A 57,671-nucleotide genomic window follows, 5' to 3' on the forward strand; every position below is an offset into this window, starting at 1 on the left:
GCGCCACAACCAAGCGCTCATCGCGCTCGCACGGCGACGCTGTGACGTCCTGTTCGCCATGCTGCGCGACGGCACCATTTACCAACCCAAGTCAGCCCCTACCGCTTGACGAAACACATAGGGGCACCCCCCTGAATCACCCCACCCGACGACAATCGCGAATTCGTCTGATAATACCTGCGGCGATCCCCGCATACGCGCAATCGTCCGAATCCCGCCGAACCGTTGCACGGGCAACCAGACGGCACCATCGCCGCGATTGCATCGCCACCCGATGCAATCCGGAAACGAAACGGCGTCAGGCCCACCTGGTCGTTCGGAATGTGCCCAGCGCCGTTCAAATCCCCACACGACGCCCGCGCGACGCGGCGCCGCCAACAGGAGATGAACGATGATCACGCTGACCGTCAACGGTAGCGAACAGCATTTCGACGGCAACCCCGACATGCCGTTGCTCTGGTATCTGCGCGACGTCCTCGGTCACACGGGAACCAAGTTCGGCTGCGGGATGGCGCTGTGCGGCGCATGCACCGTGCATCTCGACGGTGAAGCGATCCGCGCGTGCATCACGCCCGTCGCGGTCGCCGCCGGCAAGCGCGTGACGACGATCGAAGGATTGTCGACCGACCTGACCCACCCGCTGCAGCAAGCCTGGCAGGAACTGAACGTTGCGCAATGCGGCTACTGTCAGTCCGGACAGATCATGCAGGCCGCCTCGCTGCTGAAGACCAATCCTCACCCGAGCGATGCCGACATCGACGACGCGATGTCCGGCAACATCTGCCGCTGCGGCACCTATACGCGCATTCGCGCGGCGATCCGGCTGGCGGTGCGCCGTGGAGGTGCCGCATGAACGCGCCGGAACTCTCCGTCCACAACGAAAGCCGCCGCGCATTGCTGCTCGGCTTCGCCGCCGGCGGGCTGCTGCTCGCGTTCGGTGTGCCGTCGCTCGCGCGCGCGGCCGCGCCGGTGCAGCCGCCGGTCAGCTCGAATCCGCAGTACGGCGGCGCGGGCATGCCGCACGGATTGCGCGACGATCCGAACCTGTTCGTCGCGATCGCGCCGGACGGCACGGTCACGGTGACCTGCATCCGCTCCGAGATGGGGCAGGGCGTACGCACGAGCGTCGCGCTCGTGGTCGCCGATGAACTGGGCGCGGATTGGGCGCGCGTGAAGGTCGCGCAGGCGGTCGGCGACGAGCCGCGCTACGGCAACCAGAACACCGACGGCTCGCGCAGCCTGCGCCAGAGTTTCGCGGCGCTGCGTCGCGCGGGCGCCGCTGCGCGCACGATGCTCGAGCAGGCCGCCGCGGCGACGTGGGGCGTCGACGTGCGTCAGGTGAAGGCGGCGGTCCACGAGGTCGTCGATACGAAAACCGGACGCAAGCTCGGCTTCGGCGAACTGGCCGCCAAGGCAGCCGCGCTGCCGGTGCCCGATCCGAAGAGCGTGCCGTTGAAGGCGCCGGCCGAATTCCGCTATATCGGCAAGGGCAAGACGGCGTTGATCGACGGACGCGACATCGTCGGCGGCCGCGCGCGCTACGGGATCGACACGCGGCTCGACGGCATGCTGTATGCGGTGGTCGCACGTCCGCCGGTTTATGGCGATACGGTCACGTCGTTCGACGCATCCGCCGCGGAGAAGCTGCCGGGTGTCGTCAAGGTCGTGCAGCTCGCGTCGGCACCGCTGCCGTCCGGGTTCCAGCCGCTCGGTGGCGTTGCCGTGATCGCGCGCGACACGTGGACGGCCATCCAGGCGCGCGCGCAGTTGAAGATCGACTGGAAGCACGGGCCGCATGCAGGCTACGATTCGGCCGCCTACCGCAAGACGCTCGAAGCGGCGGCCGCGCAGCCGGGCGACGTGATCCGCAACGACGGCGATACGGCCGCGGCGCTCGCGGGCGCCGCGAAGCGGGTGCGCGCGACGTACTACGTTCCGCATCTCGCGCACGCGACGATGGAGCCGCCGGCGGCAGTCGCGCGCGTGGCCGACGGCCGCTGCGAGGTGTGGACCTGCACGCAGGCGCCGCAGACCACGCGCGACGAGATCGCGAAGGCGCTCGCGTTGCCGACCGAGCGGGTAACGGTCAACGTGACGCTGCTCGGCGGCGGCTTCGGCCGCAAGTCGAAGCCAGACTACGTGGTGGAGGCCGCGTTGCTGTCGAAGGCAGTCAGCGCGCCCGTGAAGCTGACGTTCACGCGCGAGGACGACATCGCGCACGACTATTTCCATGCGGTGTCGCTGGAGGCGTTCGAAGGCGGCCTCGACGCGGCGGGGAAGGTGGTCGCGTGGCAGCATCGCACGGTCGCGCCTTCGATCCAGTCGACTTTCAGGGCAGGCGTCGTGCATGAGCAGCCGGGCGAGCTCGCGCAAGGCATCGCGGATCTTCCATTCGCAGTCCGGAACGTAAGGATCGAGAATCCGGCCGCGGAAGCGCACACGCGGATCGGCTGGTTTCGTTCGGTGTACAACATTCCGCACGCGTTCGGGATTCAGAGTTTCGTGTCCGAGCTCGCACATGCGGCGGGCCGCGATCCGAAGGATTTCCTGCTCGACCTGATCGGGCCGGCGCGGCGATTCGAACCGCACATCACGGTGAAGAACGTGAACTACGGCGAGGATCCGGCGTTGTATCCGGTCGACACCGGACGGCTGCGGCGCGTGATCGAGACGGTCGCGCGCGAAGCCGGTTGGGGGCGCAAGCTGCCGAAGGGGCACGGGCTCGGGATTGCCGCGCATCGCAGCTTCGTGTCGTACACGGCGGCCGTGTGCGAAGTGCAGGTCGGCGCGGACGGTGCGATCGCGGTGCCGCGCGTCGACATTGCGATCGACTGCGGGCCGCAGGTCAACCCGGAGCGCGTGCGCTCGCAGCTCGAAGGCGCGGTGGTGATGGGGCTCGGCATTGCGCTGCACGGCGAGATCACGTTCAAGGACGGACGCCCGGAGCAGAGCAACTTCAACGGCTTCCAGGTGTTGCGGATGAACGAGGCGCCGCGTGAAATCCGCGTGCACCTTGTCGCGCCGGACGACTACGCGACGCCGCTCGGCGGCGTGGGCGAGCCGGGCCTGCCGCCGGTCGCGCCGGCGCTGACCAACGCGATATTCGCGGCGACGGGTACGCGCATCCGCAGCCTGCCCGTCGCGGATCAACTCGCGAAGCCGAAAGCGGGGTGATGCGGTGCCGCGCGCCGGGCCGTCTGCATGGCCCGGTGCGCGCATTCGCTCGCACACCCAGGCCATTGCACGCGATCCATTCATGCATTTCATTTGCATATAAATTCGACGGGACCACACGGCCGTCCGGCCGCCGGGACACCGCTTTCCAGAATCAACCACGGAAATTCAATCTCGGCATTCAAGCCCGTAATTCCCCGTGGAAATAGAATCAATTGCCGTCGGATATCGGGTTTGCCCGATGGTGCGGTATCGTACAAAGAGCGACCGGAAAGTGTCGGATCATTGGCGCGTCGAATTAAATTTTGTAAAAAATTCAATGAGAAAAATCGGGAGTGATTCAGCCATTCGGTAATGACCGATTGGGTGGGGCATTTAGCGCATGCTTGTTACCGGCCAGTCCTAAGGCGGGCATTCATTATCGTTTTCATTCAGACGGTTCATGGCGTTCCAGCCGTGGTGGCGCCTGAGCTGTGGCGCCCGCTCGTCTGCAGATCGAAACCGCCGAGCCGGATGGCCGGTGTCGCAGGAATTGACGGTATATCGAAAGCGGAATGCGTTATCAAATATGGATTGACCTCGAGAGTATTGCGAAAAGGTGGCTCGAGATATTCGATTGGGCGGAGCGATGTGCGTCGTTTTGTCGAGCTGGTTAATGAAATGTGACAGCGCAATGCAATCGCATTGCCCATGAATTTAACATATTTAACATATTGATCCGCGTCGCCATCGCGGCGTGGTTCGATGCCTCGCTAGATGGGTTATCTAGCATTCTCAATCTGGAGAAACGCAATGCAAGAACTGAATCAACAGGAAATCGCACAAGTTTCCGGCGGCTACTACAGCGGCGGCTCGATTTTCGACACGCTGGGCAACGTGGTCGAGCTGTACGGCCAGACGCTCTACAACGTCGGCGAAGCACTGACGACCGCTGTCGTCGGCACGGGCAATGCACTGCTCGGCCTGCTGACCGGCCAGCACGCGTAAGCCGGACGCGATTTCCGTGCGATGGCGCGCGCTGCGTCGCCATCGCGTGAATCGCGGCTCGCCGCGGCACCGGAGCGGGGCGCCGCGGCGATCTTCCCGGGCAACCGGGACGCATCCGTCGAACCCAACTGACTGTCTGTAATCCCGTATCTTGACGAACCCGACTTCTCTCTTCCGGCACGAAGCGCAACAGGCGCAGCGCGCCGGCGCGCTGGGCGAGATCGTGCTGGTGCGCCCCGTGCCGCTGACGCTGCTGGCGGTGGCCGCGTGCGTGATGGCCGCATGCGTGCTGCTGTTCTTCGCGTTCGGCACCTACACGCGTCGTACGACGGTCAGCGGCGTCGTGATGCCGGATGCGGGGCTGGTGAAGGTCTATGCGTTGCAGCCGGGCATCGTCGTCGAGCGCGACGTGAAGGAAGGGCAGCACGTCGCGCGCGGGCAGACGCTTTATACGGTGTCCACCGACCTGCAAAGCGCGGCGGAAGGCGCGACGCAGGCCGCGCTGATCGCGCAGGCGCGGCAACGCAAGGCGTCGCTGCTTACGGAAATGGACAAGACGCGCAGCCTGCAGCAGGACGAACGCGCGACGGTGCGCGCGAAGATCGCGAGCCTGCGTGGCGAGCTTGCGCAGATCGACGATCAGCTTTCGGCGCAGCGGTTGCGCACGTCGATCGCGGCCGACGGCGCGAAACGGTATCGCGGCCTGCTGGCCCAGGACTACATTTCGAAGGATCAGGCGCAGCAGCGCGAGGCCGACCTGCTCGACCAGCAGTCGAAGCTGAACGGGCTGCTGCGCGAGCGCGCGTCGACGGCGCAGTCGCTGACGGAAGCGAACAACCAGCTGGCCGGCCTCGACCTCAAGCAGCAGAACCAGCTCGCGCAGATCGATCGCAACGTGATCGACGTCGACCAGAACCTGATCGAAAGCGAGGCGAAGCGCCGGATCGTCGTCACCGCGCCGGAAACGGGTGTCGTGACGGCGGCGATCGCCGACGTCGGCCAGTCGGTCGATACGTCCCGGCCGCTCGCGAGCGTGGTGCCGGGTGGCGCGCGCTGGCAGGCGCATCTGTTCGTGCCGAGCACGGCGATCGGCTTCGTGCGGGTCGGCGAGCCGGTGCTGATCCGCTATCAGGCGTTCCCGTATCAGAAGTTCGGCCAGTATCGTGCCGTGGTCGTGTCGATCGCGCGCACGGCGCTGTCGGCGGCCGAACTCGCGAACGATGGCGGCCCGGCGGCGACGCCGGGCGAGGGGCGCGACGCGACCTTCTATCGCGTGATCGTCGCGCTCGATGCGCAGCACGTCACCGCGTATGGCGCGCGGCAACCGTTGCAGGCCGGCATGACGCTGCAGGCAGACATCCTGCAGGAGCGCAGGCGCCTGTACGAGTGGGTGCTCGAGCCGCTTTACAGCCTGACCGGCAAACTCTGACGAGGTCGCGCATGGCATTACTCGATCGACTCTCGTTCGGCCTCGGCCGCCGGCTGCCGATGATCCTGCAGACCGAAGCCGCGGAATGCGGGCTCGCGTGTCTCGCGATGGTGGCCGGCTATCACGGCCATCACGTGGATCTCGCGACGCTGCGCGGACAATTCCCCGTATCGCTGAAGGGCGCGGGACTCGGGCGCGTGATCGAAGTCGCGCAGCGACTCTCGCTCGGCACGCGCGCGGTGAAGCTGGACATGGCGCAGCTCGGCCAGCTTCGCCTGCCATGCCTTCTGCATTGGAATTTCAACCACTTCGTCGTGCTGAAGGAAGTGAACGGCAAGAGCGCGACGATTCACGATCCGTCGCACGGTATTCGCAAGGTGCCGCTCGCCGAAGTGTCGCGTGCGTTTACCGGCGTCGCGCTCGAATTGTGGCCGGCCGCCGGATTCGCGCCGCGCGCGGCGCGTCCGGCGGTGAAGCTGCGCGAGCTGCTGGGCCCGGTGTCCGGGCTGTCGCGCTCGCTGGCGCAGATCCTCGCGCTCGCCATCGCGCTCGAAGTCTTCATGCTGGTGCAGCCATTCTTCCTGCAGTGGGTGATCGACGAAGTGATCGTCAGCGCCGATCGCGATCTGCTGACGGTACTGGCGCTCGGCTTCGGCCTGTTGCTGCTGATGCAGCAGGCGACCGGCACGATTCGCGCGTGGGCGCTGATGTACGTCGGCGTCACGCTGAACATCCAGTGGCGCGCGAACGTGTTTACGCACCTGCTGAGCCTGCCGGTGCGCTATTACGAGCGACGCCATCTCGGCGATGTCGTGTCGCGCTTCGGTTCGATCGATACGATCCAGCAGACGCTGACGACGTCGTTTCTCGGCGCGGTGATCGACGGGCTGATGACGATCGTCACGCTCGCGATGATGTTCGTCTACAGCCGCGTGCTCGGGTTCGTCGCGCTGGCGACGATGGCGCTGTATGCGCTCGTCCGGTGGCTGTGGTACGGCCCGTTGCGGCGCGCGACCGAGGACCAGATCGTGCACGCGGCCAAGCAGCAAAGCCATTTCCTCGAAACAGTGCGCGGCGTGAAGACGATCAAGCTGTTCAACCGCCAGACGGAGCGCCGCGCGAGCTGGATCACGCTGCTGGTCGAGCAGGTCAATGCGAGCCTGCACGTGCAGAAGCTGCAGATCTTCTACCAGCAGCTCAACGGCCTGCTGTTCGGCATCGAGAACGTGCTGATCATCTGGCTCGGCGCGCGCATGGTGATGGACGGCCAGTTCACGGTCGGCGTGCTGATGGCGTTCAACGCGTACAAGAACCAGTTCGACAGCCGGGTCGGCAGCCTGATCGACAAGTATTTCGAAGTGAGGATGCTGCAGCTCCAGGGCGAGCGGCTGGCCGACATCGTGTTCGCGGAAAGCGAGCCGGACGCGAGCCTGCGCAGCGTGCCGGGCGAGGCCGATGCGCTCGACGCGAGCATCGAGATCGACGGGCTGTCGTTCCGCTACGCGGACGGCGAGCCGCTGGTGCTCGACGGCGTGAGCGCGAAGATCGCGGCGGGCGAGTCGGTCGCGATCGTCGGGCCGTCGGGTTGCGGCAAGACGACGCTGATCGGCGTGCTGCTCGGCATCCACGAGCCGACGGGCGGCACGGTGCGGATCGGCGGGCTCGAGGTCGGCCGGCTCGGCACCGAGCGGTTGCGCGGGCTCGTCGGCACCGTGTTGCAGGACGACGTGCTGTTCGCGGGCTCGATCGCGGACAACATCAGCTTCTTCGATCCGGATGCGGACCCGCGCTGGGTCGCCGAATGCGCACGCATCGCCGCCGTGCACGACGACATCGCCGCGATGCCGATGGGCTACAACACGCTGGTCGGCGACATGGGCACGGTGCTGTCCGGCGGGCAGAAGCAGCGCGTGCTGCTTGCGCGCGCGCTGTACAAGCGGCCGGGCATTCTCGTGCTCGACGAGGCGACGAGCCATCTCGACATTCAGCGCGAGATGCAGGTCAATGCGGCCGTCACGCAACTCGCGATGACGCGGCTGATCGTTGCGCACAGGCCGGAGACGATCGCGTCGGCGCAGCGCGTCATCATGCTGCAGGGCGGCAAGGTCGTGCTCGACCAGTCGACCGCCGCGATGCGCACGGCGACGGCGGCAAGGACGTCCGCCGGCGCGCCGGCGGCACCGACGACGCATGACGCCGGCGCCGCGGAACCGGTCGCGGGGCGTTGAGCGATGAAGCGTCCACTCGCTACCGTGCTGGCTGTCGTCGCGCTCGCTGCGTTCGTGCCGACGGCATGCGCGCAGATGCTCGACGTCTACGGCACGCGCAATGATGTCGCGGCCACGCCGTCCGGGTCGATGGCGTCGGCCACGGCATGCGGCGCGCGGCATGTCGACGAGCGGCCGCTCGCGCTCGAGGACGCGATCCTGCTCGCGATCTGCTCGCATCCGCAGCTGAGTCGCACGTGGTCGGATGCGCGCGCGGCGGCGGCGGAGGTCGGCGTGTCGAAGGCCGCGTACTGGCCGACGCTCAATGCGACGGCGGGTATCGAGCGCGACAACCTGACGACGAACTACAGCGGCGGCTACTCGCAGGACCAGCGCAGCACCAGCCGCTACGGCATGCTCAACCTGAGCTGGGTGCTGTTCGATTTCGGCAAGCGCGGCGCGACGCTCGACCGTGCGCGCGCGCTGCTGCGCGCGGCGAACGCGGCGCACGACGATGCGCTGCAGAGCGTCTTCTACGATGCGGCGCAGGCGTTCTACGCGCTGCGCGACGCGCAGGCGGCGCTCGCCGCCGCGCAGGCGGTCGAGCACGCGGCGCAGGAAAGCCTGGCCGAGGCGAGCGCGCGGCACGACGGCGGCGCTGGCACGCTCGGCGATGCATTGCAGGCGCAGACCACCTACCGCAAGGCGCTGCTCGATCGCGTGAGCGCGGAAGGCGACTTGCAGAACGCGATCGGCACGCTCGCGACCACGCTCGGCGCCGACGCCGATACGCCGCTGCGCATCGCGGACGCGGAACCGTCGCCCGATCGCGACGACTTCACGCGCGGCGTCGCCGACCTGATCGCCGAAGCGAAGCGCCATCACCCGAAACTGATCGCCGCGCGCGAAAAGCTCGAAGCGGCGCGCGACGAAGTGCGCGCGGTGCGCGCGCAGTCGCTGCCGACCGTTTCGCTGATGGGCAGCCTCGCGCGCAACAACCCGTCATACCAGCAGCAGGCATCGTTTCTCCAGTTGCAGAGCAGTCACAGCAACTCGATCGGCATCCAGATCTCGATTCCGCTGTTCGAAGGGTTCGCGTCGGGCTACCGCGTCGCCGAGGCGAAGGCGCAGGCGGACGCGCAGGAAGCCGACGTGCGCAACACTGAACTCAAGGTGTCGCTCGACGTATGGAAGAGCTATCAGAGCCTGCAGACCGACACGACGAACCTGGACAACTCGCGGCATCTGCTGGACACCGCACTGCATTCGCTCGACATCGCGCGTGGCCGCTACAAGGCCGGCGTCGGCACGTTCACGGAATTGCTGAATGCCCAGTCGGCGCTCGCGGATGCGCGGCGGCAGCGCGTGCTCGCGGTGTCGAAATGGCGGATCGCGAGACTGAAGCTGGCCGAGAGCCTTGGGAGATTGGGATTATGGAACGACGCGGGTTGAACGACGCCGGGCCGCACGCGCGCGGCGCGCAGGCGCGCGGATGCGCGTTCCTGTTCCCGGGGCAGGGTGCGTTCTATGCGGGCGCGCTGCGGCAGCTCGCACGTGAACACGGGAGCGTGCGGCAGACTCTCGACATGCTCGACGCGGTCGCGAGCGAGCGCCTGGGCCGCCCGCTGACGGGCGCGCTGTGGCGCGACGATGCCGGGCTCGATGCATGGCTGCATGAAGCGCCCGATCTGCTGCAGCTCGGAATCTACGGCGCATCGGTCGCGATGTTCGGCGTGCTGCGTGCGCACGGCGTGGTGCCGGACGTGCTGATCGGACACAGCTTCGGCGAGATCGCGGCGCTGGTGTGCGGCGGCATGTATTCGATCGAGCAGGGTGCGCGGATCGTCTGCGACCGGATCGTGTCGTTGCAGGCGGCGGCGCCGCCCGACGGGATGATGGCGGCGATCTCCGCGGGTGCCGACGCGACGCGCGAGCTGATCGACGCGAGCGCCGTCACGCATGCGATGCGCAACGTGTGCGTTGCGGTCGAGAACCATCCGTCGCAGACCGTCGTGTCCGGTCCGCGCGATGCGCTGGAGCGCTTCGTCGCGGCCTGTGCGGCACGCGGCGTCGCCGCGCAGACGCTCAGGTCTCCGTATGGCTTTCATCACCCCGATCTCGCCGGCGCGCGCGAGCAGTTCGCCGCGCGTCTTGCCGCGTATCGGCATGGCCCGCTCGCGATTCCCGTGTATTCGCCGATCCTCGGCCGCCGCTACAGCGGCGCCGACGATCCGGGCGCGCGGCTCGCGTCGCACTTCGTGCTGCCGGTGCGGTTCGCGGATGCGATTCGCGCCGCGTGCGCGGACGGCATCGGACGCTATGTCGAATGCGGCGCGCTCAACGCGCTGGCGCGCATCGTCGTGCGCATCGCGGGACCCGGCACGGTCAGGACGTTCGGCGGCCCGTCGAACGCAGCAGAGGAATCGAGCGTCGTCACGACAATCACCCGTTATTTTCAGGAGGACAACATCATGAAGGACGATATTCGCATCGGCAACGCCGGCTCCGGGTTCGACGCGTTCTGGCTTGCGCGCGGGCCGCACATCGTCGACTGGCTCAAGGGCGAGCTGCGTCACGCGTTCGATGCGGCGAGCACGGCATCGGCCGGCGCCGTGCCGGCCGCGGCACCGACGGTCGCCGCATTCGCGCCGCAGGCCGAGCCGTCCGGTGCGGCCGCGCCGCGTCTTGCGGCGGTCGCCGTGGCCGCGCCGACACTGACGGCGGTACCGTCGCCGTCGATGCCGCACGAGCCGCTCGCGGCGGCGAAGCCCGCACACGTGCCGCGCGATCGGCTGTTCGCGGAGCTCGTCGATATCTACGCGCAAGCGATGGAATATCCGGCCGAGGTGTTCTCCGAAACGATCGAGCTCGAAGCCGAACTCGGCATCGACTCGGTCAAGCAGACGGAGATCATCCAGCGCATTACCGCGCGCTACGCGCTGCCGCCGCTGCCGGCCAATTTCCGCAGCGGCGATTTCAAGGCGATGGGGCAGATCGTCGATTTCGTCTACGAGAACCAGGGAAAAGCAGTCGCTTGACGGCCGTTGGCTCAAACGTTGGTCGGCAGGGGGGCCCTGCCCGTAATGACAAGTTCTCGATAGGCAGGCGATCCATGTCGAATACCAGCATGCGCGGCAAGCTCGTTCTCGTGACGGGCGGTGCGAAAAACGTGGGCAAGGCGATCTGCAGGCGTTTCGCCGAGCAGGGCGCGCACGTGATCCTGAATTTCTTCCACTCGCTCGACGCGTCGAAGCAGACGGCCGACGAACTGCGCGCGCTCGGCGCGACCGTCGACGTGATCCGCGCGTCGGTCGCGCAGCAGGCGCAGGTCGACCGGATGTTCGACGAGATCGAACGGCGCTACGGCCGACTCGACGTGCTCGTCAACAATGCGGCGTCCGGTGCGCTGCTCGGCGTCGACGAGATCGGCGCCGAGCATTTCGATCGCGCGCTCGACACCAACCTGAAGGGCGCGTTCTGGTGCGCGCGTCGAGCCGCGGCGCTGATGGCGCGCTCGGGCGGCGGGGCGATCGTCAACGTGTCGTCGGTGGGCGCGACGCTCGTGCCTGCGAACTATCTGGTCGTCGGCACCGCGAAGGCGGCGCTCGAATCGCTGACGCGCTATCTCGCGGTCGAATACGCGGGCCGCGACATTCGCGTGAACGGCGCATCGTCGACGCTGATCGACGGCGACGTCGCCGCGCAGTTTCCGGACCCGGAGAACACGAAGCGTTCGAGCATCGCGGCGACGCCGCTGAAGCGGCTCGCACGGGCGGAAGACCTCGCCGATCTCGTCGTGTTTCTCGCCTCGGACGCGGCGCGCTGGATCACCGGTCAAGTGGTCGTCGCGGACGGCGGGCTGTCGCTGTGCAGCGAGGGGCTGTCGCCGCGCGCGGAATGGGCGAGCGCGGAGCGTGCCGCGAGCGAGACCGTGCCCGCTGCCGTGCCGACGGCTCCTGCAAAGACCGGTCAGCAACCGGCCTCGTTGCTGACCGGTCGACCCGCCGCATCGCCCGACGACGCGCCGGACAGTGACGACATCGCCGTGGTCGGCATGGGTCTCGCATTGCCCGGCGCGAGCGACCCGGACGCATTCTGGCGCGCGCTGCTCGACGGCCCCGAGCTGTTCGGCAACGTACCGCCCGATCGCTGGGATTACCGCTCGTTCTATTCGCCCGACACGTCGGCGGAGGACAAGAGCTATCAGTCGCGCTCGGTCTTCATCGAGCATTTCGACCCGTGCCCGACGGTGCGCGCCGAGCTCGACGCGGGCACCGCGCCGCGCGAGCTGACGACGTTGTGGCTGCGTCACGCGTTATGCCAGTCGCTCGACGGCGTGACGCTGCGCGATGCCGATCGCGTGGCGTTCCTCGTCGGCTACACGGCGGACGGCAGCCAGCATCTCGAGGAAGGGATGGTGCTGGCCGCCGCGCGCGAGCGCCTGAACGCGGTGCTGATCGAGGCGGGCATGGACGCGGCCGAGCGCGAGCGCCGCGTGGCCGCGCTCGATGCGGTGCTCAGTGCGCGCTATGCGCGCGGCGCCGGTGATCTCGCATCGTTCTTCCCGCACCGGGTCGGCCTGAACGCGATGAAGGGCGTGCTGCCGGACGACGCGCAATGCATGATGGTCGACACCGCGTGCTCGTCGTCGCTGTATTCGATCGATCTCGGGATCAAGGCACTGCTGCTCGGCAAGCAGGACGTGGTCGCATGCGGCGGCGCGTTCGCGCTCGCGCCGCGCGGCTCGATCCTGTTCTCGAAGCTGCATGGCCTGTCGCGCAGCGGCGAAGTGCGGCCGCTCGACCGCAACTGCGACGGCGTGCTGTTCGCGGACGGCGCGGGCGTCGTGATCCTGAAGCGCGTCGCGCGGGCGCGCGCCGACGGCGATCGCATCCTCGGCGTGCTGAAATCGTTCGGCTCGTCGTCCGACGGCAAGGGCAAGGCGATCTACGCGCCGAACTCGGCCGGCCAGCGCATCGCGATCGACCGCGCGTATGCGCGCACCGCGACGGTGCCGGCCGACGTCGACTGGGTGGTTGCGCATGCAACTGGCACGCCGGCCGGCGATCTCGCCGAGTTCCAGAGCCTGCGCGACGCGATCCGGCGCGACCGCCCGGTGCAGGTGACGTCGAACAAGTCGCTGGTCGGGCATACGGGCTGGGCGGCCGGTGTCGTGTCGGTGATTCAGGTGCTGCTCGGGTTGCGGCATCAGGTGATCCCGCCGCAGCACCGCTTCAGCGAGCCGCCGCCGGAATTCGACATCGCCGGCACGAACTTGCGGATTCCGGTGGCGCCGGTATCGTGGCCGGTCCGGCGCGATTCGGCACGCGTCGCGGCGGTGTCGGGGTTCGGCTTCGGCGGCACGAACGGCCACCTGATCGTGTCGGAATACCGCGCGGATCTGCCCGCTGGCGAAGCGAGCGGCCGGTTCGCTCGCGAGCCGCTCGCGATCGTCGGCTGGTCCGCGAAGTTTCCGGGCCTCGACGACGACGCCCAGGTTGCCGCGTGGCTGCGCGGCGAAGGCCGCGCGCCCGACGCGAGCTTCGGGATCGGCTACCCGTTGCCGAGCTTCGCGCGCGTGAAGATGCCGCCGGCGGTGCTTCGCGCGCTCGATCGCTGCCAGCTGATGGCACTCGACGCGGCGCACGACCTGCGCGAACGCCTCGGCGCATTCTGGCGCGAGCACGCGGACACGATCGGCCTCGTGATGGGGCACATGGGGCCGACGCGCAATGCGGCGCTTTACGCGAGCCGCTGTTATCTGGACGACATCGCGACCGCGGTGCTCGACGCGACGCGGCCGGACGAACGCGCGGCAACCGAGCGCGTGCTGGAGGCATTGCGCGCGGCGACGAAGCGGCTCGTCGCGCCGACGACCGAGAATTCGTTTCCGGGGATGATGCCGAACGTGATCCCCGCGCGCGTCGCCAACTATCACGACCTGCACGGCATGAACATGACGGTCGACGCGGGCCATGCGTCGACGCTGGCCGCGTTCGAGGCGGCCGAGCGCTTCCTGTGCAGCGGCGAACTCGACATGGCGATCGTCGGCGGCATCAACGGCAACTCGGCGGAAGAAGTGCGCCCGGCATTCGGGCTGCCGCTCGCGGAGGGCATCGTGCTGTTCGCGGTCACGACGGTGCGGCGTGCGCACACGGAAGGGCTGCCGGTGCTCGCGGTGGTCGGCGGCGACGACGCGCGGGCCGCGGTCGAACCGGCCGCGCCGCGCGACGCGATGGGGCGCGCGGTCACGTATGCGGGTGCCGATTCGGCGATCGACGTGCTGCGTGCGATCGTCGCGCACGAAGCCGGCACGACGCTCACGCGAGACGGCGGCGGCGATCGTGCGCGCTACGCGCTGCATGTTGCATGCGAACGGGCCACGCCGCGCGAGCCGGATCGCGAGGCACGGCCTGTGCCGCCGACACATGAGGCGGCTCCGGTCGCTGCGTCCGTCGAACCGGCCGCATCGACGACCGTTGCGGCCGCACCCGTTGAACCCGGCACCTTGATACCGGGCACGTTGCGCCGGACCGGCGTCGCGGCCGACGGCGAACCGCTCGGCGTCGCGCGTTACCGGATCGAATGGCGCGATGCGCCGTGGCGGCCGGCGGGCCGGTCGACGCCGTTCATCGCGCCGCGCTGCGTGATCGTGACCGACATGCCGGACGCGCTGGCCGCCCAGGCGAATCCGGGCCCCGGCTGCGTGGTGCTGTCGACGCGGCCGTTCGCCGCGCACCGGCCGGGCTGGCACTGGATCGAGCGGATCGACGCAGCGGCGCTCGACATCGTGCCCGACGATATCGGCCACGTGCGCGTGCTCACGTCGCTCGACGCCGGCACGCTCGCCACGGGCGCCGCCGCGCCGGCCACGCCCGAGCGGCTCGCACTGCACGACCTGGCGTTCCTCGCGGTCAAGCGCTGCCATGCGGCACTCGAGCGCGGCGGCACCTTCATCGCATTGCTGCTCGACGCGCTCGCCGGCGACGTGCCGCATCCGGATGCCGGCCTGTTCACGGGCCTCGTGAAGGCACTCGCGATCGAGATGCCGGAAGCGCGCCCGGTTGCCGTGCTGACCGATACGCGCGCGCTGCCCGACGCGCTGCGCGATGCCGAGCGCGAAAGCGGTGCACGTCACTGGCTGCCGGTCGTCGCGTTGGGCGGCGGTCGTCGCCGCACGCCGCGCGTGATCGCGGATGCGGGCGAACTGCGCGCGGACGAGCGGCTGTCGCTCGGTCAGGATTCGGTCGTCGTTGCGGTCGGCGGTGCGCGCGGGATCACCGGCGAACTGATGAAAACGCTGGCCGCGCACGTGCGTCCGACGCTGTATCTGATCGGCAGCAGTGCGCTGGACGCGATTGACGCGGACCTGCTCGCGATGGACGACGAAACGTTCGCGAAGAGCCGCCCGGACTACATCCGCCAGCAGAATGCGCGGCATCCGGAACGGCCGTTGCCGGAGATCATCCGCGCCTTCGAGCGGCGTGGCGACGCGCGCACGGCGTGCATGAACATCGAGGCGATGCGCGCGTTCTGCGGCGCGCATCGCGTGACCTACCTGCGCGCCGACGTGCTCGATCCCGACAGCGTGAAGGCGGCCATCGACACGATTCTCGCGCGCGAGCCGCGCGTGGACCTGCTGGTCAACGCGGCCGGGCTGAACCGTTCGGCGTCGGTGAGCGTGAAGTCGCTGGACGATTTCGTCGCGGTGCGCGACATCAAGGTGCGCGGCTACTGGAATTTGCGCGACGCGTTCGGCACACGGCAGCCGCGCCTGTGGTGCAACTTCGGCTCGTTCATCGGGCTGACCGGGCAGGCGGGCGAAACCGACTACGCGTCGGGCAACGACTTCCTGAACACGCAGGCGTCGTATCACCGCGCGGCGCTCGGTCACGACGAATTCACGATCGGCTGGACGCTGTGGCGCTCGGTCGGGCTCGGCGCGAATCCGGTCACGCGCGCGTTTCTCGAGAAGAGCGGATTGTTCACGAGCATGCGCACCGCGGAAGGACAGCATCACTTCATGCGCGAGCTCGGTCTCGGCGAGCGCGCGGCGATGTCCGTGCATCTCGGCGAGGCCGAGCGGCGCGCGATCGAGACGCACCTGCCCGGTTACTTCGATCTTGGCGAAAGCGCGCCGGCCGCCGCCGACGCATCGCGCGATCCGGATTTCTATCTCGGCGCGGAACTCGCGCGCACCGACGACAGCGTGACGTTCGAGCGCGTGTTCGACCTCGAACGCGACGCGTATCTGCAGCATCACGTCGTCAACGGTTTTCCGACGCTGCCGGGGACCTTCGTGCCCGAGGTGGCCGCCGAGGCCGCGCTGCGGCTCGTGCCGGGGCTCAAGGTCGTCGGCTTCGCGGACGCGGCATTCCTGCATTTCCTGCGCGTCTACGATGCGAAGCGGCCGAGCGTGAAGCGCATCCATGCGCGGATCGCGTCGCGCGACGGCGACGCGGTGCACGTGCACGTGCGGATCTCCGGCGACGTGCTGGCGCCGGGCGGGCAGGTGCTCGTGCGCGACAAGCCCCATTTCGAGATCACCGTTTGTCTGGCCGACGCGTATGCGCCGGCGCCGGTGTGGCACGAACCGGCAATGGCGACGTTCACGCCCGTCGCCGATCCGTATCACTTCGACGCGGCGCCGGTGCGGCTGACCGGCATGTTCGTGTCGACGACCGATACCGGCATGAGCGACGCGGGCAAGCAGGCGCGTTTCCGGCTGAATGTGCCGGGTGACGATCCGGTGTTCTCGCGCTTCGTGGTGCCAAGTATCCTGCTCGACGGGCTCGCGCGCGTGGCCGCGCTCGATCACGTTGCCGGCGACTATATCCCGCTCGCGGCGCCGATGTCGATCGGCCGCATCGACATCTACGAAGCCGGCAACGACTGCGAGCTGTCGAACCGCCACGCGTCGATCGCGCTGCGCGTGACGCCGCGCGCGTTCGCGCTCGAGGGGCCGGCGAGCAGCGGCAACCGGTTCGTCGCGGTGCGCCCGGACGGCAGGATCCTGATGCAGATGCGCGACGTGACGGGCATTGTGATCGGCTACGTGCATCGCGTGACCGGTGCGTTCGCCGCGCGCGGCGAGGTCGACGCGCAGCTCGCCGGCCGCGCGGCTTCCGAGCAGGTGAGCGCATGACGATGAAGCGACTCGCGCCCGGCCCGCGCGGCAGCGTCGTGATGGGCAACCTCGCGGAGTACAAGCGCAATCCCGTCACGATGTTGCTGAAGCTGCAGCAGCAGTACGGCGACATCGCGCGCAATCGTCTCGGCCCGTTTCTCACGCACGCGCTCGCGCATCCGGACGGCGTCCAGCACGTGCTGCAGGACAACCACCGCAACTACGTGCGCGGCCGCTTCTACGACAACTTCAAGATGTTCTTCGGCGATGGCCTGCTGACGACCGACGGCGAGTTCTGGCGGCGTCATCGCCGCGTGGTGCAGCCGTTGTTTCACCGCAAGCAGGTCGAGTCGCATACGGCCGCGCTCGGCGATGCGGCGCTCGCGCTCGTCGAGCGCTGGCTGAAGCAGCCGGCGCATGCGCCGTTCGACGTCGTCGAGGAAATGATGCGCGTGAGCCTGCGCATGCTCGGGCTGATGCTGTTCAACGCGGACATCTCGCGGCATGCGGACGATGTCGGGCCGGCCGTGCGCTTCGGCATCGCGGCGATGATGCCGCAGGGCAACCTGAACGATTTCGTGCCGCGCTGGATGCCGACGCCGTTCAATCGACGGATCGCGCATGCCCGCCGCGGGATCGACACGATCGTCGACGCGATCGTCGCCGAGCATCGCGCGGGGCGCTGCGAAACGAGCGACGTGATCTCGCTGCTGCTCGCCGCGCGCGATCCGGAAACGGGTGCGCCGCTGACCGAGCGCGAGGTGCACGACGAGGTGATGACGGTGTTTCTCGCCGGCCACGAAACCACCGGCAGCGGGATGGCGTGGGGGCTCTACGCGCTCGCGCAGCATCCGGACGTGTTGCGCCGCCTGCGCGAGGAGCTCGATGCGGTGCTCGGCGGCCGTGCGCCCGACGCGGCCGATCTCGAACGCCTGCCATACCTGGTGCAGACCGTCGACGAGATCCTGCGCCTGTATCCGCCGATCTGGGGCTTCACGCGTGATCTGGTCGACGACGACGAGATCGGCGGCTATCACGTGCCGGCCGGCTCGTCGGTGTTCATGTCGCCGTACGTCACGCATCGTCATCCGGCGCTGTGGGCGAACCCCGACGCATTCGATCCGGAGAACTTCGGATCGTACGCGCCGGCGCGTCACAAGTACGCGTACTTTCCGTTCGGCGGCGGGATGCGCAAATGCATCGGCTACCAGACCGCGTTGCTGCAGATACGCGTGCTGATCGCGGTGGTGGCGCAACACGTCGATCTGAGCGCGGTGCCCGGTCATTCGCTCGACACCGGCGCGACGATCTCGCTGCGTCCGCGCGACGGCATTCGGTTGATCGCGAAACCGCGATCGCGTGAGCGGGTGTCGAGGGGGCAGACGGGACGGGACGCAAGCGTGCCGGTTGCCCCGACATCGGTGTGCCCGGTCACGGGCACGCAAGTGCAAGAGCAAGCGCCCGTGCCGGCCCCCGACGCCGGGCAACCGGCGCATGCGGCATCGCCGACGCCCGTCCGTTCCGCCGGTCCAGCGCTGGCGCCGGACGTGCTGGCCTTTCTGCAGCGCGACGCGATCGCGGACGAAGCGTCGCAATGCACCGACGCCACGCCGACGCACCGCTTCACATGGCGGCCGGTCGAGATCGAGCCGCTGCCCGACCTGCCGGCGGCCGAACTGAGCGGCAAGCGGATCGCGATCGTCAATGGCCTCGGTCGCACGGTCGAGCGCGTGGTGGCGACGCTCACGCGCGCCTGTGCGAAGCCGAGCGTGTTCGCGCCGGCCGACGGCATCGATCCGGCGACCGCCGCGAGCGCGTTCGTCGCGCAGTCGGGGCCGTTCGACGGGATCGTCGATCTCGGTGTCGAGGCGCCGTTCTCGCTCGACGCGCACGATCAATGGGAAGCGCCGCTGCGCCGCACGGTCGCGCTGCTGCAGGCGTGCTACGGCGACTGGTCGCAGGAGGCGTCGACGTCGCGGCTGTTCTATCTGGCGCTCACCTGGCAGGACGGGCTGATGGGTCACGGCGATGGCACGCTCGTGCAGCCGCTCGGCGGATTGTGGGCCGGCCTGGCGAAGACGCTGCCGCAGGAATTGCCGAACTGCAACGTGCGCGTGCTCGACATCGCGCCCGACGAAACGGGACGCGTCGACCAGCTGATCGCGCGCGAACTGTATCGCTGGGGACGCTTCGAGGTCGGCCACCGCGGCGGGCGCCGCCATACGCTCGTCGCGACCCGCGACGATCTGCCGGCCGACGCGGCGCCCGACTGGGGGCCCGGCGACGTCGTGCTGTTTTCGGGCGGTGCGCGCGGCATCGGTTTCCTGGCTGCGTGCGCGCTGGCGAAACGCCATCGCTGCACGGTGATCGTCACCGGGCGCGATACGTTGCCCGCCGGCGACGAGCCGTGGCTTGCGCTCGACGACGCGGGGTTCAAGCGCTACGGGCTCGAGCAACTGCGCCAGGCGACGCCGGAGCGGTCGCCGAAGGCGATCCGGCATGCACTGCGGCAGCTCGAACGCCGCCGCGAACTGAAGGCGTCGCTCGATGCGGCGGCCGCGCTTGGCCTGCCGGTGCACTACCGCGTATGCGACGTGACCGACGCGCAAGCCGTGCGGACGCTGTGCGACGCCTTCGGCGACCGGCTGCGCGGCGTGATCCACAACGCGGGCATCGACCAGCCGGTGCGATTGCCGCGCAAGCGCGCCGATGAATTCATCGACACCGTACGCGTGAAGGTGCTCGGCTTCCTCAATCTCTACGCGGCGGTGCGTGACCGCCCGCGCGTGGGCTGCTTCGTCAACGTCGGCTCGCTGACCGGCCGCTGGGGCGGAATGACCGGCGAGACCGACTATGCGGCCGCGAACGAGGCGCTGGCGCGGCTCGGCTGGTGGGCGCGGCGCGACGCCGGCGCGCGCGTCGTGAAGACGATCGCGTGGCCGACCTGGGACGGCGTCGGGATGATCACGAACCTCGCCGTCACGCGGCGCTACGTGACGCCGATGCGGATCGACGAAGGCGTGCGCCACTGGCTCGCGGAACTCGCGACACCGACAACGCTGGCGACCCGCGGCAGCGGCGAACCGATGTACATGGGGGCGGTTGGCCGCGCGCTGACGCCGATCCAGCTGCGCGGATTCGACGCGGTCGACGGCTTGCCGAACCTTGGCGAACTCGCGACGCGCCGGCATCACGCGGGTGAGCCACGACGCTTCCGGCCGTTCACGTGCTTCTCGACGCGCTACCGCACCGCGGGCGCACCTTATACGCATGCATTCCGCTTCGACGGCCGCGCGGCCGTGCCGGCGTCGCTGTTGCTCGAGCACGCGCGCGTCGCGGCCGACTGGGTCGCGCCGCCCGGCGGCGAGCGGGCGTGCCTGCACGAAGCCGTCGACATCACGATCGCGCTCGACGCGCTCGCCGATGCGCTCGACGGTCACGGCGATCTCGCGCTCGACACCGACGCGAGCGGTCGCGCGGTGGACGACGGCTGGCACGTGACGGTGCGCTGCGCGTCGCTCGCCGGCCGCGCGCTGCTCGATGCGACGTTCGTGTACCGCGGTCATCCGCCCGGCGGCATGACCGTTCCGCTGCCGCGCGAAACCGAAGACGACACGATCCAGCGGTCCGCACGGGCGAGCTGGCGCGACGACCTGTTGCCCGAGGCGCGATGGAGCGGCGGCATCGCCCAGGCGAAAGCCGCCGACCCCGCCGCGCTATGGGGCGTGCAGGGGGATGAGGGGCGCGTGCCGTGTCCGCAGCTGTGGCTGCCGGTCAATCACCTGGAAAACGTGTTGCGCGTGCTGCTCGGCGCGTGGCCCGCCGACGGCGAGCCGCCGCGCGCATGGCGCATCGGTCGCATCGTGTTCGGCGCCGCGCACGCCGGCGATGCCGACATGCTGCTGCGTTATCCGAACGACCGCTTCGCGATCGCCGATCGCGCGGGCGCATCGATCGCCGACCTGTACGGCGCACGGCTTGCCGGCGCGACCGACACGCAGGCCGCGGCGGCGTCGGCCATTTGAACGGGAAGAGGAGGCTCAACATGACGGAGCGCAACGACGGCGCGCGGTACTGCATCATCGGCGCGGGCGCGGCGGGCATCACCGCCGCGAAGAACCTGCTCGCGGCCGGCATCGGCTTCGACGTGATCGAGCGCGAGGACGACGTCGGCGGCAACTGGTACTACGGACGGCCGAGCGGCGCGGTATATCGCTCGATCCACATGATCAGCTCGAAGCGGTTTTCCGAATACACCGACTTTCCGATCCCCGACGACTATCCGACCTACGCGCGCGGCGACCAGGCGCTCGCGTATCTGCGCGCGTACGCGCGGCGCTTCGGCGTGTACGACCGGATCGAATTCGGCCGTTCGGTGCTCGAGATCGCGCCGGTGCAGGGCGGCACGCAGTGGCGCGTCGAACTCGATCGCGGCGAAGTGCGGACCTATCGCGGCGTGATCGTCTGCAACGGGCATCTGTCGCATCCGCAACTGCCGGACTATCCGGGGCATTTCGACGGGCTGCAGCTTCATTCGTCGCAGTACCGCACACCGGAGATCTTCGACGGCAAGCGCGTGCTCGTGGTCGGCGCCGGCAATTCCGGCTGCGACATCGCGGTCGAGGCGTCGCATCATGCGAGCGCGGTATTCCACAGCACGCGCCGCGGCTACTACTACTGGCCGAAATTCCTGTTCGGGATGCCGGCGGACGAGTGGGCGGAGTGGCCGCTGCGGCTGCGCATGCCGCTCTGGGCGCGGCGCTTTTTCGGCGAACGGCTGCTGCGCCTGACGACGGCCGGACAGCCGGAGCACTACGGGCTGCGCAAGCCCGACCACAAGCTGTTCGAATCGCATTTCATCATCAACTCGACGCTGTTCTATCACCTCGGTCACGGCGATCTCGACGCGCGGCCGGACGTGCGCGAACTGAAGGGCGATCGTGTCGCGTTCGTCGACGGCAGCGAGGAGCCGATCGACGTGATCGTGTACGCGACCGGCTACCAGCCGAGCTTTCCGTTCATCGACCAGGCACACCTGCAATGGCGCAAGCAGCAACCGTCGCTGTATCTGAACCTGTTCGACGCGCAGCATCGCGATCTGTTCTTCATCGGGCTGTTCCAGACGTCGACCGGCAACTGGCCGCTGATGGACTATCAGGCGCAATTGCTCGCCCGCTATCTGCATGCGCGCGACACGGCGCCGCGCAAGGCCGCACGCATCGACCGGCTGATCCGGCGCGGCCGCTCGGACTGGAGCGGCGGCATCGCATTCCATCGCACGCCGCGGCACGTGATCGAGGTCGAGCATTTCGCGTACCGGCTGCAGTTGCGGCGGCTGATACGCGCGTTGCCGGCCGTGTCCGGCGGCGCCGGCGCGGATGCGTCGAAGGCGGCGCCGGTGCATGCGGTGCGCGCGGGAGGTGCGTCGTGAGCCTCGTGCATGTCGAACACCTGTCGAAGACGTACCTGCTCGACAGCGTGCGCGTGACCGGTCTCGCCGACGTGTCGGCGACGCTCGACGCGGGCCGCTTCACCGTGCTGAGCGGCCCGTCGGGTAGCGGCAAGACGACGCTGCTGAACCTGATCGGTTGCATCGACCGCCCCGACAGCGGGCGCGTGACGATAGCCGGTCACGACACGGCGTCGCTGTCCGACGATGCGTTGTCCGATTTTCGCGCGCGCCATGTCGGCCACGTGTTCCAGACCTTCAACCTGCTGCCGGTGCTGTCCGCCTACGAAAACGTCGAGTATCCGCTGCTGATGTCAGGCTGGGCGCCGGCGCGCCGCGCCGCGCGGGTGCGCGACCTGCTCGACGCGGTCGGCCTGGCCGACAAGGCGCGGCACCGGCCGAGCCAGCTGTCGGGCGGCCAGCGCCAGCGTGTCGCGATCGCGCGCGCGCTCGCGGCCGAGCCCGCGATGGTCCTCGCGGACGAACCCACCGCGAACCTCGACAGCGCGACCGGGCACGCGATCATCGAACTGATGCGCACGATCCAGCGCGAGCGCGACGTGTCGTTCATCGTGTCGTCGCACGATCCGCACGTGGTGAAGGTGGCCGACGAGGTGATCCGGATTCTCGACGGCCGCATCGTCGGCCACGAACGGGCCGGCGGCGACACGGCGACGCAGGAGGTGTGCCGATGACCCATACGCTGATGCTCGCGCTGCGCAATCTGCAGCGTAACCGCCGGCGCTCGCTCACCACGCTGCTCGCGATGATCGTCGGCGTCAGCGCGATCCTGCTGTTCGGCGGCTTCAGCCGCGACATCACGCTCGGCCTGCAGACCGACTTCGTGCAGCGCAGCGGCCACCTGCAGATCCAGCGTCAGGGCTATTTCCTGTACGGTACGGGCGACCCGGCTGCATACGGGATTCGCGATTACCCGGCGCTGATCGAACGACTGCGGCGCGATCCGCAACTCGTGCCGCTGCTGCAGGTCGTCACGCCGACGCTGCAGTTCGGCGGGATCGCCGGCAACTTTGCGGCCGGCGTGTCGCGCACCGTGATGGGCTTCGGCGCGATTCCGGACGACCAGTACCGGATGCAGCAATGGAACGCGTACGGGTTCCCGCTGCGGCCGCGTGCGTTCGCGTTGCGCGGCAGCGCCGACGACGCGGCGATCGTCGGCCTTGGCGTCGCGCGCGTGCTGCACCTGTGCGCACCGCTGCGCGTGCCGGATTGCCATGATGCGCCGCCGGGCCCGGCCGAGCCGGCCGCCGACGGTCCGGCTGCGAGCGCGCCTCCCGACGTGCTCGCGCTCGCGCAGGCCGAGGCCGGCACGCGGCCGGCCGCCGACGGCGCGACCCATGTCGAAGTGCTGACCGCGAGCGCGGGCGGTGCGCCGAACGTCGGCCGCTTCTCGGTCGTGAAGGCCGACCAGCAGGGCGTGAAGGAGCTCGACGACGTATATCTCGCGGTGCGCCTGCCGCAGGCGCAGCGGCTCGTCTACGGCGGCGCCGCGCCGCGCGCGACCGCGATCGAGATCCAGCTCGCGCGCACGGCCGATCTGCCCGCGGCGCGGGCGCGCATCGAGCAACTGCTGCACGGCGGCTTCGACGGCCAGCCGCTCGACGTCGTCGATTTCGCGACGCTGAACCCGTTCTACGACCAGACCAACCGGATGTTCTCGGTGATCTTCGGCTTCGTGTTCGTGCTGATCAGCGCGATCGTGCTGTTCGTGATCAGCAACACGATGAGCACCGCGATCATCGAGCGCACCGTCGAGATCGGCACGCTGCGCGCGATGGGCATGCGGCGCGGCGGCATCCAGCGGCTGTTCGTCTGCGAGGGCGCGCTGCTCGGCGTGGCCGGCGCGTCGCTCGGCGTGCTGGTCGCGCTTGCGATCGCCTCGATCGTCAATCACAGCGGGCTCGCGTGGACACCGCCCGCGCGAATCGACGCCGTCGCGTTGACGGTGCGCGTGTGGGGCGAGTGGCGAACCATCGCCGTCACGTTCGTCGGGCTCGCGTGCGTGGCCGGGCTGTCCGCGTGGCTGCCGTCGCGGCACGCGGCGCGGCTGTCGATCGTCGATGCGCTGCGGCATGTGTGATGTCGCCCGGCTGCCGCGTTTTTCGTTCACTTCACTTTCGGGAGAGCGCTCGTGCGTCGCCTGTTCGTTTCATGCTGTCTGAGTCTTTCGTTCCTGACCGGCGTCGCGCACGCGCAGCCGACGCCCAATCCGCAGAAGCTGCTCGCGGCGAGCGACGCGATCCGCACGCCGGAGAAATCGTTCGTGCTGACCGCGACGCTCGTCGAGTACCGCTCCGGCAAGCAGGTCGACGGCAATACGCTGTCGATCCATTCGAAGCCGGACGCGCCCGGCGGCGCGTTCCGCACGCTGGTGCGCTTCGTCGCGCCGGCGCGCGACACGGGCAAGCTGATGCTGAAGAACGGCAACGACTTGTGGTTCTACGACCCGGCGAACCAGGCGAGCGTGCGGATCTCACCGGACCAGCGGCTGCTCGGCCAGGCCGCGAACGGCGACGTCGTGACGGTCAATCTCGCGCACGACTATACGGCCGAGCTGAAGGGCGTGGAGGACATCGTCGACGGCGATCGGCAGACGCGCCGCGCGTACCGCCTCGCGCTCACCGGCCACGGCGAGGGGCTCACGTATCGCCGCATCGAGATCTGGATCGACGCGGCGAACAACCGACCGCTGAAGGCGCGCTTCTATTCGGAAAGCGACCGCCTGCTGAAGACCGCGTTCTATCGCCGCTACACGATGCAGCTCGGCGTCGAGCGGCCGACCGAGACCGTCATCATCGACGGGCTCGACAGCAACTGGGTCACGGTCATGCGCTTTTCCGACTACGCGTGGCGCGACATTCCCGATGCATGGCTGCAGCGCGACTACCTGTCTCGCTTCCAGGCGCAATGACGGTGCGACGCCGAGGCCGGATCGCGGCGGTCGCGTTTGCGTTGCTGCCGGCGTGCGTGCACGCGGCGGATGCGGGCGGGGCGGACGGGACGGGAGGCACGGCCGGCGTCGACGAAGCCGATGCCGCGGCGCTCGCGCTGGCCGACCAGCCGGCCGCGACGCCGCCCGACACCGCGAAGCCGTGGAAGCTGAACGTGCAGGACGCGCTGCGTGCGAGCCGCTATCGCGACGGCGGCGAGGCCGGCCGCAACCAGTTGTCGATCGAGTTCGAGTACGGGCAGTGGCTGACGCCGTCGTTCGCCGCGCATTTCTCCATGCGCTTCGACCGGTTCGATCCGCTCGGCACATCGCGCACGTCGTCGCGCGACGTGACGCTCGTGAAGGAAGCGTATGCGAGCTGGCGCGCGTCGCCGGCATTCGTCGTCGACGCAGGCCGCGTGAACGAGCGGCTCGGCGCGGCGATCGGCTACAACCCGACCGACTTCTTCCGCGCTGGCGCGGTGAGCCTCGACGTGCCGCCCGATCCGGACAGCCGGCACACGAACCGGCTCGGCACGGTCGGGCTGCGCGCACAGCGGGTGTGGGACACGGGCTCGCTCGCGGCGCTGCTGTCGCCGCGGCTCGAGCGCCGCAGCGTGCCGGGCGACCCGGCCGCGGCGTCCGACCTGCAGCGCACCAACGGCGTCGATCGCTGGATGCTCGTCGCAAGCCAGCGGCTCAGCGCGGCGATCCAGCCGCAATGGATCGTCTACGGCGAAAGCGGGCAGGCGCCGCAGTTCGGCCAGAATCTGAGCGTGCTGCTCGGCAACTCGGTGGTCGCATACGTCGAATGGACGGGCGGCTACCGGCGCTCGTTGATCGCGCGTGCCACCGGCGCGGCCGACGATCGCGCGTTCCGCAGCAGTTCGTCGATAGGCGCGACGTGGACGCTGCCGGTCGATCTTTCGCTGACCGCCGAATTCCAGAGCAACGGCGGTGGCGCGGACGCGGCGCAATGGCGGTCGTTGCAGCGCGCGAACCCGATGGCATGGGGCAGCGCGGTGCAGACGTCGATCGCCGCACAGGAACTGCAGACCCGTCACGGCGTGTTCGTGATGGCGGCATGGCGCAACGTCGGCGTTCGGCGCCTCGACCTGTCGGGTTTCGTGCAGGCCGATCTCGGCGGCGGCCGGCAATACTGGCTCGAAATGCGGCGGCGCTTCGACCGGTTCGACGTCGCGCTGCAGTGGCTGCATCAGGGCGGCCCGTCGTGGAGCCGCTTCGGTGCGATGCCGGAGTCGACGAGCATTCAGGTGCTGGGCATTTTTTATCGATGACGCAAGGAGAATTCGAATGAGCAAACGCGCGCTCCAGGCGGCGACCGCCGTGCTTGCGCTGGTTCCGACGATCACCGGCGTGCTCGGGATGATGGGCATTCGCGATCCGCTGTACGCGTCGCTCGGCATCGCGCTGCCGGCCGACGCGACGCTGGACGGCAACCTGCGTTTCTATGCGGGCGTGTGGTTCGGGCTCGGGCTCGCGGCGTTTTCGGTGATCCCGCGGATCGAGCGGCAGGGACGGCTGTTCGCGACGCTGTGGATGATGATTTTTCTCGGCGGCGTCGGGCGGCTGATGTCGCTCGTGGCGCTCGGGTTGCCGTGGCCGCCGTTCGTCGGCTTCACGGCGCTCGAAGTCGTCGGCGCGCCGCTGTTCATCGCGTGGCAGCGGCGCGTGGCCGCGCATGCCGTATGGGAGAGTGAGAATGCATGACATCGACATCAACCGGCGTATCGCGCCGCGTCGTCGCGCCGATATCGCCGTGCAGGGCGTCGCGACGGTCCTGCGCGCCGTGGCGGCGCGATGCGTGTCGCGCGTGCGCGCGGGGTTCATCGCTCGAATCGTGCTGCTCGCGTGCGTCGTGCTGGGTCCGGCGCAGGCCGGTGCGCAGACGGCGGTCGACGACTACGCGGCGACCCGTTATCCGATCATCCTCGTGCACGGGCTGACCGGAACGGACGATTATTTCGGCATCCTGCCGTACTGGTACGGCATCCAGGCTGACCTTCAGCGGCATGGTGCGACCGTCTACGTCGCCGACCTCTCCGGCTTCCAGAGCGACCTCGGCCCGAACGGGCGCGGCGAGCAGTTGCTGGCCTACGTGAAGCAAGTGCTCGCGGTGACGGGTGCGGCCAAGGTGAACCTGATCGGCCACAGCCAGGGCGGGTTGACGTCGCGCTACGTGGCGTCGGTCGCACCGGCGCTCGTCGCGTCGGTCACGACGATCGCGACGCCGCATCGCGGCTCGCAATTCGCCGACTTCGTGCTGGGCGCGCTGAAGCTGGACCCGACCGGCCTGTCGACGCCGGTGTTCGGCGCGTTGCTGAACCTGTTCGGGATCCTCACCAGCAACACACACAACACCAATCAGGACGCCATCGCCGCGCTCAACGCACTGAGCACGACCTATGCCGCGCGGTTCAACCAGCTGTTTCCGAGCCCGGGGCTTGGCGCCGGTGCATGCGGTACCGGCGCACCGGTCGAGACGATCGGCGGCAACGTGCATCTGCTGTACTCGTGGAGCGGGGCTGCGTATCAGCCGGTGTCGCTGCTCGGCATCGTGACCGGCGCGGTCGACACCAGCGTGATTCCGGTCATCGATCCGGCGAACGTGCTGGATCCGTCGACGCTCGTGTTCCTGACGGCCGGCAACATCATGGCGCTGGCCGGCGCGGGCCCGAACGACGGTTTCACGTCGACCTGCAGTTCGCTGTTCGGCACGGTGATCTCGACGCGCTATCGCTGGAATCACTTCGACGCGATCAATCAGTTGCTCGGCATTCGCGGCGCGTATGCGGAAGACCCGGTCGCCACGCTGCGCGTGCAGGCGAACCGGCTGAAGCTGCGGGGCGTCTGAGCGATGAAAGTCCGGACCGCGCTGTCCCGCGCCGTGTTGTACGGCGCGACCGGGGCGATCGCCGTCGCCGCCGCGTGGCACGTGTTTGGTCGTCAGGCTGCGTCGCCGGCTGTCGCGGCTGCGCCGCCGCCCAGCCGTGCCGCGCCGCGCGGTGCGGCGGCGCAGCCGATGCTTGTCGCATCCGATGTCGCGTTGCCGGCATCGCTTGCAGGCACGCGTGCACCGAGTCTGCCGGTCGCGCCGGACGGGCACCTCGCGAAAGTGCGCGCGGTGCGGGAATTCTTCGATTACTTTTTGCTTGCGCAGCATGACCTGACGCCCATGGCGCTCGATGCGCTGGTCGCGCGCGAGATCGACGCGCAACCGATCGGCGCGGCGGCCCGCCGCGACGCGCTCGACGTGTGGCCGCGCTATCGCGCGTGCCTCGCCGCGTTCGATACGCAGCCGGGCGCGATGCAGGCCGGCGCCGGTCTCGATCCGGACGCGATCGCGGGCGAGCTCGAGCGGCGCGCGGCACTCGCGCGCCGCTGGCTCGGCGACTGGAGCACGCCGTTCTTCGACGCGGATGTCCGGCGGCAGGGCGACGACCTCGACCGGATCAGGATCGCGCGCGATCCGACGCTCGGCGATGCGCAAAAGCGCGCGCGCCTTGCCGCGCTCGACCAGGCGCTGCCGCCCGGCGAGCGCGACGCACGCGAGCGCGCGTCGCGACAACGCGACGCGATTGCAACGGTTGCGAGGCTCGACGGCCAGCGCGCAACGCCCGATGCGCTGCGCGCGCAGCTCGGTGCCGATGTTGCCGCGCGCGTCGTGCGGATGCAGCAGGACGACGACGCGTGGCAAGCACGCTATCGCGACTATGCGGCCGAACGCGACCGGCTCGACGCGCAGCAGCTTGCGCCCGACGTGCACGATGCGCAGATCGCCCAATTGCGGCGGCGCAATTTCTCGGATCCGCCGGATGCATCGCGGGCCGCATCGCTCGACGCGGGCAGGGCCGCGGCATCGGCGCGCTAGCACCGGTTTCCGAGTGCGCGCCGCCACGGCTCCCAAACATGTCGCGCGAAAAGTGTGCGATAGCCCACGTTTCCCGCATTCTTTTCGATTCGAGAATGATTTTAATTTTCCGAGTAAATCGCATTACCCCGTATTGGCATTCCCCCGTCATTTCCAATGATCCATCGAGCAATCCGCCTTATACGGAACAAGTTTAAATCGTGGATTTTTGATTGATGGTGCAAGTATCTTCGGATGGCGAACCGAACTGTCAAATTACTTCATGTAACGAGCGCGGAGTGTCGCGAACGGTTGGGCTGCGTGATACCTTTTTGCTCAATGTCACCGCGATGATAAGGCGGAAAAAACCGTTAAACCGGTGCGGTGAAAACAGCAGAAAGGTTCGGTGGCCGAGGGGCAGGGATACAACGTACGAGGTGCGCCGTGAGAGATCAGGCCAACAACGTCATCGAGTTGCCGCATGCACTTGGTGCCAATCATTTCCTGTCTGCGCTCGACGGAATCAGCCGTTCGGAATTGGCGCCTCATTTGATGCTTTCGAATCTCAAGACCGGCCAGGTGCTGTGCGATGCCGGCGACGATCTGGAGGCCGTCTATTTTCCGGTGACCGCGGGAATTTCCCTGCAATACACGGCGGGCGGCAAGACGACGCTCGGCGTGACGGAAATCGGCCGCGAAGGCCTCGTGTGCGACGACGTCATCGGCAGCGCGATGCAGCGCCGCGTCGTCGTCTATCGCGGCGGGTTCGCGTATCGGCTGTATGCGCACCGTTTCGCCGACGCGTGCGACGCATCGGCGGCGATCCGCCGGCAGGTCTTCGTGCGGATGCAGCTGGTGCTGTCCCAGGCGTCGCAGGTCATGTTCTGCAGCCGCCATCACGTGATGCGTCATCAATTGAGCCGCTGGCTGCTGATCGCCTACGAGCGCTCGCGCAGCATCGAGATTCCGGTCACCCACGGCATGCTGGGCCAGATGCTGGGCGTGCGTCGCGAGACCGTCACCGATACCACGCGGCAGCTCCACGAACTCGGCCTGATCCATCAGCATCGCGGTGCCGTCGTGCTGACGGATCTCGACGGTCTCGAACGGCAGGGCTGCGACTGCCATCGGGTCATCCGCGACGAAACGCGCCGCATCCTCGCGATCGATGCGGGTACGAATGCGGGTGCCGGGTTGTCGCGACGTATCCGGACGACCTAGTCGCCGGCGCGTCGTGCCGGCGCGCCTGCATGAGCGCCAGCGCGTCGCGAGCATGGAAGGGGGAGAGGCCTGAACGCAGGACGCGCATCGACGCGGCAGGCCGGTGCATCGAGAAGAATCAGAAAAGCAGTCATTCAGGTATGGAAAACATTTCGAAGCTCCAGAGTCAGCGCAGCTCGTTTCACGTGTGGCCATGGAGTCCGGCGCTCGGCATTCTGCCGATCGTCGTCGTGATCGGCGCGCTGGCCGGGTTCGTCGCCGTCAGCCTGATCGTGATCATGTCGTTGCGCGTGTACGTCGGTGGCGAAAGCAGCTGGTCGAAGGCGCAGAAGGACGAAATCATCCTGCTGAGCCGCTACGGGCAGACCGGCGACGAAAAATTGTTCGACGATTACCGGGCGGTCGACCGGACCCTCGCGTTCCTGGGCGTCGCGCGCCGCGCGATGACGAGCGTGCCGCCGGACCACGGCGTGGCGCGCCGGGCGCTGATCGAGGCGGGCATCAATCCCGTCGATGCGGCGGCGGTGGTGTGGTTCTATCCGATCCTGAGCAGCTTCGCGCGCCTGAACGCCGCGTTGCAATACTGGGAGGACGCGGACCGGCAACTGGTCGACCTGCGGGCGATCGCCAACGCACTGCGCGAGTCCGTGCACGCGGACGACGTCCGGCGCACGAGCCGCCTGAACCGCGCGATCTGGGATCTCAATTCGCGCATCGAACCGCTGCCGAAGCGCTTCTCCGCCGAGCTGAGCGCCGAATTCCGCTCGGCCGTCATTCAATTGTTCCTGCCGTACGTCGTGGCGTCGCTGCTGATCATCCTGCTGTCGGTGCGATGGGCGAGCCGCGCGCAACGCCAGCAGGTGTCGATGCAGACCGAACTCGACCGGAGCCAGGCGTTCGCCGAAGCCGCGCTGCGCTCGGTCGCCGATGCGATCGTCACGATCGGCCTCACGCGCAGCATCGAGACCGTCAATCCGGCGGCCGAACAGCTGCTCGGCGCGTCGTCGCGGCTGTGCGTCGGCAAACCGATCAACGACGTGCTGGACCTGATCGACACGTCGACCGGCATGTCGATCAAGCTGCTCGCGTCGCTCAGCAACAGCGGCGACCACACCTTCACCCGCGATCTCGACCTGATCCGCGTGTGCGGCTCGGCGGTGTCCGTGCGCGCGTCGCTGTCGAAGATGGACAACGCCGCCGGCCGCTGCGTGGGCTACGTGCTGATCCTGCGCGACATGACGCGCGAATACCAGTTGATCGAGAAGCTGACGTGGCAGGCGTCGCACGACGCGCTGACCGGCCTCATCAACCGCACGGCGTTCGAGCGGCGCCTGGGCGACGCGCTGGCGCAGCGCGGTGGCGGAATGTTGCTGGTGCTCGACCTCGACGGCTTCAAGGAAGTCAACGACGTGTGCGGGCACGCGGCCGGCGATGCGCTGCTGCGCGACGCGACGGCGGTGTTCGCGCGCTGTCTCGACGACGACGACGTGTTCGGCCGGCTGGGCGGCGACGAATTCGGCATCCTGCTGCCGGCCGCCCGCAATGGCGCGCCGGACGGCGGCAAGGCGGAGCGTATCCGGGCATGTCTCGAGGACTTCACGTTCCAGTGGGAAGGCGAGCCGTTCAAGATCAGCGTGAGCATCGGCGTGCTCGATCTCGCCTGCCGGCCCGAGAGCGTCGAGAAGGCGATGCAGATGGCCGACATCGCGTGCTACGTCGCGAAGGATCGCGGCCGCAACCGCGTGCACGTCGCGGATGCGCGCGACATGAACTCGGGCCGTCAGGCGTATCACATGCAGTGGAGCCGGCGCGTGAAGACGGCGCTCGAAACGAATTCGTTCCAGTTGTATGCGCAACGTATCGTGCCGATCCAGCCGGCGCTCGGCGCGCAGGAGCGCGCGGAGATCCTGCTGCGCATCCCGGACGCCGACGGCAAGCTGATCTCGCCGGTCTTCCTGCCGGCCGCCGAGCGCTACGGCCACATGACGATGATCGATCGCTGGGTCGTGCGCACCGTGATCCGGCGCCTCGCGCGGCTCGAACAGCGCCAGTACGTCGAATACAACGTGAACCTGTCGGCGATGTCGATCACCGACGAGCGCTTCGTGGAGTTCGTGATCGCCGAGTTGTCGGCGTCGGGGCTCGACCCATCGCTGCTGTGTTTCGAAATCACGGAGACGAGCGCGGTCCGCAACCTGGAGGTCGCGTCGCGTTTCATGTGCGAGCTGCGCGACCTCGGCTGCCGCTTCGCGCTCGACGACTTCGGCGCCGGCATGTCGTCGTTTTCGTATCTGCGCCAGTTGCCGGTCGATTACCTGAAGATTGACGGCGGCCTCGTGTCGACCATGACGTCCGACAGCATCAAGCGCGGCATCGCGTCCGCGATCAACGACATCGCGCACGTGATGCAGTACCGCACCGTCGCCGAGCACGTCGAGGACACGGCGACGGCCGAGATGCTTCGCGCGCTGGGCGTCGACTATTGCCAGGGCTATTACTTCAGCCGCCCCGCGCCCTGGCAGGAAGGGGGATTCCATTGAACAAGCGAGGAACGAACGCATGAGTGCTCCATTTGAACTGACCGGCGACTTGATGGACCTGGCGAGCTATCCGGCCTGGCTGCGTGACGTGGTCGGCGCGACCGACGAGCTGAAGGCGCGCGTCCGCGCGCATCCGGTGTTTGCGGCGATGAGCGGCGGGACGCTGCGCGCGTCGCAACTGCGCGCATTCTTCGTGACCGGCTGGGCCGTGGTCAGCCAGTTTCCGGAATACATGGCGATGAACCTGCTGAAGACCGCCGCCTTTCGGTCGCGCGGCGACGAGAAGGCGCGGCGCTATCTGATCCGCAATATCCGCGTCGAGCAGAATCACGTCGATCACTGGGCCAACTGGGCCGCGGAATCGGGGGTCACGATCGACATGCTGCTGCACGGCGACGCGCCGCTCGCCGGATTCGCGCTGAGCCACTGGTGCTGGAGGAGCGGCAGCACCGACGCGCTCGCGCCGAGCATCGCCGCGACCAACTATGCGATCGAAGGCGTGACCGGCGAGTGGAGTGCGTTGCTGTGCGCATCGCCGTACGAACAGCAGTTCGATCCGGCCGTGCGGCATCGCGCGATGCGCTGGCTCAAGCTGCATGCCGATTACGACGACCGGCATCCGTGGGAAGCGCTGGACATCGTCGCGACGCTGCTCGGGCAGTCGCCCCCGGCTCGCGACGTGCGGGACGTCGAGACGTCGATCCGCAAGAGCCTGAGCTATTTCCTGACGAGTCTCGATTGCTGCATGCATGTGTAGTCGCCGGCGCCGTACGCTCGCGGGTTCGAACAGGCCGTGCCGGGCCGTTCCGGTCGGACGGCAGGTCGACGTGACGTCGCGATGCGCCGGGCGGGCCGTCGTGCCGGACGATTGTCCATGACCACCCAAGTTCTCGTCGTAGATCCCGATCCGCGGATGCGCGACATGATTCGCGCGCTCCTGCGCGGCTGCCAGATCGAGACGTCGGCGCTCGACGACGTGTCGCTGCTGCCGGGGCACGTGACGGCGGCACCGCCCACCTTGATCGTGTTGCGGGTCGAACGGCCGGCCACGACGTCCCACATGGCGCTCGGTGCGCTGCGGCGCGACGGTCACGACATGCCGGTGATCGTGATCAGCCGCAATGCGCAAGTGGTCGACAAGGTCGTCGCGCTCGAGCTCGGCGCGGACGACTATGTCGTCGAGCCGTTCGAGCCGATGGAACTGATCGCACGCGTGCGCAGCGCGATCCGTCGGTACGCGTCGCACCGCCCGGAGCCGGGGCGCGGGCGCGGGAAACCCGAATCCTATGCATTCGGCGACATCGAGGTGAATTTCGTCACGCGGCGCGCGACGCGCGCGGGAGCCGACCTCGGGTTGCGTGCGAGTGAATTCGCGCTGCTCGAACTGTTCATCTCGCAGCCGATGCGCGTCCTGTCGCGCGCGGAGATTCTCGCGCTGCTGGGACTGAGCGTGGCCGGGCGCTCCGAGCGCGGGCTCGACGTGCTGATCTTCCGGCTGCGCAACCTGGTCGAGCAGGCGGTCGGCGATTATCGCTATATCCGCACCGTGCGCGGGAAGGGTTACGTTTTCGTGCCGCTCGGCACGCTGGCCGACGACGCGGGTTAGCCGCCGCATGCGTGAGCCGGGCGCGTCGCGTGCCGGTATCGACCACTCTTCACCTTCGCCTGCCGCCATCGCCCCGGTTCGCCGTCGGGGCGACTTGCCATTGTCGCTTCCGAACGACCGTGCTAAATTTCCCGCCAGCATTTGCTGCCGACCTGTTCGCGCCGCACGGATGATGGTGTCGCGGTGCGGGCCGCCTGGCCTGCGCCGCTCGCGGGCGCGTCCCGCTGCCGTATCGATGCGCGGCGATGTCGCGTAAGGAGGATGGAGAGCATGAAAGCCCTGTTGTGTACCGCATTCGGCCCGATCGACCGCTTGCGTATCGAGGACGTCGCGATTCCCGAACCGGCAGCCGGTCAGGTGCGGATCCGCGTGAAGGCGGCGTCGCTCAATTTCCCCGATGCGCTGATCGTCCAGGGCCTGTATCAGGTGAAGCCGGCATTGCCGTTCTCGCCCGGCGCCGAATTCGCCGGCGTGATCGACGCGGTCGGCGACGGCGTGAGCGCCTGGCGGCCGGGCGACGAGGTGGTCGCGTTCACCGGCCACGGCGGCTTCGCCGAGCAGTGCGTGGCCGACGTGCACCAGATCGCCGCGCTGCCGCCGGGGATGACGTTCGAGCAGGGCGCGGCGCTCGTGCTGGCCTACGGCACGTCGCTGCATGCGCTGCAGCAGCGCGCGCGCCTGCAGCAGGGCGAGACGCTGCTGGTGCTGGGCGCGGCCGGCGGTGTCGGGCTCGCCGCGATCGAGATCGCGAAGGCGCTGGGCGCGCGCGTGATCGCGGCCGCGTCGAGCGCGGACAAACTGGCGCTGTGCCGCGAAGCCGGCGCCGACGATACGATCGACTATGCGACCGAGGACCTGCGGCGCCGCGTCGACGAACTGACCGGCGGACGCGGCGCGGACGTCGTCTACGATCCGGTCGGCGGCGCGTACAGTGAAGCCGCGCTGCGCGCGACCGCGTGGCGCGGCCGGTTCCTCGTGGTCGGTTTCGCCGCCGGCGAAATTCCGAAGATCGCGCTGAACCTTGCACTGCTCAAGGAACGCGACATCCTGGGCGTGTTCTGGGGCGACGCGGTGCGGCGCGACCCCGCGCAGCATGTGGCGAACATGCGGCAGCTCGCGCAATGGTTCGCGGCCGGCAAGGTGCGGCCCGCGATCACCGAGCGCGTGCCGCTCGCGGGTGCGGCCGACGCAATTGCGCGCATGGCGAACCGGCAGGTCAAGGGCAAGGTCGTGATCCTGCCGGAAGCGTGATTACGCCGGTGCCGATTCACGCGGCGGCGGCCCGACCGGGCGCCGCCTTCGATCAAGGTTCTTTCGTGTGACGTTACCGGAGTCGCTGACCATGCAACCCCTGTCGAATCTGCAACCCGCCGTCGCGTCCTCGCTTGCTGCGTGGCATGCGATGCTCGCGCGCAAGGATTTCAGCGAGCTCGACACGATCGTCCATCCGGACGCCGTGTTCCGTTCGCCGATGGCGTTCAAGCCGTACGGGCCGGCGCCCGCGTTGTTGCTCGCGCTGCGCACGGTGCTCACGATTCTCGAGAACTTCGAATATCACCGCGCGTTCGCCGACGACGACGGCACGAGCGTCGTGCTGGAATTCAGTGCGACGGTCGGCGACAAGCGGCTGAAGGGGATCGACATGATCCGCTTCGACGCCGACGGAAGGATCGTCGAATTCGAAGTGATGATCCGTCCGTTCAATGCGCTGCAGGCGCTCGGCGCGGAAATGGGCGCGCGGCTCGGGCAGCAACTGCCCGCGTTCAGGACCGGCGGGTGACGGGGCGGCGACGCCCCGTCTGCATTCATTGACGCAGTGAAATCGACGATGCGTGGTGGGCCTGGCCGCGCGCCGTGCTCTCCGGTGCGTCGCCGAGGAAGTCCGGCAACGCCCGCGGCGGCAGCGAAATCACGAAGCGTGCGCCGCCGAGCGGCGAATCCTCGAGCCGCACGTCGCCGCCGTGCACGAGCGCGACGCGTCGCACGATCGCAAGCCCGAGCCCGAACCCGCCGGTCTGTCGGTCGCGGCTCGAGTCGAGCCGCTGGAACGGTTCGAACACGCGCGCGCGTTCGGCGACCGGAATGCCAGGGCCGTCGTCGTCGACGCTCAGCACCAGCGCGCCGGACGCGTCATGCGTCGCGGACAGCAGGACCGTGCGCGACGCGTAACGTGCGCCGTTGCGGATCAGGTTCAGCAGCGCGCGTGCGACGAGCTTCGGATCGCACACGTGCGTGGCAGGGGCGTCGGTCGTCGACACGCCGAGCGTGAGGCCGCGGTCGGCGACGTCGTTCGCGACGTTGCCGGCCACGCTGTCGATCAGCGCATCGACGACGACGTCCATCGGCGCGAGCTCGCTTGCGCCTTGTTCGAGCCGCCCGATCGTCAGCAGTTCGGTCACGAGATCGTCGAGTTCGCGCACGTCGCGTCGCAGTTCGTCGCGGCGTTCGCGCATCCGGCCGCTGTCGTCGGAGTCGGCGAGTAGTGCGAGGCCGAATTCGAGGCGGGCGAGCGGCGTCTTCAGCTCGTGAGAGATGCCGTGCATCATTTCGCGCTGCTGCTTGATCGACGCCTCGATCCGCTCGGCCATGTCGTTGAACTGTTGCGACAGCTCGTAGATGTTCGATCGCCCGGACAGCTTCACGCGCGTCGACAGGTTGCCCGCGCCGAACGAATGCGCGGCGGCCTGCAGCTTGCGCAGGTCACGCCAGTGATACGAGATCCACAGCACCACGGCGAACAGCGCAGCGAGCGCGAGCAGCAGGTACGCGTAGATCTTGATGTCGAGGTCCGGCGCCTCGGTCGGACGTGCATGCAGCACGGCGCCGTCCGCGAGCGGCATGTAGTAATCCTTGGCGTCGTAGCTGATCGCGATGCGGCCAGCGTCGAGGTCGCGCAGCGGTGCGCCGCTCAATTGCGCGCGGGCATCGGCCATCGTCATGAAGCCGAATCCTTCGTTGCCGTGCTTCGCGAGTTCGCGTAGCGCGAGCATGCGCTGCGCGCCCGGATGACGCTCCAGATAATCGTTCAGCACGAACGCGTAGGTCGTCAGCGAATCGCGCTGCGCCTGCGCGACGCGATCGTAGAAGATCCGGTCGAACGAGAACTGGATGAACGCGATCGATCCGGCGACGAACAGGATCACGATGAGGTACAGCCTGATCAACGGGCGCAGCATTTATTCGTCCCACGCGGAAGGGCTGAACAGGTAGCCGCGGCCCCAGATCGTCTTGATCTTGTGCGGCTCCGACGACGCATCCTCGAAGCGGCGGCGCAGCTTCGAGATGCCGGAATCGACCGAGCGGTCGAGCCCGTCGAACTCGATCCCGCGCAACTGCTTCAGGATGTCGTCGCGGCTCAGCACGGTGCCGGCCGCACGCGCGAGGATCAGCAGCAGGTTGAACTCGGCCGTCTTCAGGTCGACAGGTTCGCCGCGCCATGTGACGGTTCGGTTCGGCGGCGAGATCGTCAGTTCTCCGAATATCAGCGCTTCGGGCGCGGCAGCGGGCGTGTCCGAAGCGGCCGGTTGCGCGCGGCGCAGCAGCGCGCGGGCGCGCGCCACCAGTACGCGCGGCTCGATCGGCTTCGTCACGTAGTCGTCGGCGCCGGTTTCGAGGCCCGCGACCTGGTCGTAGACGTCCGCGCGCGCGGTGAGAATCAGCACCGGGACGTTGGTGAATGCGCGAATGCGCCGGCACACTTCCATCCCGTCGAGGTTCGGCAGCATCAGGTCGAGGATCACGAGCGCGGGCTGGTGCTCGCGCACCGCCGCGACCGCGAGATCGCCGCGTCGCACGACCGTCACCGCGAATTCGTAGTTGTCGAGGTATTCGCGCACGAGCTGCGCGAGGCGATCGTCGTCCTCGATCAGCAGTACACGGTATTTGAGCGGATTGTCGTACATGGTCTCCTCGATGTGCACGCGTCGCCCCGCATCACGGCAGGCGGGCGCGCGGCGCGGCACGCGAATTCTATCCGGCGTTCCGGCGGCCCGGACAGCAGGACGACAATCGCGAACAATCGAACACAATTGAGCACAGATTCCCCGCAGATTCCGGACAGTCCCGGCGCACGGCGGCACCTAGACTTCGGGCTCCGTCACTCTTATTTCAACATTGTGCGCCCAACCCTTCGCCGCTCCCGTTATTGCGTGCCGCTTGCCGGCTTGACCCTTGCTGCCGCCGCCCACGCGGAAAACCAGTACTCACTTTCGCTCGGCGGCGGGTTCATGCCGCGCTACCAGGGGAGCAACCAGTATCGCGGCGTCGTTGCGCCGGGTTTCTCCGCGAAGTTCGGCAACGGCTTCTTCATCGACAGCACCGCGGGCGCCGGCTATCGGCTGGACCTGCCGCACGGCGCGTTCGTGTCGGCGGCGGTGAGCTATGACGTGGGCCGCACGGACGAGAACCGCTTCGACCTGCCCGGTTCGGATTACCTGAAGGGGATGGGCCGAATTCCGGGCTCGGTGCTCGTCGGCGTGCGGGCAGGGCTGACGCTGTTCGATGCAGCGGAGCTGAGCGTGACGGTCGACGCCCCGGTGACGCATACGTCGCGCGGCGTGTCGGGGCACGTTGATCTCGCGGTGCCGGTGTTCAAGACCGCGCGGCACGAGATCGTCGCGACGGGCAGCGTGCACGCCGGCACGGGACGCTACATGCAGACGTTCTACGGCGTGACCGACGCGCAGTCGCTGGCGAGCGGGTTCAGGCCGTATTCGACGAGCGGCGGGGTCGACAGCGCGACGCTGTCGCTCGCGTGGAACTGGGACGTGTCGCGGCACTGGTCGGTGCGTGCGACCGGCGGCTTCACGCGCCTGCTCGGGCGTTATGGCGACAGCCCGATCGTGCAGACGCGCAGCAATTACTACGGGATGGCCGGCGCGACGTACAAGTTCTGAACGGGACGCCGGCCCGCATCGCGCATGCGGGATGCCGGCGCCGCGGTCACGGTTGCTGCGGATCGCGTGCGGTAACATGCACGCGGGTCCGGCGCGACGCCGGGCCCGCGACACAGGTAAGGCGAAGTGGCTTGACCGCGTCGCGCAGTGCCGCCGTTCGCCGGCCCGCATCCGCCGGGATGCGGCTCGTGCCGCGCGCGGAGTCGATGACGCACGCAATGCCCGGCGGCTCACGTCATGCGTCGCATGAACGGCCGGGGCACTTCAGGGAGGAACCGATGAAGAAAACGATCGCGATGCTCGTGGCACTCGTTGCGAGCGCAACCTTTGCAGGATGTGCGGACATGAACACGAAACACCCCAACGCCACCGCCGGCGGCGCGGTGATGAACCCGGCTCCGTCGGGCGCCGTGAACGCATGCAAGGCCGACGCCGCGCCGGACGATGCGCTGATCGGCAAGACCGAGACCGAGGCGGCCGCGCTGCTCGACGGCTGCCTGTGGCGCGTGCTCGAGCGCGACGGCCAGTCGTTGCCGGGCACGATGGACTATCGCCAGGAGCGCCGCGACCTCGGCATTCGCGACGGCAAGGTGATCTGGGTGCGGCGCGGGTGACGCGGCGGGCCGGCGCGTGCGTTACTTCGAGAGATACCAGAGCGCGTCGGTGCTGACGCGCGCAGCCGGCTTCGTCGCGGCCGGCGCCTGAGGTGTCGCGACGGGGGGCGGCGTGTTCGACGTCACTGCGGTGGGCCAAGTCGCGGGCGTTTGCGACGTGGTCGATGCCGTCGAGGTATTTGCCGTACTCGAGGTCGCTGCCGAACCCGACGTCGATGCCGTATCGATATACCAGAGCGCATCGGACGATGCAGTGCGCTTGGCCGACGCATCGGCGGTGTGCTTCACCGTCGGCGACGTGGCGGCCGTTGCCGCCGCGCCCGAACGCTGCGTGCCCGCTGCCGTCCCCGTGCCTGCCTGAGCGGTCGCCCCCGCCGCGCCGCGCTGCGCGCGCGCCTCGAACGGCCCGAGCTGGAAGATTAACGTTTGCGCGGGACGCGTCAGAACGGCATACGGGAACTGCAGCTCCCACGACATCAGCACGCGGCCTGACGACGTCTCGGTGAAGATCGCCGGCACGTGCTTCATGTCGCTGAATTGCACGTAGATTCGCGCGCCGTCGTCGAACACCTGGGTCGGCTTGGCCTGGTCGGCACCCGTGACCGTCCAGCCGAAGTTATACGTGCCGGCCGGGCCGGCGGGGCCGCCTTGCGGCGGCGGCGGCGGGGCGGCCGGCGCGAGCGTGCGGGCACGCGCGGCCGGCGGCGCCGACACGCTCAGGCTTGCGAACGGGTTGTACGCCTGCACCTGCTGCGGCGGCGTGAAAGAGGGTGGCAGGATGGGCATGGGAGTATCCGGCGAATCCGGCATGGTCCGGATTGCATCATAGACCTTGCGCGCATACGCGAGGCGCTTGTCGGGCGACGCGGAGTTGTACGCGCCGATCGCGTTCCAGTTGGCGCCGAGCTGGCGGATGTTCTGCGACAGGATCCACGCGCCGACGTACGCATTGGTGCACGCGTCGAACAGGCTTTCCCGCGAGATGCCTTCGCGCGCGAGCGTCGGCAGCCAGGTGCTGTTGATCTGCATCAGCCCGATGTCGACGGTGCCGTTCGTGTTGGTGTTGACGGCGTTCGGGTTCATTCCCGATTCGACCTGAGCGATGCCGCGCAGCAGGCTCACACTTACCTTCTGGAACGTGGCCGCGTCGTCGAGGCAGTCGGCCCGCGCGAATCCGTGCAGCGCGCACGACAGCGCGATCGTCGCGGCGATCTTCGGCGTGGCGTGGTTCATCGAACGGGCAGTCTGACGCGGCATGGCAGGATGGGGCGGAATCCGGCCGCCCGGTGCAAGGAAATTACGCAGACGCGAAGTGTGCCATAGCGCGCCGTCAAATGGCTCGCGTCAAACTTTCCTTTGCATTTGCCGGCGCATGTGCAGCGCATTGTCGTTGTCGCCGCATCGACGCGCGACGGGACGGAATCGGTAAAAAAGACTGCAATCGCCCGCATACCGGCAGGCGGGTGCGGTCGCAATACTGACGCGGCGCGTCAGATGCGCCGCGAAGGCGGCCGTGAACGGCACAGCGAAGCGGAATGACGCGCGGTGCATCCGGCGGTGCGCGGGCCGTGGAAACGACGACGGCGGCCGCAGCCGCCGTGTCGATGAATCCCCGATTCCCGAATCCGGTACCGATCGACCGGCCGCGCCATGCCGCGCGCGGCCGGCCGTCGTCGATCAGAAGCGGTGACGCAGGCCGAGGTTGACCATCGTCTGCGAGCTCGTGCCGGCATAGCCGTACGAACCGATCGACGCCTGCGCGGCCATCGACCCGCCGTTGCCGTCGCCCGTCCGGCCGCTCGCGTGCTGATACGCGGCGGTCAGGTACACGTCGGTGCGCTTCGACAGGTTGTAGTCCGCGCCGGCCGACACCTGGTGATAGGTCGCCGACGTATCGCCGCCCGAGCGCGTATAGCTGTAGCCGACGCCGACGAGCAGCGCATTGGTCGCCTGGTAGTTCACGAAGCCCTGGCCGGTGTTGTAGTGCTCGTTCGAGTTGAACACCGAGCTTGCGTCGCGGCGGTACTGCGCGTTGCTGTAGCCGAGGCCGAACGTGAACGGGCCGGCGACGTACTGGCCCGCGATGCGGGCGATGCCGATCGAGTGCGCGCTCGCATAGCCGGTGTTGATCGGGCCGTCGAAGGTGCCGTCCGACGAGCTGGTCCAGCCGTTGCGCAGCCCGTTCGACGCGGGGCTGTTGGTCGCGTGGAAATAGCCGCCCGCGACGCTGAACGGGCCGTTGTTGTACGACACGGCGGCCGAATACGACTGCGCGGCGCCGGTGCTGCCGGCGATGCCGCCGAACGAGTACATCGCCGAGAACTGCAGGCCCGAATACACGGCCGATGTGTACTTCACCGCGTTGTCGACGCGGAAGCTGTTGTCGTAGTTGTCGACGTCGCCCGGCGTCGCGAACACGCTGCCGAGATAGTTGTCGGCGGTGATGCCCTGCACGAGGTCGACGAGCGGATCGTACTGGCGGCCGAACGTGAGCGTGCCGTAGCGGTCGCTCGTCAGGCCGACGAACGCCTGCCGGCCGAACAGGCGGCCGCCCTGGCCCTGCCGGCCGCTGCTCGGATCGAAGCCGTTCTCGAGCTGGAACAGCGCCTTCAGCCCGCCGCCGAGATCCTCGGTGCCCTTCACGCCCCAGCGGCTGCCGGCGAGATTGCCCGCGCTGCTGTTACCGAGCATCCAGGCATTGTCCTTGCCCTGCGCATGATTCACGTACGTGATCGACGTGTCGATCACGCCGTACAGCGTGACGCTCGACTGCGCATGCGCGGCGGGCATCGCCGCCAACGACGCGAGCGAAATCAGCGAAAGGGTCGTGCGTTTCATTTCATCTCCTGGTGATTGGCTTGCTTTCTTGAACCGGATTGGCAGGAGACTACCGAGCCGCCGATGAACGGCAAAAACGAAATTCTCCGATGTGACTTAAAGCAGACAGGCGCAGGCTGCGGCAAGGTCCATTGAGAGATTCACATTATTGAGAATTGTGCATCAATCGATTTGAATTTCAAGATGGAGAGATCGGCGTATTGCCGGATTCGTGATAATTCCGCACGATTTTCAGGTGAATTTCGATGGCGACGCATTCGTCGTCGATTCATCAATTGATTATTTAATGAATTGAAGCGCGCGATGCGGGCCCGGTGTGTTATTGGGCGCTCGCGTTCGCCGTCTGCGGCGATTGGCTCAGGGTGCGAGAATGCGGCCTTCGGCCGGCACGCGTCGTGCCGCTCATCAGGGAACCCGCATGGACAGTCACATCGCTCCGGTGGAGCTGAAGAAAGCCTACCGTCTCCTCAACCACGGCCCGACCGTGCTCGTGTCGGCCCGTCACGACGGCGTTGACAACGTGATGGCCGCCGCGTGGGCCTGCGCGCTCGACTTCCTGCCGCCGAAGCTGACGGTCGTGCTCGACAAGTCGGCCAAGACGCGCGAGCTCGTCGAGCGCAGCGGCACCTTCGTCATCCAGGTGCCGACGGCTGCGCAGTTGCAGCTCACGCATGCGGTCGGCAGCCACAGTCTCGCGGAGCGGCCGGACAAGCTCCGCGAGGCGGGCGTCGCGCTGTTCGACGTCGAAGGCCACGACCTGCCGTTCGTCGCCGGCTGTTCGGGCTGGCTCGCATGCAAGCTGATTCCCGAGCCGCACAACCAGCAGACCTACGACCTGTTCATCGGCGAGGTGGTCGGCGCGTGGTCCGACACGCGCGTGTTCCGCGACGGCCACTGGTATTTCGAATCGGCCGATCCGGCGCTGCGCAGCCTGCACTACATCGCGGGCGGCAACTTCTATGCGATCGGCGAATCACTGCACGTCGATCCGGGCCAGCCGGACCCGCAATAAGCGTTCGGCCGGCGGCCGGCCGTCGTCGAGGGCGCGCGGCTCACGCGCGCTTTTTCAGTTCCGCCAGCATCGCGTCGGCGAACGCCTGCGCAACGCGCGACAGCGTGCGCCCGCGCTTCGCGACGAGCGCGATCGGCCGCACGAACGCGGGGTCGTCGATCGGCTTCGCGACGAGGTCGGGTTCGGCGCGCACCTCGCGCGCGGTCGCCGGCAGGATCGTCACGCCGAGGCCGCCGCGCACCATCGCGACGGCCGTCATCATGTAAGTCGGTTCGCACGCGATGTCGGGCGTGCAGCCGGCTGCCTCCAGCGCGGCATCGACGACGCTGCGCACGCTCGTGCCCTGCGCGGTCAGCACGAGCGGCACGGCGGCAACATCCGCGGTGCGCACGCGCCGCTTGCGCGCGAGCGGATGATCCTTCGGGCACACGGCGACGAGCCGGTCGGCGCCCGCGTACAGCACGTCCAGCGACGCGTCGAACGCATCGCCGCCGGTCAGCCCGAGATCGGCCTCCTCGTTGCGCACCAGCGCGGTGACGAGGCTCGCGACGCCGTCGCGAATGTCGAAAGCCGCGCGCGGCACGTCGCGCCGGAACGACTGGATCAGTTCCGGCAGCATGCTCGACGCAAACGTCGGCAGGCACGCGAGCCGCACCGTGCCGCTCGCGCCTTCGCCGAGCGCACGCGCATCGCGCAGCACGCGCTCCATGTCTTCGAGCGAGCGCTGCAGCAGCGGCAGCAGTTCGCGCCCGGTCTGCGTGAGCGCGACGCTGCGGCTGTTGCGGTCGAACAGCCGCGCGCCGACGATTTCCTCGAGCCGCCGGATCTGCACGGTCAGCGCCGGCTGCGACAGATGCAGCCGCGCGGCGGCGCGCGTGAAGTTGCCGGCGTGCGCGACGGTGACGAACGCGCGAATGTCGCGAAGGTTCAGATCCATAACGGTTCGTGATTGCTGCGATCAAATCATTTCAATTGTGCTATCGCTGCGCCGACCTTACGCTCGTCTCCAATAAAAGACAAGGTAGGAGACACCGATGCTGCCGTTACTCGGGCTGGGCACGATCGTCGTGCTGCTGGCCGCGATTCTGTCCAGACGCATGTCGCCGCTCGTGGCGCTGATCATCGTGCCGATCGCGGCGTCGCTCATCGGCGGCTTCGGGCTGCATACCAGCAAATTCGTGATCGACGGGCTGAAGGGCCTCGCGCCCGTGGTCGGGATGTTCGTGTTCGCGATCCTCTATTTCGGGACGATCACCGATGCCGGCACGCTCGACCCGATCATCGACCGCATCCTGCGCGCGGTCGGCACCCGGCCCACGCGGATCGTGATGGGCACGACGCTGCTCGCGCTGCTGATCCATCTCGATGGCTCGGGCGCTGTCTGCTTTCTCGTGACGATTCCCGCGGTGCTGCCGCTGTATGACCGCCTGAAGATGGACCGGCGCGTGCTGGCCGCCGCCGTGTCGATGGCGGCGGGGATCAACTTCCTGCCGTGGACGGGGCCGATGATCCGCGCGTCGGCGTCGCTGCACCTGCCGGTGTCGGCGCTGTTCAATCCGCTGATTCCGGTGCAGGCGATCGGGCTGGTGTTCGTGTTCGGCGTCGCGTACTGGCTCGGGCGGCGCGAGGAGAAGCGGCTCGGCCTGTCGCGCGACGATGCGTCGATTCCGCTGCCGACACGCGAGCTGACGCCCGACGAGCAGGCGCTGCGCCGGCCGCATCTGTTCTGGTTCAACCTGGTGCTGACGCTCGTCGTGCTCGGCACGATGGTCGTGATGGGCGAGAAGATCCCGCCCGCGATCATGTTCATGGTGGGCCTGTGCGTCGCGCTGATGGTGAACTACCCGGACGTCGACATGCAGAGGAAGCGCATCGACGCGCATGCGCGCGCGGCGCTGATGATGGCCGGCATCCTGCTCGCGGCCGGCGTGTTCACCGGGATCATGCAGGGCAGCGGGATGCTGAAGGCGATGGCGCAGGCGGCGGTCGGCTTCGTGCCGCCGTCAATGGCCGGCCACATCCCGGTCGCGCTCGGCCTCGCGTCGATGCCGCTCAGCATGCTGTTCGATCCCGATTCGTTCTACTTCGGCGTGCTGCCGGTGATCGCGGAAGTGGCCGGCCAGCTCGGCGTGCCGGCCGTGCACGTGGGGCAGGCCGCGCTGCTCGGCCAGATGACGACCGGGTTTCCGGTCAGCCCGCTGACGCCCGCGACGTTCCTCGTCGTCGGCCTGTGCGGGATCGAGCTGGCCGAGCACCAGAAATTCACGTTCCCGCTGCTGTTCGGCGCCTCGATCGTGATGACGATCGCGTGCGTCGTGCTGGGCGTTTTCTGATTTTTCCCCGGCGCGCGAGCGCCGGACCACGGTATCGACATGACAGCAAAGCCATCACACGAACGGCGCGTACGCATCGGCGCGGGCGCCGGCTATTCGGGCGACCGGATCGAGCCCGCGATCGAACTGGCCGAGCACGGGCAGCTCGACTATCTCGTCTTCGAATGCCTGGCCGAGCGCACGATCGCGATCGCGCAGCAGGCGCGGCGCAAGGATCCGTCGCTCGGCTACGATCCGCTGCTCGACGCGCGCATGCATGCCGTGCTGCCGGTGGCCGCGGCCAGGGGCGTGCGGATCGTGTCGAACATGGGCGCGGCAAACCCGCGCGCGGCCGCGCGGCGCACCGCGCGGATCGCGCAGTCGCTCGGCCTCTCGGGGCTGAAGGTCGCGGCGGTCGAAGGCGACGACGTGCTCGACGTCGTGTTGCGCGGCGCGTTCCGTTTCGAGGAGTCGGGCGACGAGGTCGCCGCGTATCGCGACCGCATCGTGTCCGCGAACGCATATCTCGGCGCCGCGCCGATCGTCGATGCGCTCGCGGCCGGCGCGGACGTCGTGCTGACCGGGCGCGTCGCCGATCCGTCGCTGTTCGCCGCGCCGCTGATCCACGCATTCGGCTGGCGAATGGACGACTGGGACACGCTCGGGGCCGCGACGGTCGTCGGCCATCTGCTCGAATGCGCGGGGCAGGTGACGGGCGGCTATTTCGCCGACCCCGGCTACAAGGACGTGCCGAATCTCGCGCGTCTCGGATTCCCGATCGGCGAGGTCGCGGCCGACGGCTCGGTCGTGATCACCAAGGTGCCGCACGCGGGCGGCCGCGTGAGCGCGGCGACCTGCAAGGAACAGCTGCTGTACGAGATTCACGACCCGGCGCGCTACCTGCAGCCCGACGTCGTCGCGGATTTCACGCGCGTGTCCGTTACGGAGGAGGCGCCGGACCGCGTGCGCGTGACGGGCGGGCGCGGCAGCGCGCGCACCGACACGCTGAAGGTGTCGGTCGCGTACGTCGACGGCCATATCGGCGAAGGGCAGATCTCGTACGGGGGGCCGGGCGCGCTGGCGCGCGCGCGGCTCGCGCTCGACATCGTCCGCGAGCGGCTCGCGCTGACCGGCGTGGCCGCGACCGAACTGCGCTTCGACCTGATCGGCGTGGATTCGCTGTACGGCGACGCGACGCCTGCCGTGCGCGGCGAGCCGGCCGAAGTGCGCGTGCGCGTGGCCGGCCGTGCGGCGAGCGCCGCCGAGGCCGCGCGGATCGGCGACGAAGTCGAGACGCTTTATACGAACGGCCCGGCCGGCGGCGGCGGCGCGTTCAAGTCGACGCGCGAGGTGATCGCGGTGCAGTCGGTGCTGTTGCCGCGCACGGACGTAACGCCGTCGTTTTCATTCGTGGAGGCATGATGCAACTGCGTGAACTGGCGCATGCGCGCACCGGCGACAAGGGCAATACGCTCAACGTGTCGGTCATCTGCCGCGATCCGCGTCACTACGAACACCTGCGCGCGCATCTCGATGCGCCGGCGGTGAAGGCATGGCTCGCGGGCATCGTGCACGGCGATGTGGTGCGCTACGAACTGCCGGCGCTGGCCGCGTTCAACTTCGTGCTGCGCGATGCGCTCGGTGGCGGCGTCACGCGCTCGCTCGCGCTCGACGCGCACGGCAAGTCGGTCAGCTCGGCGTTGCTGGCGATCGACTTGCCCGATCCGGCGTGACGGCGTGACGGCGTGACGGCGTGACGGCGTGACGGTGTGCGCGGCCACCAGGCTGCTCGCTTGCCGTCACGTTCGCGCTCACGGAATCGACAGGTCGCGACGGCGATCCGCGTGGTCGACGCGTTCGCCTGCAATGGCTCCCATCCCGCCGGCGCGTTGAGCCCTCGGCGATATCGATCCGCCTGGCTGCTGCCGGGGGTCTTCCGGTTTTTTTGAGCGGTCTGACCAGTCCAACCTCAAGTTGCCTCCCGACCGGTCGTTAAACCCGTTTGCGTACTCATTTGACTGTTCGATAACAACGCGCAACCGGAGATCGCCGTCATCATGCTGTCATCAATTCGTGCCCGGATCGTGGCAACCTGCGTCGCCATCGTCGTGACGGCCCTCGCCGTCACGGGCGGGCTGGTATACGAGGTCGTCCAGCGACACAACGACGAAACCATCGACCAGAACCTGCGTTCGGTCCTCGCCGGCCATGCGCTGGCGCTCGACGAGTGGGTCGCGAGCCGCGCCCAGCAGACCCAGGCGCTTGCGGATACGCTGCCGATCGGCGAAGGCGATCCGCTGCCGGCCCTGACGCTGCTCGGCAAGTCGGGCGGGTTCCAGGTGCTGACGCTCGGCCTGCCGGACCACACGGCGTTCTCGAACATCCCGCTTGCGTCCGGTTACGATCCGACCGCGCGTCCGTGGTACAAGCAGGCGGTCGAGGCAGGCCGGCTCGTCGTCACCGCGCTGTACCAGGACGCATCGACCGGCAAGCCGGCTTTTGCATTCGCGGTGCCGATCATGCGCGGCGGCGCGCTGAAGGGCGTGCTTGCGGCGAGTCTCTACATGGAACGCGCGAGCGCGATCGTCGCGTCGATGCACCCGACGCCGGCGAGTTTCGCGTTTCTCGTCGACCGCGGCGGGCGCCTCATCGCGGGCGTGAAGACCGACCTGATCATGAAGCCGGCCGTGCAGCTGTCGCCGGAACTGACACCCGATCGTCTCGCTGGCCTGCAGCGTGCGAGCGAGCCGGTGGCGATCGCGGTGGACGGCGTGACCAAACTGCTCCGTGCGCAACCGATCGCCGGCACGGACTGGTCGCTCGTGATGGCGCTCGACCGGTCGGACGTGACGGCCGGCATGCGCGCGGTCGCGACGACGACGCTGGTGGCCATCGTCATCGTGGCGTGTATCGCGGCCGCGCTCGTCGGCGCGCTGACGAATGCGGCATTCAAGCGCGTGCTGCTGGTGCGCGATGCGCTGACCGATGTCGCGAGCGGCAACGGCGACCTGACGAAACGGCTGCGGGCGGACGGCAACGACGAGGCTGCGCAGATCGCGCGCGCGTTCAATGTGTTTGCGGAAAAGATTTCGGCGATCCTGCTGCAGATTCGCGGGTTCAGTGAATCGGTGAGCGTGGCGAGCGCGGAGATCGCACAGGGCAACCAGGACCTGTCGAGCCGCACCGAGCACGCGGCGTCGAGCCTCCAGGAGACCGCGGCGGCGCTCGAGGAGATTGCCGGCACGGCGCGCAACTCGGCCGATGCGGCGACGCAGGTGAGCCGGCTCGCGGAATCGGCGTCGGGCGTCGCGATGCGCGGCGGCGAGGTGGTGAGCCAGGTGGTCGCGACGATGGGCGAGATCACGGCGGCCTCGAACGAAATCTCGAACATCATCGGCGTGATCGACGGCATCGCGTTCCAGACCAACATTCTCGCGTTGAATGCGGCCGTCGAGGCGGCGCGCGCGAACGAGCACGGGCGCGGCTTCGCGGTCGTCGCGGGCGAGGTGCGCACGCTCGCGCAACGCAGCGCGCAGGCGGCCAAGGAAATCAAGCAGCTGATCCAGGCGTCCGTCGACAAGATCGAGGGCGGGTCGGGGCTCGTGCACACGGCGGGCGCGACGATGGACGAGATCGTCGAGGGCGTGCGCGGCATCACGAGCGTGATCGCGGAAATGTCGGTCGCGGCGAACGAGCAGAGCACCGGCCTCGCGCAGGTGAATCAGGCGGTGTCGCAACTCGATCACTCGACGCAGCAGAACGCGGCGCTCGTCGAGGAGTCCGCCGCGGCCGCGGCGCTGTTGCGCGAGCAGGCGGCGCAGCTCGCGCAAACGGTCGGCGAATTCAAGCTCGCGCGTCCGCAAACGGCCGATACGGCACCGGCATGATGCGGCGCGCGCAGGGCCGGGTCAGGTCGAGCAGCGCGGCCTGTTCGCGGGCGAAGCGCTGCTTGCGGCAAAGCGACTTGCACGTCGTGCGCACATCGTCGCGCACGACGTTGAACTGCACGCCGTCGTCGACCGCGTTGTGCGTGAGATCGAGCGTGTAGTAATCGGGACCGGACGGCGTCCCGCCGTCCCGGTATTACACGTACACGTAGCGCACGAGGTGGAAGAACACCGGCGCCGCGAAGCAGATCGAGTCGACGCGATCGAGCATCCCGCCGTGGCCCGCGATCATCGAGCCCCAGTCCTTGGTGCCGAGCGAGCGCTTCACGGCCGACAGCACCAGGCCGCCGACGAAGCCTGCGATCACGATCGCGAGCGAGATCCCGAATGCCGCGCCGAAGCTGAACGGCGTCACGCGATACAGCGACGCGCCGCACAGCGTCGCGAGCAGGCCGCCGCCGACGAAGCCCTCGACCGTCTTCGACGGCGACAGGCGCGGCGCGATCTTGCGGCGCCCGCACAGCTTGCCGACCACGTACTGCAGCACGTCGCTGATCTGCACGACGAACAGGAAGAAGAACAGCAGCAGCGCGTTCTGCCCGGCGTAGCGCGGGATGTCGAGGATCAGCACGGCCGGCGCATGGCTCAACCCGTACACGCAGACCATCAGCGCCCAGTTGATCTTCGCGTTGCGGCTCAGGAATTCGCGCGTGTCCTGCGTGAGCGCCGACACCAGCGACATCGCGAAGAACAGGTGCACCGGCACGAAGATCGAATACATCCCGTACCAGTTGATCCCGAGCAGCAGGTACTGCACCGGAATTGCGATGAAGAACGCGATGAAGAGCGTCGTGTGGTCGCTTGGGGTCGTCGGCGTGAGCGTGATGAATTCGCGCAGCGTCAGGTACGACAGCAGCGCGAACACCAGATACGTGACGTTGTTGCCGAGGCCGATCGCGATGACCATGATCGCGATCATCGCCCACCACGCGCGGATGCGCTGGTTCAGGTTGACGATGGTCGCGCTGGTGCCGCCGCTGCGCGCGCCGAGGATCGCGCCGATCACGGTCGCGAGCACCAGCACGCCGGTGACGCCTGCGACCAGTTCCCAGAAGAGAGTTCGCATGGAGAGGTCCGGAAAAGGGAGAGGAGGGCGCCGCGTTCAGCCGGCCGGCCGCTGCGGCGGCGCGAGCGCGACGATCGCGTCGCGCATGCGGGCGAGGAAGGTCGGCTTGTCTTCGTCGGCACCGAGGGCATCGTTCGCGCCGAAGTGCACCTTGCAGATCAGCGGCACGGGCCAGATCGCGCCCTTCGGCATGATGCGCTGCAGGTTCTCGAGATAGACCGGCGCGAGCGCGACCTCCGGAAACTCGGTCGCGAGATGGAACAGGCCGCTCTTGAACGGCTGCGGCAAGACTTCGGCGCCGCGCGTGCCTTCCGGAAAGATGATGATCGAGTGGCCTTGCCGCAGTGCGTCGCGCACCGGGTCCAACGGATCGCCGCCGCTTTCGCGGTGGCGGTCGATCAGCACGACGTTCAGCAGCTTCTGCGCGATGTGACGCTTCATGTTGCTGCTGTCCCAGTAGTCGCGTGCGGCGACGGGCCGCACGACCGCGCGCACGTCGCGCGGCAGCGCGGCGAGGATCGCAAGCGTGTCGATGTGGCTCGTATGGTTCGAGAAGTAGATCTTCTGCGTCGGGGAAGGCGGCGCCTGATGCCAGACCGGATACGCACCGGCGACGAGCCGCACGATCGACAGCAGGAAATCGCGCTGCCAGACGTTCAGGATGTTCATCGGCGCGGCGCCTCCTGCATGCATGCCCGCGCGGCCGCGCATGCGCGGCGGGCGGAATCCCGGAATGCCGGCGCGGCAGGATGCGCGCCGGACGGCCATTGTTTAAGTTTTTTCAAATTCGTGACTGCCTGTCGCAAGGCCGCGATAATCGGACGATGCGCCGGCGGGTGTTGCGTCGCGGCGAATTCGCCGTTCGACGGCGTAATAATCGGCTGTTGCACGAGCGCCCGGTCACAGTTCGAATGAATTGCTGCGCTCGTGGGCCAGCGGATTATCGCGAGTTTCCGTCGAAAACACCAGATTGCCCGGCGCGGCCGGCGCGGGGCGCGGCTTGACGCGTCGGGGCCGCTCGGCGACGATGACGACCACCTGTCGAAAGCCGAAGCCGACGGGCGTGCTGCCCGGGGCAGGGCAGCGGCAAACGTGTCCGAACGTGAAGAATCAATAAAACGATGAGCCTCTACGCACTCAAACCGAAATTCCAGAATCGTCTGCGTCCGTTCGCGGATTCGCTTGCCGAACGCGGCGTCACCGCCAACCAGGTCACGCTGTTCGCGGCCGGCGGCTCGATCGTCGTCGGCGCGCTCGCGGGGCTTGGCGTGTTCGCCCGCGTGCTGTTCCTGCTGATTCCGATCTGGCTGTTCGTGCGGATGGCACTCAACGCGATCGACGGCATGCTCGCCCGCGAGCACGGGCAGAAGAGCACACTCGGCGCGTACCTGAACGAGCTTGGCGACGTCGTGTCCGACGTCGCGCTCGTGCTGCCGTTCCTCGCGATTTCGGCGTTCGCCGCGGCGGACGTCTGGCTGTTCGCGCTGACGGCGGTCATCGTCGAATGCGCGGGGCTGATCGGCCCGCTCGCCGGCGCGACGCGCCGCTACGACGGCCCGTTCGGCAAGAGCGACCGCGCGCTTGCGCTCGGCGCGTTCGCGCTGTGGATCGGCTTCGGTCTGCCGGTCGGCAGCGTCGCCGCATGGCTGTGGCGCGTGCTGATCGTGCTGTCGATCGTGACGGCGGTGCGGCGCGTGCAGGCCGGGATCGCTGAAGCGGGCGGCTGACGGCCGTAGTGGGACCGGCGCCGGAGGGCGGCGCCGCATGATTCGAATAACGAAACGAGAGAGATCGCATGAACGCACGCACGGCCCGCGAGGCCGACTTCATCACGCACGACGGCGAAACGCTGTTCTATCGCCACTGGCCCGCGACGGGCCCGCGCTGCCGCGGCGCGATCGTGCTGCTGCATCGCGGCCACGAACATTCGGTGCGTGTCGCGCACCTCGTCGACGAGCTCGAGCTGCCGGACTTCGCGTTCTTCGCGTGGGATGCGCGCGGTCACGGCCGCTCGCCCGGCGCGCGCGGCTACAGCCCGAGCGCGGCCGCGTCGGTGCGCGACTTGCAAACCTTCGTCGAGCATATCCGCGACACGCACGGCATCGCGATCGAGGACACGGCCGTGGTCGGCCAGAGCGTCGGCGCGGTGCTCGCCGCCACCTGGGTACACGACTACGCGCCGCCGATCCGCTGCCTCGTGGTCGCGTCGCCGGCGTTCCACATCAAGCTTTACGTACCGTTCGCGCGGCCGGGGCTGCGGCTGATGCACAAGCTGCGCGGGCTGTTCTACGTGAACAGCTACGTGAAACCGAAATTCCTCACGCACGATCCCGAACGGATCGCGAGCTATGCGGCCGATCCGCTGATCACGCGGCCGATCGCCGTGAACATGCTGCTCGACCTGCACGACACCGCGAAGCGGATCGTCGCCGATGCGGCCGCGATCACCGTGCCGACGCAACTGTTGATCTCGGGCGCCGACTGGGTCGTGCATCGCGGCCCGCAGGACCGCTTCTTCGAGCGGCTCGGCGCCGCGCGCAAGGAGCGCATCGTGCTGCCTGGCTTCTATCACGACACGCTCGGCGAGCGCGACCGCGCGCAGGCGCTCGCACCGCTGCGCGCGTTCGTGCTGCGCGAGTTCGATACGCCGAGCCCGCGCGTGTCGCTGGCCGACGCCGACCGGCGCGGCGCATTCCACGACGAATATGCGGCGCTCGGCCGCCCGCCCGCGAACCCGTTCGCACGGGCGTACTGGGCGATCACGCGGGCGGGTCTGAAGGCCGGCGGCGCGCTGTCGGACGGCATCGCGCTCGGGCTGCGGCTCGGCTTCGATTCGGGTTCGACGCTCGACTACGTATATCGCAACCGCGCGCAGGGCCGGCTCGGCGTCGGCGCGCTGATCGACCGCACCTATCTCGATTCGCCGGGTTGGGTCGGTATCCGTCAGCGGAAGGTGCATCTGCAGGAACTGATCGGTGCGGCGATCGGCCGGCTGCGCGGCCACGGCGAACCGGTGCGGATCGTCGACATCGCGGCCGGGCATGGCCGCTATGTGCTCGACGCGATCGCGACGGCCGCCGAACGCGACGGCGCGGCGCCCGACGACATCACGCTGCGCGACTACAGCCCGCCGAACGTCGAGGCCGGGCGTGTGCTGATCGCGCAGCGCGGTCTCGAGCCGATCGCGCGCTTCGAGCGCGGCGACGCGTTCGACGAGGCGTCGCTCGCGACGCTCGAGCCGCGTCCGACGCTGGCGATTGTGTCGGGGCTGTATGAACTGTTCGGCGAGAACGCGCTGATCGAACGTTCGCTGCGCGGGCTTGCGCAGGCGGTGCCGCCCGGCGGCTATCTCGTCTATACCGGGCAGCCGTGGCATCCGCAGCTCGAATTCATCGCACGCGCGCTGAACAATCATCGCGGCGACGCGACCTGGGTGATGCGCCGCCGCTCGCAGGCCGAGATGGACGAGCTCGTCGCGCGCGCGGGCTTTCGCAAGCTCGACCAGCGCATCGACGAGATGGGCATCTTCACGGTTAGCCTCGCGCAGCGGGTCGACGCGTCATGAGCGCGCTCGGCGGCGGCGCGGGCGCGGGCGACGGTCTCGCCGAGTCGGCGGCCGGTGCGCGCGACGCGTCGTTCGCGCTGCGCGTCGGCTGGCTCGCGGCGATGGGCGCGGTGTTCTTTTCCTCGTACGGCTTCGCGAACTGGCTCGCCGCGCGCCGCGCCGTGGTGCCGACCTTCGCGTTCGGCTGGGAACATGCGATTCCGTTCGTGCCATGGACCATCGTGCCGTACTGGTCGATCGACCTGCTGTACGCGCTGTCGTTCTTCTTCTGGACCCGCCGTGACGATCTGCTCGATCACGTGAAGCGGCTGTTGACCGTGCAACTGGTGTCGGTCGCGTGCTTCGTCGCGTGGCCGCTGCGCTTCGGCTTCGAGCGGCCCGACGCGGGCGGCGTGGCCGGCGCGCTGTTCACGCTGCTGATGGGGTTCGACAAGCCGTTCAACCAGGCTCCGTCGCTGCACATCGGCCTGCTCGTCGTGCTGTGGGCCGTCTATGCGAAGCAGTTGCGCGGCACGGTCGCTCGGTTCGTGCTGCATCCGTGGTTCGCGGCGATCGGCGTGTCGGTGCTGACGACCTATCAGCATCATGCGATCGACGTGCCGACCGGTGCGGCCGTCGGCTGTCTGGCGCTGTTCCTGTTTCCGTTGCGTGACGCCGCGGGGCGACTGCCGGGCGCGACCGGTTCGCCGTCCGCCGGCGGCCGCGCGCTCGCCCGCCGCTATGCGTTCGGCGCGGCGCTGGTCGCGCTGGTGGCGCTTGGCTGCGTGTCGCGCGCGCCGGGCTGGGCGTTGGCGGCCGGGTGGGCCGCGCTGGCGCTCGCGTGCGTCGCGTGGATCTACCGGCGCGGCGCGCCCGGTGCGTTCCAGAAGGACGACGCGGGCCGTTTCCCGGTGTTCATCCGCTGGCTGCTCGCACCGACGATCGCCGGCGCGTTCGTCAACTCGCGGGTGTGGACGTTCCGGCATCCGGCGCCGGCGCGGATCGACGAGCGCGTGTCGATCGGCCGCATACCGACCACGCGCGACCTGCGACGCCACGGCTTCACCGCGCTCGTCGACCTGACGGCCGAGATGCCGCGCTGGGCCGCGGCCGACGCGTCGCTCGCGTATGCGTCGGTGCCGCAGCTCGACCTCGTCGCGCCCACCGCGGCGCAGCTCGCGGCGGCCGTTGCGGCGCTCGAACGCCTGCACGCCGACGGGCGCGACGTGCTGATCTGCTGTGCGCTCGGCTACGGGCGCAGCGTGCTGTGCGCGGCTGCCTGGCTCGCCGCGCGGCGGGGGCTCGGCGACGCGCGCGACGCGCTTGCCGCAGTACGGGCGATGCGGCCGCGCGCGGTATGGTCGGACGACGGCGTGGCCGTGCTGCAGGGCTGGATCGACCGTCGCCGCGTGACGGGAGCGGCGTGATGCGCGACCCGTCCGCACCGTTCAGGATCGCCGCCGCGCGCGGGGCGCTCGACGCCGGCGCGTGGGCGATCGCGGCCGCGCTGGCCGCGGCCGGCGCGGGCTGGTGGATTGCGGCGGCCTGGCCGCCGGCGACGATCGCGCGTGTGCTGCTGGCCGTGATCAGCACCGGGTCGGGGATTGCCGCGCTGTGGTACGCGGTGCGCATCGAGATCGACCGGCGGCTGTTCGCCGCGCTCGCGCGCACGGCATCGGGCGACGCGTCGGCCGACGACGGGCTGGCCGCGCTCGATCGCGCGCTTGCCGACCTCGGCTGGATCGACGCAGGCAAGGCCGGACGCGCGCTCGACGCGCGGGTGCGCGGTGCGGTCGGGTTGTGCCGTGCCGGTGTGCTGGTCGCGATCGTGCAGTGGATCGTGGTCGGTTTGGCGATCGCGGTGGCGCGGGTCGGCTAACCATCCGTGACCGGCCGGACGGCCGAGGCCCGGGCCGGTCAAGCGGGTTACGCGTGCGCCGCCCGCTGCGTCCGCATGCGCTTCACCTCGTACATCGCCTGGTCCGCACGTTCGATCAGCGCGTTCATGTCGGTGCCGTCGTCAGGCAGCATCGCGACGCCGACACTGACGCCGAGCCGCAGCGGATGTCCCTCGAATTCGAACGGCTCGCCGACCTGCCGGGCGAGCCGTGCGCGTTGCGCATCGACGTCGTCGCGGCTGCCGATGTTCGGCAGGATCACCGCGAACTCGTCGCCGCCCACGCGCGCGACCGTATCCGAGCGCCGCACGGCGCGCTGCATCCGCGCGGCGATCTCGCGCAGCGCGGCGTCGCCCGCGCGGTGGCCGTAGCCGTCGTTGATCGGCTTGAGTCCGTCCATGTCGATGTTGAGGATGCCGAGCCGGCCGTTCGCGCGCAGCGCCGTATGCATCGACTGGCGCAGGCGGTCGTAGAACAGCGCGCGGTTCGGCAGGCCGGTGAGCGCGTCGTGCGTCGCGCGCAGGTACAACTCGTTGGCCTCGTTGCGCGCCGCGTGGAACATCGCGGCGGCGATCAGGTCGGCCGTGAGCCGCAGCGTCCCGGCATCGGCGGCCGAAAAACCGTCGATGTCCGGCGACATCACCTTCAGCACGCCGACCGTCGTGTCCGCGTGGGTGAGCGGCATCACCAGCATCGAGCGCAGCCCGACCCGGCGGCACGCATCGCGGTCGACGCGCGGGTCGGATTCCGAATCCTTGCAGTGCAGCAGTTCACCGCGCGTCACGCACAGGCCGGACAGGCTGCCCGAACGGCGCAACCGCAGCCCGAGCATCCCGGCGGCGGAGCCCGACGCGGCGCGGTACACCATGTCGTCGCCTTCGGCGAATTCGACCGCCGCGCCGCTCGCGCCCGTAAGCTGCGGCACCTGCTCGGTCACGTAAGCCATCACGCTGCCGAGGTCGAGACCGAGTTTCGCGATTTCGG

General features: G+C 68.6%; 43 protein-coding genes (1 of these 43 running past the window's edge). 34 read left to right on the forward strand and 9 right to left on the reverse strand.

Annotated elements, in window-relative coordinates; genetic code table 11:
• The first annotated feature begins 391 nt into the window (after positions 1 to 391).
• The 23 genes from HWX22_RS25250 to HWX22_RS25360 all read left to right on the forward strand — a co-directional run bounded on the left by HWX22_RS25250 (position 392) and on the right by HWX22_RS25360 (position 36,341).
• Positions 392 to 853, forward strand: a complete 462-nt coding sequence (locus tag HWX22_RS25250; RefSeq protein ID WP_059691184.1) for a (2Fe-2S)-binding protein — start codon at positions 392 to 394, stop codon at positions 851 to 853.
• Positions 850 to 3,174, forward strand: coding sequence for a xanthine dehydrogenase family protein molybdopterin-binding subunit (locus tag HWX22_RS25255; RefSeq protein ID WP_175916610.1), 2,325 nt, complete (start codon positions 850 to 852; stop codon positions 3,172 to 3,174). Before HWX22_RS25250 ends, HWX22_RS25255 begins: the two co-directional genes overlap by 4 nt.
• A gap of 792 nt (positions 3,175 to 3,966) precedes the next feature.
• Entirely contained in the window at positions 3,967 to 4,161 is a 195-nt protein-coding gene (locus tag HWX22_RS25260; RefSeq protein WP_059449338.1) for a hypothetical protein, read from the forward strand.
• Positions 4,162 to 4,312: 151 nt separating this feature from the next.
• A complete protein-coding gene (locus HWX22_RS25265; RefSeq protein WP_175916611.1) occupies positions 4,313 to 5,590 on the forward strand; it encodes an HlyD family efflux transporter periplasmic adaptor subunit in 1,278 nt (425 codons plus the stop codon).
• Positions 5,591 to 5,601: 11 nt separating this feature from the next.
• Positions 5,602 to 7,818 (forward strand): peptidase domain-containing ABC transporter, encoded by a 2,217-nt coding sequence (locus HWX22_RS25270; RefSeq protein WP_175916612.1) that lies wholly within the window; start codon positions 5,602 to 5,604, stop codon positions 7,816 to 7,818.
• Positions 7,819 to 7,821: 3 nt separating this feature from the next.
• Positions 7,822 to 9,249 (forward strand): TolC family protein, encoded by a 1,428-nt coding sequence (locus tag HWX22_RS25275; RefSeq protein WP_175916613.1) that lies wholly within the window; start codon positions 7,822 to 7,824, stop codon positions 9,247 to 9,249.
• Complete coding sequence (locus tag HWX22_RS25280) at positions 9,231 to 10,835, forward strand: acyltransferase domain-containing protein (RefSeq protein ID WP_175916614.1); 1,605 nt, start codon at positions 9,231 to 9,233, stop codon at positions 10,833 to 10,835. The genes HWX22_RS25275 and HWX22_RS25280 overlap by 19 nt, the downstream gene beginning before the upstream one ends.
• 74 nt (positions 10,836 to 10,909) lie before the next feature.
• Positions 10,910 to 16,942 carry an SDR family oxidoreductase gene (locus HWX22_RS25285; protein WP_175916615.1) on the forward strand — a complete coding sequence of 2,011 codons (6,033 nt, stop codon included), beginning with the start codon at positions 10,910 to 10,912 and terminating at the stop codon, positions 16,940 to 16,942.
• On the forward strand, positions 16,939 to 20,949 hold the full coding sequence (locus HWX22_RS25290; RefSeq protein WP_175916616.1) for a cytochrome P450: 4,011 nt from the start codon (positions 16,939 to 16,941) through the stop codon (positions 20,947 to 20,949). The genes HWX22_RS25285 and HWX22_RS25290 overlap by 4 nt, the downstream gene beginning before the upstream one ends.
• 20 nt (positions 20,950 to 20,969) lie before the next feature.
• The gene (locus tag HWX22_RS25295; protein ID WP_059700632.1) at positions 20,970 to 22,355 is read left to right on the forward strand and encodes an NAD(P)-binding domain-containing protein; all 1,386 of its coding nucleotides are present in this window, start codon (positions 20,970 to 20,972) and stop codon (positions 22,353 to 22,355) included.
• The gene (locus HWX22_RS25300) at positions 22,352 to 23,068 is read left to right on the forward strand and encodes an ABC transporter ATP-binding protein (protein ID WP_175916617.1); all 717 of its coding nucleotides are present in this window, start codon (positions 22,352 to 22,354) and stop codon (positions 23,066 to 23,068) included. Before HWX22_RS25295 ends, HWX22_RS25300 begins: the two co-directional genes overlap by 4 nt.
• Entirely contained in the window at positions 23,065 to 24,474 is a 1,410-nt protein-coding gene (locus HWX22_RS25305) for an FtsX-like permease family protein (RefSeq protein WP_175911744.1), read from the forward strand. The genes HWX22_RS25300 and HWX22_RS25305 overlap by 4 nt, the downstream gene beginning before the upstream one ends.
• A gap of 51 nt (positions 24,475 to 24,525) precedes the next feature.
• Positions 24,526 to 25,305: an outer membrane lipoprotein-sorting protein gene (locus tag HWX22_RS25310; protein WP_175916618.1), complete on the forward strand. Its 780-nt coding sequence runs from the start codon at positions 24,526 to 24,528 to the stop codon at positions 25,303 to 25,305.
• Positions 25,302 to 26,621 carry a hypothetical protein gene (locus HWX22_RS25315; protein ID WP_175916619.1) on the forward strand — a complete coding sequence of 440 codons (1,320 nt, stop codon included), beginning with the start codon at positions 25,302 to 25,304 and terminating at the stop codon, positions 26,619 to 26,621. The genes HWX22_RS25310 and HWX22_RS25315 overlap by 4 nt, the downstream gene beginning before the upstream one ends.
• Positions 26,622 to 26,637: 16 nt before the next feature.
• Positions 26,638 to 27,054 carry a DUF4345 domain-containing protein gene (locus HWX22_RS25320; protein WP_175916620.1) on the forward strand — a complete coding sequence of 139 codons (417 nt, stop codon included), beginning with the start codon at positions 26,638 to 26,640 and terminating at the stop codon, positions 27,052 to 27,054.
• Entirely contained in the window at positions 27,047 to 28,198 is a 1,152-nt protein-coding gene (locus HWX22_RS25325; RefSeq protein WP_244135285.1) for a triacylglycerol lipase, read from the forward strand. The genes HWX22_RS25320 and HWX22_RS25325 overlap by 8 nt, the downstream gene beginning before the upstream one ends.
• A gap of 3 nt (positions 28,199 to 28,201) precedes the next feature.
• Positions 28,202 to 29,215, forward strand: a complete 1,014-nt coding sequence (locus tag HWX22_RS25330; protein ID WP_175911739.1) for a lipase secretion chaperone — start codon at positions 28,202 to 28,204, stop codon at positions 29,213 to 29,215.
• 423 nt (positions 29,216 to 29,638) lie between these two features.
• Complete coding sequence (locus HWX22_RS25335) at positions 29,639 to 30,415, forward strand: Crp/Fnr family transcriptional regulator (RefSeq protein WP_059815545.1); 777 nt, start codon at positions 29,639 to 29,641, stop codon at positions 30,413 to 30,415.
• Positions 30,416 to 30,555: 140 nt separating this feature from the next.
• Complete coding sequence (locus HWX22_RS25340; protein WP_175916621.1) at positions 30,556 to 32,955, forward strand: bifunctional diguanylate cyclase/phosphodiesterase; 2,400 nt, start codon at positions 30,556 to 30,558, stop codon at positions 32,953 to 32,955.
• Between the two features lie 19 nt (positions 32,956 to 32,974).
• The gene (locus tag HWX22_RS25345; RefSeq protein ID WP_175911735.1) at positions 32,975 to 33,712 is read left to right on the forward strand and encodes an iron-containing redox enzyme family protein; all 738 of its coding nucleotides are present in this window, start codon (positions 32,975 to 32,977) and stop codon (positions 33,710 to 33,712) included.
• A gap of 117 nt (positions 33,713 to 33,829) precedes the next feature.
• Complete coding sequence (locus HWX22_RS25350; RefSeq protein ID WP_175911733.1) at positions 33,830 to 34,561, forward strand: response regulator transcription factor; 732 nt, start codon at positions 33,830 to 33,832, stop codon at positions 34,559 to 34,561.
• 270 nt (positions 34,562 to 34,831) lie between these two features.
• Positions 34,832 to 35,812, forward strand: a complete 981-nt coding sequence (locus HWX22_RS25355) for an NADPH:quinone oxidoreductase family protein (RefSeq protein ID WP_175916622.1) — start codon at positions 34,832 to 34,834, stop codon at positions 35,810 to 35,812.
• Positions 35,813 to 35,897: 85 nt separating this feature from the next.
• The gene (locus tag HWX22_RS25360; RefSeq protein WP_175916647.1) at positions 35,898 to 36,341 is read left to right on the forward strand and encodes a nuclear transport factor 2 family protein; all 444 of its coding nucleotides are present in this window, start codon (positions 35,898 to 35,900) and stop codon (positions 36,339 to 36,341) included.
• 25 nt (positions 36,342 to 36,366) lie between these two features.
• Here the strand turns inward: HWX22_RS25360 and HWX22_RS25365 are convergent, their stop codons facing one another.
• Both HWX22_RS25365 and HWX22_RS25370 read right to left on the reverse strand, forming a co-directional pair.
• On the reverse strand, positions 36,367 to 37,737 hold the full coding sequence (locus HWX22_RS25365) for an ATP-binding protein (RefSeq protein WP_175916623.1): 1,371 nt from the start codon (positions 37,735 to 37,737) through the stop codon (positions 36,367 to 36,369).
• Positions 37,738 to 38,463: a response regulator gene (locus HWX22_RS25370; RefSeq protein WP_175911726.1), complete on the reverse strand. Its 726-nt coding sequence runs from the start codon at positions 38,461 to 38,463 to the stop codon at positions 37,738 to 37,740.
• 246 nt (positions 38,464 to 38,709) lie between these two features.
• Between HWX22_RS25370 and HWX22_RS25375 the strand changes: the two genes are divergently transcribed.
• Complete coding sequence (locus tag HWX22_RS25375) at positions 38,710 to 39,456, forward strand: MipA/OmpV family protein (RefSeq protein ID WP_175916624.1); 747 nt, start codon at positions 38,710 to 38,712, stop codon at positions 39,454 to 39,456.
• 278 nt (positions 39,457 to 39,734) lie between these two features.
• Positions 39,735 to 40,070: a hypothetical protein gene (locus HWX22_RS25380; RefSeq protein ID WP_059816357.1), complete on the forward strand. Its 336-nt coding sequence runs from the start codon at positions 39,735 to 39,737 to the stop codon at positions 40,068 to 40,070.
• A gap of 21 nt (positions 40,071 to 40,091) precedes the next feature.
• On the opposite strand, the gene HWX22_RS25385 is transcribed toward HWX22_RS25380, so the two are convergent.
• Together HWX22_RS25385 and HWX22_RS25390 are read right to left on the reverse strand one after the other, a co-directional pair.
• Positions 40,092 to 41,327, reverse strand: coding sequence for a transglycosylase SLT domain-containing protein (locus HWX22_RS25385; RefSeq protein ID WP_175916625.1), 1,236 nt, complete (start codon positions 41,325 to 41,327; stop codon positions 40,092 to 40,094).
• Positions 41,328 to 41,747: 420 nt separating this feature from the next.
• Positions 41,748 to 42,908, reverse strand: coding sequence for a porin (locus HWX22_RS25390; protein WP_175916626.1), 1,161 nt, complete (start codon positions 42,906 to 42,908; stop codon positions 41,748 to 41,750).
• Positions 42,909 to 43,326: 418 nt separating this feature from the next.
• On the opposite strand from HWX22_RS25390, the gene HWX22_RS25395 reads away from it, so the two are divergent.
• On the forward strand, positions 43,327 to 43,920 hold the full coding sequence (locus tag HWX22_RS25395; RefSeq protein ID WP_059691203.1) for a flavin reductase family protein: 594 nt from the start codon (positions 43,327 to 43,329) through the stop codon (positions 43,918 to 43,920).
• Positions 43,921 to 43,960: 40 nt separating this feature from the next.
• Here HWX22_RS25395 and HWX22_RS25400 read toward each other — a convergent pair whose 3' ends face one another.
• On the reverse strand, positions 43,961 to 44,857 hold the full coding sequence (locus HWX22_RS25400) for a LysR family transcriptional regulator (RefSeq protein WP_175911719.1): 897 nt from the start codon (positions 44,855 to 44,857) through the stop codon (positions 43,961 to 43,963).
• Between the two features lie 97 nt (positions 44,858 to 44,954).
• On the opposite strand from HWX22_RS25400, the gene HWX22_RS25405 reads away from it, so the two are divergent.
• From HWX22_RS25405 to HWX22_RS25420, 4 genes are all read left to right on the forward strand, one after another.
• Complete coding sequence (locus tag HWX22_RS25405; protein WP_175911718.1) at positions 44,955 to 46,253, forward strand: citrate:proton symporter; 1,299 nt, start codon at positions 44,955 to 44,957, stop codon at positions 46,251 to 46,253.
• Between the two features lie 39 nt (positions 46,254 to 46,292).
• Positions 46,293 to 47,654 carry an acyclic terpene utilization AtuA family protein gene (locus HWX22_RS25410; RefSeq protein ID WP_175916627.1) on the forward strand — a complete coding sequence of 454 codons (1,362 nt, stop codon included), beginning with the start codon at positions 46,293 to 46,295 and terminating at the stop codon, positions 47,652 to 47,654.
• Entirely contained in the window at positions 47,654 to 47,965 is a 312-nt protein-coding gene (locus HWX22_RS25415; protein ID WP_059700641.1) for a hypothetical protein, read from the forward strand. Before HWX22_RS25410 ends, HWX22_RS25415 begins: the two co-directional genes overlap by 1 nt.
• A 324-nt stretch (positions 47,966 to 48,289) precedes the next feature.
• Positions 48,290 to 50,119, forward strand: coding sequence for a methyl-accepting chemotaxis protein (locus tag HWX22_RS25420; RefSeq protein WP_175916628.1), 1,830 nt, complete (start codon positions 48,290 to 48,292; stop codon positions 50,117 to 50,119).
• A gap of 196 nt (positions 50,120 to 50,315) precedes the next feature.
• On the opposite strand, the gene HWX22_RS25425 is transcribed toward HWX22_RS25420, so the two are convergent.
• The 3 genes from HWX22_RS25425 to HWX22_RS25435 all read right to left on the reverse strand — a co-directional run bounded on the left by HWX22_RS25425 (position 50,316) and on the right by HWX22_RS25435 (position 52,283).
• Positions 50,316 to 51,245: a phosphatidate cytidylyltransferase gene (locus HWX22_RS25425; protein WP_059523347.1), complete on the reverse strand. Its 930-nt coding sequence runs from the start codon at positions 51,243 to 51,245 to the stop codon at positions 50,316 to 50,318.
• Between the two features lie 36 nt (positions 51,246 to 51,281).
• On the reverse strand, positions 51,282 to 51,914 hold the full coding sequence (locus HWX22_RS25430) for a lysophospholipid acyltransferase family protein (protein ID WP_175916629.1): 633 nt from the start codon (positions 51,912 to 51,914) through the stop codon (positions 51,282 to 51,284).
• 231 nt (positions 51,915 to 52,145) lie between these two features.
• Complete coding sequence (locus tag HWX22_RS25435) at positions 52,146 to 52,283, reverse strand: hypothetical protein (protein ID WP_175916630.1); 138 nt, start codon at positions 52,281 to 52,283, stop codon at positions 52,146 to 52,148.
• 83 nt (positions 52,284 to 52,366) lie between these two features.
• On the opposite strand from HWX22_RS25435, the gene HWX22_RS25440 reads away from it, so the two are divergent.
• The 4 genes from HWX22_RS25440 to HWX22_RS25455 all read left to right on the forward strand — a co-directional run bounded on the left by HWX22_RS25440 (position 52,367) and on the right by HWX22_RS25455 (position 56,668).
• Entirely contained in the window at positions 52,367 to 52,972 is a 606-nt protein-coding gene (locus HWX22_RS25440; RefSeq protein ID WP_175916631.1) for a CDP-alcohol phosphatidyltransferase family protein, read from the forward strand.
• A 68-nt stretch (positions 52,973 to 53,040) separates the two neighbouring features.
• Positions 53,041 to 54,810, forward strand: a complete 1,770-nt coding sequence (locus HWX22_RS25445) for a bifunctional alpha/beta hydrolase/class I SAM-dependent methyltransferase (protein WP_175916632.1) — start codon at positions 53,041 to 53,043, stop codon at positions 54,808 to 54,810.
• Positions 54,807 to 56,216 (forward strand): phosphatase PAP2/dual specificity phosphatase family protein, encoded by a 1,410-nt coding sequence (locus HWX22_RS25450; RefSeq protein ID WP_175916633.1) that lies wholly within the window; start codon positions 54,807 to 54,809, stop codon positions 56,214 to 56,216. Before HWX22_RS25445 ends, HWX22_RS25450 begins: the two co-directional genes overlap by 4 nt.
• The gene (locus HWX22_RS25455) at positions 56,216 to 56,668 is read left to right on the forward strand and encodes a hypothetical protein (protein ID WP_175916634.1); all 453 of its coding nucleotides are present in this window, start codon (positions 56,216 to 56,218) and stop codon (positions 56,666 to 56,668) included. Before HWX22_RS25450 ends, HWX22_RS25455 begins: the two co-directional genes overlap by 1 nt.
• Before the next feature lie 47 nt (positions 56,669 to 56,715).
• Here HWX22_RS25455 and HWX22_RS25460 read toward each other — a convergent pair whose 3' ends face one another.
• Positions 56,716 to 57,671, reverse strand: the 3' portion of a protein-coding gene (locus tag HWX22_RS25460) for a sensor domain-containing diguanylate cyclase (protein WP_244135286.1). The gene runs 67 nt beyond the window's last position; only the last 956 of its 1,023 coding nucleotides appear in the window; the start codon falls outside the window, past its right edge; it ends in the stop codon at positions 56,716 to 56,718.

It is taken from the genome of Burkholderia sp. BCC1638, from assembly GCF_902833195.1.
In the GTDB taxonomy this organism is placed as follows: Bacteria; Pseudomonadota; Gammaproteobacteria; order Burkholderiales; family Burkholderiaceae; genus Burkholderia; species Burkholderia diffusa.

Bases quoted from the DNA above. Each gene is read 5' to 3' on its own strand.
- HWX22_RS25400 (WP_175911719.1), bottom strand. From the start codon at position 44,857: ATGGATCTGAACCTTCGCGACATTCGCGCGTTCGTCACCGTCGCGCAC.
- HWX22_RS25425 (WP_059523347.1), bottom strand. From the start codon at position 51,245: ATGCGAACTCTCTTCTGGGAACTGGTCGCAGGCGTCACCGGCGTGCTG.
- HWX22_RS25350 (WP_175911733.1), top strand. From the start codon at position 33,830: ATGACCACCCAAGTTCTCGTCGTAGATCCCGATCCGCGGATGCGCGAC.
- HWX22_RS25280 (WP_175916614.1), top strand. From the start codon at position 9,231: ATGGAACGACGCGGGTTGAACGACGCCGGGCCGCACGCGCGCGGCGCG.
- HWX22_RS25445 (WP_175916632.1), top strand. From the start codon at position 53,041: ATGAACGCACGCACGGCCCGCGAGGCCGACTTCATCACGCACGACGGC.
- HWX22_RS25305 (WP_175911744.1), top strand. From the start codon at position 23,065: ATGACCCATACGCTGATGCTCGCGCTGCGCAATCTGCAGCGTAACCGC.
- HWX22_RS25365 (WP_175916623.1), bottom strand. From the start codon at position 37,737: ATGCTGCGCCCGTTGATCAGGCTGTACCTCATCGTGATCCTGTTCGTC.
- HWX22_RS25420 (WP_175916628.1), top strand. From the start codon at position 48,290: ATGCTGTCATCAATTCGTGCCCGGATCGTGGCAACCTGCGTCGCCATC.
- HWX22_RS25295 (WP_059700632.1), top strand. From the start codon at position 20,970: ATGACGGAGCGCAACGACGGCGCGCGGTACTGCATCATCGGCGCGGGC.
- HWX22_RS25385 (WP_175916625.1), bottom strand. From the start codon at position 41,327: ATGCCGCGTCAGACTGCCCGTTCGATGAACCACGCCACGCCGAAGATC.
- HWX22_RS25290 (WP_175916616.1), top strand. From the start codon at position 16,939: ATGACGATGAAGCGACTCGCGCCCGGCCCGCGCGGCAGCGTCGTGATG.
- HWX22_RS25405 (WP_175911718.1), top strand. From the start codon at position 44,955: ATGCTGCCGTTACTCGGGCTGGGCACGATCGTCGTGCTGCTGGCCGCG.
- HWX22_RS25410 (WP_175916627.1), top strand. From the start codon at position 46,293: ATGACAGCAAAGCCATCACACGAACGGCGCGTACGCATCGGCGCGGGC.
- HWX22_RS25270 (WP_175916612.1), top strand. From the start codon at position 5,602: ATGGCATTACTCGATCGACTCTCGTTCGGCCTCGGCCGCCGGCTGCCG.
- HWX22_RS25275 (WP_175916613.1), top strand. From the start codon at position 7,822: ATGAAGCGTCCACTCGCTACCGTGCTGGCTGTCGTCGCGCTCGCTGCG.
- HWX22_RS25430 (WP_175916629.1), bottom strand. From the start codon at position 51,914: ATGAACATCCTGAACGTCTGGCAGCGCGATTTCCTGCTGTCGATCGTG.
- HWX22_RS25285 (WP_175916615.1), top strand. From the start codon at position 10,910: ATGTCGAATACCAGCATGCGCGGCAAGCTCGTTCTCGTGACGGGCGGT.
- HWX22_RS25355 (WP_175916622.1), top strand. From the start codon at position 34,832: ATGAAAGCCCTGTTGTGTACCGCATTCGGCCCGATCGACCGCTTGCGT.
- HWX22_RS25260 (WP_059449338.1), top strand. From the start codon at position 3,967: ATGCAAGAACTGAATCAACAGGAAATCGCACAAGTTTCCGGCGGCTAC.
- HWX22_RS25345 (WP_175911735.1), top strand. From the start codon at position 32,975: ATGAGTGCTCCATTTGAACTGACCGGCGACTTGATGGACCTGGCGAGC.
- HWX22_RS25315 (WP_175916619.1), top strand. From the start codon at position 25,302: ATGACGGTGCGACGCCGAGGCCGGATCGCGGCGGTCGCGTTTGCGTTG.
- HWX22_RS25325 (WP_244135285.1), top strand. From the start codon at position 27,047: ATGCATGACATCGACATCAACCGGCGTATCGCGCCGCGTCGTCGCGCC.
- HWX22_RS25370 (WP_175911726.1), bottom strand. From the start codon at position 38,463: ATGTACGACAATCCGCTCAAATACCGTGTACTGCTGATCGAGGACGAC.
- HWX22_RS25330 (WP_175911739.1), top strand. From the start codon at position 28,202: ATGAAAGTCCGGACCGCGCTGTCCCGCGCCGTGTTGTACGGCGCGACC.
- HWX22_RS25415 (WP_059700641.1), top strand. From the start codon at position 47,654: ATGCAACTGCGTGAACTGGCGCATGCGCGCACCGGCGACAAGGGCAAT.
- HWX22_RS25440 (WP_175916631.1), top strand. From the start codon at position 52,367: ATGAGCCTCTACGCACTCAAACCGAAATTCCAGAATCGTCTGCGTCCG.
- HWX22_RS25390 (WP_175916626.1), bottom strand. From the start codon at position 42,908: ATGAAACGCACGACCCTTTCGCTGATTTCGCTCGCGTCGTTGGCGGCG.
- HWX22_RS25380 (WP_059816357.1), top strand. From the start codon at position 39,735: ATGAAGAAAACGATCGCGATGCTCGTGGCACTCGTTGCGAGCGCAACC.
- HWX22_RS25250 (WP_059691184.1), top strand. From the start codon at position 392: ATGATCACGCTGACCGTCAACGGTAGCGAACAGCATTTCGACGGCAAC.
- HWX22_RS25395 (WP_059691203.1), top strand. From the start codon at position 43,327: ATGGACAGTCACATCGCTCCGGTGGAGCTGAAGAAAGCCTACCGTCTC.
- HWX22_RS25340 (WP_175916621.1), top strand. From the start codon at position 30,556: ATGGAAAACATTTCGAAGCTCCAGAGTCAGCGCAGCTCGTTTCACGTG.
- HWX22_RS25320 (WP_175916620.1), top strand. From the start codon at position 26,638: ATGAGCAAACGCGCGCTCCAGGCGGCGACCGCCGTGCTTGCGCTGGTT.
- HWX22_RS25255 (WP_175916610.1), top strand. From the start codon at position 850: ATGAACGCGCCGGAACTCTCCGTCCACAACGAAAGCCGCCGCGCATTG.
- HWX22_RS25450 (WP_175916633.1), top strand. From the start codon at position 54,807: ATGAGCGCGCTCGGCGGCGGCGCGGGCGCGGGCGACGGTCTCGCCGAG.
- HWX22_RS25455 (WP_175916634.1), top strand. From the start codon at position 56,216: ATGCGCGACCCGTCCGCACCGTTCAGGATCGCCGCCGCGCGCGGGGCG.